The 48,689-nt window shown below is 40.0% G+C and carries 46 protein-coding genes, 8 pseudogenes and 1 other annotated feature; of the genes and pseudogenes, 27 read left to right on the forward strand and 27 right to left on the reverse strand.

The genetic code is table 11. From position 1 onward, the window contains the following. Positions 1-309 precede the first annotated feature (309 nt). Positions 310-669, reverse strand: a complete 360-nt coding sequence (locus tag FTV14_RS11280) for a surface-adhesin E family protein (RefSeq protein WP_179989163.1) — start codon at positions 667-669, stop codon at positions 310-312. 171 nt (positions 670-840) lie between these two features. Here FTV14_RS11280 and FTV14_RS11285 point away from each other — a divergent pair, with 171 nt between their 5' ends. Then, positions 841-1,035 (forward strand): type II toxin-antitoxin system RelE/ParE family toxin, encoded by a 195-nt coding sequence (locus FTV14_RS11285; protein WP_050595110.1) that lies wholly within the window; start codon positions 841-843, stop codon positions 1,033-1,035. Between the two features lie 94 nt (positions 1,036-1,129). Here FTV14_RS11285 and FTV14_RS11290 read toward each other — a convergent pair whose 3' ends face one another. After that, entirely contained in the window at positions 1,130-1,924 is a 795-nt protein-coding gene (locus tag FTV14_RS11290) for a hypothetical protein (protein ID WP_031946098.1), read from the reverse strand. A gap of 615 nt (positions 1,925-2,539) precedes the next feature. Between FTV14_RS11290 and FTV14_RS11295 the strand changes: the two are divergent. Both FTV14_RS11295 and FTV14_RS11300 read left to right on the forward strand, forming a co-directional pair. Further along, a pseudogene (locus FTV14_RS11295) lies at positions 2,540-2,897 on the forward strand (type II toxin-antitoxin system RelE/ParE family toxin). Further along, on the forward strand, positions 2,890-3,192 hold the full coding sequence (locus FTV14_RS11300) for a helix-turn-helix domain-containing protein (RefSeq protein WP_096902794.1): 303 nt from the start codon (positions 2,890-2,892) through the stop codon (positions 3,190-3,192). The pseudogene FTV14_RS11295 and the gene FTV14_RS11300 overlap by 8 nt, the downstream one beginning before the upstream one ends. A gap of 43 nt (positions 3,193-3,235) precedes the next feature. Here FTV14_RS11300 and FTV14_RS11305 read toward each other — a convergent pair. After that, positions 3,236-4,392 (reverse strand): annotated as a pseudogene (locus FTV14_RS11305) (IS4 family transposase). 207 nt (positions 4,393-4,599) lie between these two features. On the opposite strand from FTV14_RS11305, the gene FTV14_RS11310 reads away from it, so the two are divergent. Beyond that, positions 4,600-4,797, forward strand: a complete 198-nt coding sequence (locus tag FTV14_RS11310) for a hypothetical protein (RefSeq protein ID WP_096902802.1) — start codon at positions 4,600-4,602, stop codon at positions 4,795-4,797. 116 nt (positions 4,798-4,913) lie between these two features. Here FTV14_RS11310 and FTV14_RS11315 read toward each other — a convergent pair whose 3' ends face one another. After that, positions 4,914-5,192, reverse strand: coding sequence for a helix-turn-helix domain-containing protein (locus tag FTV14_RS11315; RefSeq protein WP_000361155.1), 279 nt, complete (start codon positions 5,190-5,192; stop codon positions 4,914-4,916). Further along, positions 5,185-6,489: a type II toxin-antitoxin system HipA family toxin gene (locus FTV14_RS11320; RefSeq protein ID WP_096902800.1), complete on the reverse strand. Its 1,305-nt coding sequence runs from the start codon at positions 6,487-6,489 to the stop codon at positions 5,185-5,187. Before FTV14_RS11320 ends, FTV14_RS11315 begins: the two co-directional genes overlap by 8 nt. Positions 6,490-6,705: 216 nt before the next feature. On the opposite strand from FTV14_RS11320, the gene xseA reads away from it, so the two are divergent. Both xseA and xseB read left to right on the forward strand, forming a co-directional pair. Further along, on the forward strand, positions 6,706-7,974 hold the full coding sequence (gene xseA / locus FTV14_RS11325; RefSeq protein ID WP_179994478.1) for an exodeoxyribonuclease VII large subunit: 1,269 nt from the start codon (positions 6,706-6,708) through the stop codon (positions 7,972-7,974). Beyond that, positions 7,964-8,158 carry an exodeoxyribonuclease VII small subunit gene (gene xseB, locus FTV14_RS11330; protein ID WP_001058302.1) on the forward strand — a complete coding sequence of 65 codons (195 nt, stop codon included), beginning with the start codon at positions 7,964-7,966 and terminating at the stop codon, positions 8,156-8,158. Before xseA ends, xseB begins: the two co-directional genes overlap by 11 nt. A gap of 253 nt (positions 8,159-8,411) precedes the next feature. Here xseB and FTV14_RS11335 read toward each other — a convergent pair whose 3' ends face one another. The 3 genes from FTV14_RS11335 to FTV14_RS11345 all read right to left on the reverse strand — a co-directional run bounded on the left by FTV14_RS11335 (position 8,412) and on the right by FTV14_RS11345 (position 12,033). Next, positions 8,412-9,710 (reverse strand): Y-family DNA polymerase, encoded by a 1,299-nt coding sequence (locus tag FTV14_RS11335; RefSeq protein WP_179994477.1) that lies wholly within the window; start codon positions 9,708-9,710, stop codon positions 8,412-8,414. Continuing rightward, the gene (locus FTV14_RS11340) at positions 9,707-10,279 is read right to left on the reverse strand and encodes a LexA family transcriptional regulator (protein ID WP_179994476.1); all 573 of its coding nucleotides are present in this window, start codon (positions 10,277-10,279) and stop codon (positions 9,707-9,709) included. The genes FTV14_RS11335 and FTV14_RS11340 overlap by 4 nt, the downstream gene beginning before the upstream one ends. A gap of 428 nt (positions 10,280-10,707) precedes the next feature. Beyond that, positions 10,708-12,033, reverse strand: a complete 1,326-nt coding sequence (locus FTV14_RS11345; RefSeq protein WP_096902756.1) for an ISNCY family transposase — start codon at positions 12,031-12,033, stop codon at positions 10,708-10,710. A gap of 297 nt (positions 12,034-12,330) precedes the next feature. Here FTV14_RS11345 and adeR point away from each other — a divergent pair, with 297 nt between their 5' ends. Continuing rightward, entirely contained in the window at positions 12,331-13,059 is a 729-nt protein-coding gene (gene adeR / locus FTV14_RS11350) for an efflux system response regulator transcription factor AdeR (protein WP_032073130.1), read from the forward strand. Next, entirely contained in the window at positions 13,049-14,155 is a 1,107-nt protein-coding gene (adeS, locus tag FTV14_RS11355; RefSeq protein ID WP_032073131.1) for a two-component sensor histidine kinase AdeS, read from the forward strand. Before adeR ends, adeS begins: the two co-directional genes overlap by 11 nt. Before the next feature lie 103 nt (positions 14,156-14,258). Here adeS and FTV14_RS11360 read toward each other — a convergent pair whose 3' ends face one another. The 3 genes from FTV14_RS11360 to FTV14_RS11370 all read right to left on the reverse strand — a co-directional run bounded on the left by FTV14_RS11360 (position 14,259) and on the right by FTV14_RS11370 (position 20,151). After that, complete coding sequence (locus tag FTV14_RS11360; RefSeq protein WP_032073148.1) at positions 14,259-15,773, reverse strand: MFS transporter; 1,515 nt, start codon at positions 15,771-15,773, stop codon at positions 14,259-14,261. A gap of 113 nt (positions 15,774-15,886) precedes the next feature. After that, the gene (locus FTV14_RS11365; protein WP_270915313.1) at positions 15,887-18,991 is read right to left on the reverse strand and encodes a multidrug efflux RND transporter permease subunit; all 3,105 of its coding nucleotides are present in this window, start codon (positions 18,989-18,991) and stop codon (positions 15,887-15,889) included. Next, positions 18,988-20,151 (reverse strand): efflux RND transporter periplasmic adaptor subunit, encoded by a 1,164-nt coding sequence (locus FTV14_RS11370; RefSeq protein ID WP_032073150.1) that lies wholly within the window; start codon positions 20,149-20,151, stop codon positions 18,988-18,990. Before FTV14_RS11370 ends, FTV14_RS11365 begins: the two co-directional genes overlap by 4 nt. A 426-nt stretch (positions 20,152-20,577) precedes the next feature. On the opposite strand from FTV14_RS11370, the gene FTV14_RS11375 reads away from it, so the two are divergent. Beyond that, the gene (locus FTV14_RS11375) at positions 20,578-21,174 is read left to right on the forward strand and encodes a LysE family translocator (RefSeq protein WP_074163998.1); all 597 of its coding nucleotides are present in this window, start codon (positions 20,578-20,580) and stop codon (positions 21,172-21,174) included. Positions 21,175-21,201: 27 nt separating this feature from the next. Here FTV14_RS11375 and FTV14_RS11380 read toward each other — a convergent pair whose 3' ends face one another. From FTV14_RS11380 to FTV14_RS11390, 3 genes are all read right to left on the reverse strand, one after another. Continuing rightward, a complete protein-coding gene (locus tag FTV14_RS11380) occupies positions 21,202-22,020 on the reverse strand; it encodes an AraC family transcriptional regulator (protein ID WP_032073151.1) in 819 nt (272 codons plus the stop codon). Between the two features lie 130 nt (positions 22,021-22,150). After that, entirely contained in the window at positions 22,151-22,432 is a 282-nt protein-coding gene (locus FTV14_RS11385) for an addiction module antidote protein (protein WP_000985610.1), read from the reverse strand. Then, the gene (locus tag FTV14_RS11390; RefSeq protein ID WP_154320144.1) at positions 22,433-22,735 is read right to left on the reverse strand and encodes a type II toxin-antitoxin system RelE/ParE family toxin; all 303 of its coding nucleotides are present in this window, start codon (positions 22,733-22,735) and stop codon (positions 22,433-22,435) included. A 249-nt stretch (positions 22,736-22,984) separates the two neighbouring features. Here FTV14_RS11390 and FTV14_RS11395 point away from each other — a divergent pair, with 249 nt between their 5' ends. Then, on the forward strand, positions 22,985-23,194 hold the full coding sequence (locus tag FTV14_RS11395) for a hypothetical protein (RefSeq protein WP_004976362.1): 210 nt from the start codon (positions 22,985-22,987) through the stop codon (positions 23,192-23,194). 249 nt (positions 23,195-23,443) lie between these two features. After that, positions 23,444-24,898 carry a SulP family inorganic anion transporter gene (locus FTV14_RS11400; RefSeq protein ID WP_026438532.1) on the forward strand — a complete coding sequence of 485 codons (1,455 nt, stop codon included), beginning with the start codon at positions 23,444-23,446 and terminating at the stop codon, positions 24,896-24,898. A gap of 110 nt (positions 24,899-25,008) precedes the next feature. Here FTV14_RS11400 and FTV14_RS11405 read toward each other — a convergent pair whose 3' ends face one another. Then, positions 25,009-25,299 carry an addiction module antidote protein gene (locus tag FTV14_RS11405; protein WP_004969304.1) on the reverse strand — a complete coding sequence of 97 codons (291 nt, stop codon included), beginning with the start codon at positions 25,297-25,299 and terminating at the stop codon, positions 25,009-25,011. Between the two features lies 1 nt (position 25,300). Then, positions 25,301-25,597, reverse strand: coding sequence for a type II toxin-antitoxin system RelE/ParE family toxin (locus FTV14_RS11410; protein ID WP_004647749.1), 297 nt, complete (start codon positions 25,595-25,597; stop codon positions 25,301-25,303). Between the two features lie 216 nt (positions 25,598-25,813). On the opposite strand from FTV14_RS11410, the gene FTV14_RS16070 reads away from it, so the two are divergent. After that, the gene (locus tag FTV14_RS16070; RefSeq protein WP_004969301.1) at positions 25,814-25,939 is read left to right on the forward strand and encodes a hypothetical protein; all 126 of its coding nucleotides are present in this window, start codon (positions 25,814-25,816) and stop codon (positions 25,937-25,939) included. A 93-nt stretch (positions 25,940-26,032) separates the two neighbouring features. Here the strand turns inward: FTV14_RS16070 and FTV14_RS11415 are convergent, their stop codons facing one another. Further along, positions 26,033-27,115, reverse strand: a complete 1,083-nt coding sequence (locus tag FTV14_RS11415; RefSeq protein WP_004969299.1) for a hypothetical protein — start codon at positions 27,113-27,115, stop codon at positions 26,033-26,035. A gap of 168 nt (positions 27,116-27,283) precedes the next feature. On the opposite strand from FTV14_RS11415, the gene FTV14_RS11420 reads away from it, so the two are divergent. From FTV14_RS11420 to FTV14_RS11440, 6 genes and pseudogenes are all read left to right on the forward strand, one after another. Then, on the forward strand, positions 27,284-28,609 hold the full coding sequence (locus tag FTV14_RS11420; RefSeq protein ID WP_179989167.1) for an ISNCY family transposase: 1,326 nt from the start codon (positions 27,284-27,286) through the stop codon (positions 28,607-28,609). A gap of 466 nt (positions 28,610-29,075) precedes the next feature. Next, on the forward strand, positions 29,076-29,642 hold the full coding sequence (locus tag FTV14_RS11425; protein ID WP_006581699.1) for a recombinase family protein: 567 nt from the start codon (positions 29,076-29,078) through the stop codon (positions 29,640-29,642). A gap of 182 nt (positions 29,643-29,824) precedes the next feature. Next, positions 29,825-30,797 (forward strand): annotated as a pseudogene (locus FTV14_RS11430) (IS3 family transposase). Beyond that, positions 30,114-30,230, forward strand: a sequence feature (AL1L pseudoknot). It overlaps the preceding pseudogene by 117 nt. A gap of 151 nt (positions 30,798-30,948) precedes the next feature. Continuing rightward, positions 30,949-32,163 (forward strand): chloramphenicol/florfenicol efflux MFS transporter FloR, encoded by a 1,215-nt coding sequence (gene floR / locus FTV14_RS11435; protein WP_000214122.1) that lies wholly within the window; start codon positions 30,949-30,951, stop codon positions 32,161-32,163. Positions 32,164-32,190: 27 nt separating this feature from the next. Further along, positions 32,191-32,490: pseudogene (locus tag FTV14_RS16150) on the forward strand (LysR family transcriptional regulator); the annotation flags it as partial. A gap of 3 nt (positions 32,491-32,493) precedes the next feature. Beyond that, positions 32,494-33,174 (forward strand): LysR family substrate-binding domain-containing protein, encoded by a 681-nt coding sequence (locus FTV14_RS11440; RefSeq protein WP_109354582.1) that lies wholly within the window; start codon positions 32,494-32,496, stop codon positions 33,172-33,174. Between the two features lie 197 nt (positions 33,175-33,371). Here the strand turns inward: FTV14_RS11440 and FTV14_RS11445 are convergent. Continuing rightward, positions 33,372-33,599, reverse strand: a pseudogene (locus tag FTV14_RS11445) (IS4 family transposase); the annotation flags it as partial. A gap of 89 nt (positions 33,600-33,688) precedes the next feature. On the opposite strand from FTV14_RS11445, the gene sul2 reads away from it, so the two are divergent. The 3 genes from sul2 (at position 33,689) to FTV14_RS11460 (ending at position 35,365) form a co-directional block, all read left to right on the forward strand. Beyond that, positions 33,689-34,504 carry a sulfonamide-resistant dihydropteroate synthase Sul2 gene (gene sul2, locus FTV14_RS11450; RefSeq protein WP_001043260.1) on the forward strand — a complete coding sequence of 272 codons (816 nt, stop codon included), beginning with the start codon at positions 33,689-33,691 and terminating at the stop codon, positions 34,502-34,504. An 86-nt stretch (positions 34,505-34,590) separates the two neighbouring features. After that, positions 34,591-34,839, forward strand: coding sequence for a phosphoglucosamine mutase (locus tag FTV14_RS11455; RefSeq protein ID WP_071830581.1), 249 nt, complete (start codon positions 34,591-34,593; stop codon positions 34,837-34,839). A gap of 61 nt (positions 34,840-34,900) precedes the next feature. After that, positions 34,901-35,365: an ATP-binding protein gene (locus FTV14_RS11460; protein WP_071830580.1), complete on the forward strand. Its 465-nt coding sequence runs from the start codon at positions 34,901-34,903 to the stop codon at positions 35,363-35,365. A gap of 73 nt (positions 35,366-35,438) precedes the next feature. On the opposite strand, the gene mph is transcribed toward FTV14_RS11460, so the two are convergent. Both mph and FTV14_RS11475 read right to left on the reverse strand, forming a co-directional pair. Continuing rightward, positions 35,439-36,326, reverse strand: coding sequence for an Mph(E)/Mph(G) family macrolide 2'-phosphotransferase (mph, locus tag FTV14_RS11465; RefSeq protein WP_071830579.1), 888 nt, complete (start codon positions 36,324-36,326; stop codon positions 35,439-35,441). 673 nt (positions 36,327-36,999) lie between these two features. Then, entirely contained in the window at positions 37,000-38,493 is a 1,494-nt protein-coding gene (locus tag FTV14_RS11475) for an IS91-like element ISVsa3 family transposase (protein ID WP_001120888.1), read from the reverse strand. A gap of 192 nt (positions 38,494-38,685) precedes the next feature. Between FTV14_RS11475 and FTV14_RS11480 the strand changes: the two genes are divergently transcribed. Both FTV14_RS11480 and FTV14_RS11485 read left to right on the forward strand, forming a co-directional pair. Continuing rightward, positions 38,686-39,851 (forward strand): IS3 family transposase gene (locus tag FTV14_RS11480; protein ID WP_119285041.1). Its coding sequence is split into 2 segments (ribosomal slippage): positions 38,686-38,944 and positions 38,944-39,851, totalling 1,167 coding nucleotides; the frame shifts between segments, so codons are not numbered across the junction. Positions 39,852-40,085: 234 nt separating this feature from the next. Further along, on the forward strand, positions 40,086-40,544 hold the full coding sequence (locus tag FTV14_RS11485; protein WP_077170035.1) for a DUF523 domain-containing protein: 459 nt from the start codon (positions 40,086-40,088) through the stop codon (positions 40,542-40,544). Between the two features lie 126 nt (positions 40,545-40,670). Here the strand turns inward: FTV14_RS11485 and FTV14_RS11490 are convergent, their stop codons facing one another. Then, positions 40,671-41,459 carry an aminoglycoside adenylyltransferase domain-containing protein gene (locus FTV14_RS11490; RefSeq protein ID WP_038350081.1) on the reverse strand — a complete coding sequence of 263 codons (789 nt, stop codon included), beginning with the start codon at positions 41,457-41,459 and terminating at the stop codon, positions 40,671-40,673. Positions 41,460-41,736: 277 nt separating this feature from the next. Here FTV14_RS11490 and FTV14_RS11495 point away from each other — a divergent pair. Further along, positions 41,737-42,881 (forward strand): IS3-like element ISAba14 family transposase gene (locus FTV14_RS11495; protein ID WP_099046175.1). Its coding sequence is split into 2 segments (ribosomal slippage): positions 41,737-42,001 and positions 42,001-42,881, totalling 1,146 coding nucleotides; the frame shifts between segments, so codons are not numbered across the junction. 172 nt (positions 42,882-43,053) lie between these two features. On the opposite strand, the gene FTV14_RS11500 is transcribed toward FTV14_RS11495, so the two are convergent. Beyond that, positions 43,054-43,275, reverse strand: a complete 222-nt coding sequence (locus FTV14_RS11500; protein ID WP_004658364.1) for a helix-turn-helix transcriptional regulator — start codon at positions 43,273-43,275, stop codon at positions 43,054-43,056. Between the two features lie 194 nt (positions 43,276-43,469). Here FTV14_RS11500 and FTV14_RS11505 point away from each other — a divergent pair, with 194 nt between their 5' ends. Continuing rightward, entirely contained in the window at positions 43,470-43,721 is a 252-nt protein-coding gene (locus FTV14_RS11505; protein WP_004658363.1) for a hypothetical protein, read from the forward strand. Between the two features lie 252 nt (positions 43,722-43,973). Here the strand turns inward: FTV14_RS11505 and FTV14_RS11510 are convergent. Next, positions 43,974-44,117: pseudogene (locus FTV14_RS11510) on the reverse strand (antitoxin HicB); the annotation flags it as partial. On the opposite strand from FTV14_RS11510, the pseudogene FTV14_RS11515 reads away from it, so the two are divergent. Further along, positions 44,117-44,341 (forward strand): annotated as a pseudogene (locus tag FTV14_RS11515) (efflux RND transporter permease subunit); the annotation flags it as partial. The pseudogenes FTV14_RS11510 and FTV14_RS11515 overlap by 1 nt on opposite strands. An 84-nt stretch (positions 44,342-44,425) precedes the next feature. On the opposite strand, the gene FTV14_RS11520 reads toward FTV14_RS11515, so the two are convergent. Together FTV14_RS11520 and FTV14_RS11525 are read right to left on the reverse strand one after the other, a co-directional pair. After that, positions 44,426-45,313, reverse strand: a complete 888-nt coding sequence (locus FTV14_RS11520; RefSeq protein WP_127800877.1) for a cation diffusion facilitator family transporter — start codon at positions 45,311-45,313, stop codon at positions 44,426-44,428. Then, positions 45,300-46,031, reverse strand: a complete 732-nt coding sequence (locus FTV14_RS11525; RefSeq protein WP_005245162.1) for a transglutaminase family protein — start codon at positions 46,029-46,031, stop codon at positions 45,300-45,302. The genes FTV14_RS11520 and FTV14_RS11525 overlap by 14 nt, the downstream gene beginning before the upstream one ends. A 79-nt stretch (positions 46,032-46,110) precedes the next feature. Here FTV14_RS11525 and FTV14_RS11530 point away from each other — a divergent pair, with 79 nt between their 5' ends. After that, complete coding sequence (locus tag FTV14_RS11530) at positions 46,111-46,524, forward strand: Cd(II)/Pb(II)-responsive transcriptional regulator (RefSeq protein WP_005245163.1); 414 nt, start codon at positions 46,111-46,113, stop codon at positions 46,522-46,524. A gap of 41 nt (positions 46,525-46,565) precedes the next feature. Here the strand turns inward: FTV14_RS11530 and FTV14_RS11535 are convergent, their stop codons facing one another. Continuing rightward, positions 46,566-47,765, reverse strand: a complete 1,200-nt coding sequence (locus FTV14_RS11535) for an integrase arm-type DNA-binding domain-containing protein (RefSeq protein ID WP_005245164.1) — start codon at positions 47,763-47,765, stop codon at positions 46,566-46,568. A gap of 185 nt (positions 47,766-47,950) precedes the next feature. Further along, positions 47,951-48,052 (reverse strand): annotated as a pseudogene (locus FTV14_RS16155) (recombinase); the annotation flags it as partial. Between the last annotated feature and the right edge of the window lie 637 nt (positions 48,053-48,689).

Below are 48,689 nucleotides of genomic sequence, written 5' to 3' on the forward strand. Positions count from 1 at the left end.
AATACCAACGAACAGCCCAAAGAATGATTTCACCTTGAAAGTGCCGACCGTGGAAGGGATTCATCTGCTGTATCTCGAAATAAATAAGATATTTAGCTTATCATGTCAGCCTATTTGCAACAGTGCCCTATAAAAAGGGAGCTTTAGAGACTGTAAATAAAACTGTATTTACACAGAATTATTTACACCCTCGTGTGACAGTGCCGCCCTAAATTAAATAACAAATTTTTTCTATCTTTACTCTTGAATTGTCATTTAGATCAGGATAACTACAATAATTCTCTGATCCCCCAAATCTCTCAAGTTTTTCTAATATTTTCCTGTACATACCTCCCTTTTAAGCGTATCTAGATTTGTATTTGGAATTATATATTCTTCTTTTGTAGGTTCCATAGCTATTGGATCACCTGTTACTTCTTTGTACATAACTCCTCCTAGTCTTCGGAATTTTTCTTGTTCGCAATCTATCTCATATAGAACTGTTGACCTATTCTTCTCCTCTTTAAACTCGGTTTCTACCCAAGCTCTTGTTATTTTGGGATTCTTTGTACTATTTAATTTTATAATTTTAGATTGATAATTTGCATTATCTATAATTATTTTTGCAAATATATTTTGAGCATTAAGAACCATTACGCTGATTAATGTAATTTTTAATAGTCTTTTCACCTACTTAGTCTCTTTAAAGCTAATTTCCAGAAATATACTTATATTATTTCTGTTGTTCAATTTATTTTTTAATTTAATAATTTTAAATGGGTTAAATGGGTAAGGACACACAAATGGGAAAAACTCCCTGTTGCTATACGAGATCAATTTAAGAAGTAACTAGCCAAAGTCATAGAGCAGCCACATATTCCAAAGAATATGCTGAGAGGCAATCTTGCAGGTTGCTATAAAATTAAATTATTAAAAGCTGGTGTCAGACTTGTCTATCAATTTAAAGATGATCAGGTAGTTATCTTGCTCATCACAGTCGGGAAACGAGCTGATAGCATAGTTTATGACGAAGCTAAAAAGCGTATTAAAGACTAAAAATGGGAGCTTATAGCTCCCATTTTGAATGGGTTCTAACATTTTGACTTTGCATAGCACCTATTATATTAATTTTAGGAATACTTAAGTTTAGTTAAGAACAATAGTCTTGTTTAAATCTTGAATAAGGAACATTTCTACGTTGTGTTAGATCTTTCCCTTTTAAATCATTGGCTAATTTATCTGATAATTCTTCACTAGATTTTATTTTGTTTGGAACCCATGAATAAGCATGTCTAGGTAAAATTTCAAAAAGATTAGTCATACCAGGTACATAAGAATACTTAAATTGAGTATAAACTTGATCATAGAATCCCTTACAGATTCTATCATTTTCTTTTGAAACTAAATTTCTATTCATAGATGTTGAGAAGTCATATAAGCTCCCATTTTTGTATTCATAATCATATTTTTTCCCAGTTTTAGGACTTTGGCTTGATGTTATTTTTATACCTGAATTAAGCTCTGAAATAGTAATATCTAATGACTCTTTGAATTCAATAGTTTCAGATTTAATTAATTTTGCTAGATCGTTAAACTCATATATAAAATAATGGCTTTCTGGGCTACTCATACCAAACCATGCGCCACATGTACTTGTTACAACATAAGTATTCTGCTGTTGCTTATATATCTTTTCTAAGATTTCACATTGTGGGTCGATCTCACTAATAAAACCAGCATTTCTATTATTGTTCTCAATAGAAAATGGATACTGTTTTACATATAACTCACTGTATTTATTTGTTATTTTATATAAACCAATATTTTCTGGATAACCTTCATTATTTTTTATAAATTTGAATGGCTTAACTTCAATGGCATACGCAACACTACCAGCCATTATGAGAATATTTAGTAGAAATATTTTAGAAAGAGGACTTTTCACTTTAAATACCTTATAAGTTTAAATTATAAAGTAATTTTAGCTACTAATTAAAAAAAAAGGTGAAATATTCAATTATTAATTGTCCATTTAACATAATGGTGGTTATACGCAATACACTTGTATATTAATATAAATATCAGATACTTAATAAAACCAGAAAAATCTAAAAATGCACAAAAAGCCGATTTTGAAACAAGTCGGCTTTTTTATGAGCGGTTTTGATATTTTTTGCCAACATTTTTGCTCAAAAAACACTCAAAACAGAAAATCACCTACAATCTATAAGGCTTTCAACCTGAAAAAAATCCACAATTTATGGGGATAACTCTGGGGCTATTTTTAAGCCATTTTTGTACGCTTTGACGTACAGTAATTTAAGGAATCTGCTTCTAGCTGATCAAAGCTTTATTTCTTATGATGTAGTCAAGGAAAGCAGGAAGCTCCAAACAACAAGAATAAGAAAGATCAGCACAAGGATGGTTAGGTACGACAGAAGTTATACCTTGCAACCAAACACGAAAAACCCCGACAGGATGTCGGGGTTTTTTATTACCATTTGAAAACTGACTAAGTTCACTATAAAATATAGACTATAATCTATATTTTGGTTGTGATATGTGGACAGTCATCACAACAGATCTGTTTAATGAGTGGCTTGAGCAGCAAGATGAATCAACACAAGAGAAAGTCCTCGCAGCTTTGGTCGTTCTACAGCAGCAGGGACCTAGCTTAGGTCGCCCTTTAGTGGATACCGTGTATGACTCTAAATTTACCAATATGAAAGAGCTACGCGTTCAGCATAGAGGTAAACCACTTAGAGCCTTTTTTGCATTTGATCCATTACGACAGGCCATTGTGCTTTGCATCGGTGATAAAGGCGGTAAAAAGCGTTTCTATAAAAGAGATGCTGGACATTGCAGAACAGCAATACGAACTTCATCTCTCAACCCTAGGAGAACAATCTAATGGCTAAAACCTTACAGGAATTATTGGTTAGTCGCTCTCCAGAGAGCCAAGCACGTATTAAAAAAATGGCTGATGAGCTACTGTTAGAGACTCAGCTCCATCTTATTCGAGAAGAGTTAGAGATTTCCCAAAAAGAACTTGCTGAAACTTTGGGAATAAAACAGCCATCACTTTCAGCAATTGAAAATCGTGGTAATGATTTAAAGATTTCAACCATGAAAAAGTATGTTGAGGCAATGGGTGGTAAGCTCCGTATTGATGTGGAGCTTCCAACAGGAAAACATATAGGATTTAATGTGTAACGATAAAAAAGGTAGCTATAAGCCACTGCTGTCCCACAATTTTTCACAAGAGGAAGCTTAAATAAGCTTCCTCTTGTTTAATGGGGATTTTATCGGGTGAGAATAAAGCTTTTAACGTTTTTCTTTCAAACAAATTCACTTGAATGATTCTGAGTAAGCGCTGCACTGTCCAGCCTTCTTTCCCCAGATGTTGAGCGAAACTCACCAGCAAATAGGCGATTAACGCGATCCAAATTTGAGTTTGTATGGCATTACGGCTTCGGCCTAGAAATGACTTTAATTTTAAATTCTGTTTAAGTGCTTTAAAGAACAGCTCCACTTTCCAACGGTCTTTATAAATTGCAGCAATCGTTAATGCTGCCAGATGAAAGTTATTACTCAGAAACTCAAACGTCCTGTTCTTATCGGTATCATAAAATTCTATACGTCTTAATAATTTGGGAGCACCTCTTTTCTTTGCATAAGCACTACTTAATTCAATCCATTCATCCGCAATAATACCTTTAGATGCTAATACGCTGCGGCTAGATTTCACTTGATAAACTGTCTTTGGGCGCAATCGGGTGACAAAACTGACCTTTTGATGAGTCAATTGGGCAAACCATTGATAATCAATATATCCTTTGTCAAATACGACAATACTGCCAGCAGGAAATTTGAATGCTCTGCCTTGTACCATATCATTTTCAATGCCATCCCCAAGCGCCACAAATTCAGGAATGGTATTGCTGTAATTTAAGCCAACGCTAAGTTTCATGCTGGCTTTGGATTCATGCACTTTGGCCCATTCACATAAGGAAAATGACAGATCAATATGGCTGGCATCCAGGGAATATAAGGGATTCTTAAAGCGGAATTTATGAGCTACTTTTGAGTGTTCATAAGATTTAAGCAAGGTGTAAAATAGCTGTTCATACAAGGCTGCAGGCTGTTCCTGATTGATTCGAGCCAGTGTACTGCGAGGGTGATAGACTTTGCTCCGAGAGCATTCAGCTTTTCTTGTTGACACTCTAGATTAGATTGAATATCCCGCAGACTTTGTCTGCAGGAAAGTTGAGACATCAGTATGGCAATGAACTGATCCCATCTTGAAGCGGCTCTAAATTTCTGACCGACATGATGTATTTGAACAAGACGTTCAAAATCTTGTCGGAGTATGGGTTTAATCAATTGATGAAATACGGTATTCTGATATGACAAAACCTGAGTCCTTGGTCGTTAAAGTGTTGGTTCGCACTTATATTTTAACGATTCAGACTCAGGTTTTTTTATTTAAATCAAACTATGGGACAGCAGTGAGCTATAAGCTCCCTTTTTTGTGTTAGAAACCATTTAAAGTGTCTGTATTCTCACCATTAAAAATGTCTGGTTTATGATGATCTAAATAACTTCTCAGGATATGACTCTATGAACGACACTGAAAATCAAAAAAAACTCCCATTCTCAGAGGATGAATTACTCGAAAATATAGATGAATATAAAGCACATGCAGATGAAATTACTGTGCTTACAGAAACCGAATTCGATTATTCATATTTCAAACACTCTACTCCATTTTTTCAAAAACAAATTAATTACTGTAGAGACAAAACCCTTGCTACATAAGGTTTTGGAGTCGTTTGTCTAAAAATAATCATAAAACAACCTAGAGCCTGTTTATTTCCTCTTTGTATCCTTAAACGGATAAGATTTTAGAAAAACCGATGGCTCAGAATTAAAAATCATTTAACTTTTATTTGTAATTGTAAACCGAAAGTATCGAGTAATTTCTGCATGGATTTCAAAGTAGGATTGCTCCCTGGTTGCTCCATTTTTTGCAGTGTCTGTGGCGCAATCTTAGTAATTTTAGCCATATCATTCAGTGTTAAATGTAGCTCTGTTCGAATAAATCGAGCAACTTGATAAAAAGACCAGTCTGGATGATTATTGATGGTTTCAAGCACAGATAGTCTTTTTTCCATTTGTTGAATAGGGGTCAATGGTTTAAAACGTTTATCCATGGCTGATCTCCTCCAACTGCTGGCAAATATTGATTATTCGATATTGGCTATTTTCCAGAATTTCATCCGCTACTTGAAGAGCCTGCATCTTTTCTAACAGTCCCCGATAAATTGGTAACTGTTCAATTAATAAAGTTTTAATTTCTTGTGGATCAATCGAAGTGCTTTCAGCTATCTGCTCAATCACAGAACTCAAAAGTGGCATACCACCATGATCATCTCTTTCCCAACGAGTAGTACGTGCAATACCATCAGGATGTAACCACATTGGCGCATAATCAAATAATGGTGTGAGCTGAATTTTACCATTATTGAAGCGTTGGATTGCTGTATTGCGAGTATGGTTATCTTTATTGCCTAAGGCAACATTTGCGAGATCACGCTTCAAATACTCAAATACTTCCTGCTTTGGTTCGGTACAAGCCTCCATAAGCAGGGTACATATTTGATTATGGGTCATTCTAACCCCAAAGCCCGCCTTCCCACCTAGAGATGCAAGGCTTTCCTGAGCAATTCTTTCAACTTTGCCATTAATTACTTTGCGATCAAATCTTGGAATAAACAAAGTCTTGCCATGTAGCTCAAGATCCCGGTGTACACGTAGTTGCAAGTACTGAGCGACTTTCATATACAAAGCTTCGTTCATCAGGATTTTATTCAAATTTTGATCACTGCCGCGGCTAAATTTAACCAACCAATGCTGCTTAACTTGATCATCTGGAAGAGTATGATCTAGATAGAAAAGATCATCATAACCTTGTGTTAACAACAATTTTGGCCACTCACCCTGAATACCAGATGAACCGGCAATAAAAAGTCCATAAGATGCGAGCGATTCAATAAACTTCTCTTTACGTTCAATAATTTTGCTTAGGCTAAATCCCTGATTTTGCAGCTTTGGGAAATGACTCTGTAACCACTCATGAGCCTCTTTGACTCGCAGATTCCCAATTGGATTTCCTGCGCCTGCTTTTAAAAGCGCCCAGTCCGCTTGTTCCTGAACATTCTCAGAAAAATCAAGCTGTCTTAGTAATTCTTTGCGACCGTATCCTTGAGGTAATAGATCCATAAGAAATGCTGGCCAAGTTGATTCCAATCTATTTTGGACGTTCACCGGTAAGTCATAAGCAAGCGCATGACCATCTCTTAGATCCATATATGAAATAGCATATTCGAACAAATATGATGTACGTGTAGCTGCCTGCCATCCAGCATTTTGATCATCCGTAACCTCAACCAAAGCACAGTCATGCCATTCATAGTCTTGGTAGATTTGCAGTGTACAGTATTGCTTCATAATTTTATTAAAATAGTAAAATATAATGATTTTATTGATTATATATCTATTTTAATATAAAAGTATAATTAAACTAAAAATCTCAATGATCACTCTAGGTGTCTAAGAAGAACTTATACATTTCTCAAAATTGCAATAAACTCATCTGATTTGCAGTAGAATTGATCAATATTGGGTTAAATCTTACCTCCTTATATTTTAGCTATCCTTTACATCATGTCAGAACGTCAACAACTCAGCCTTAGTGAATACCTTGCCACTGTACAGGAAGTCATCCAGCTGACTTTTGATGGGGCAGTGTGGGTCAAGGCTGAGATCCGTAATTTAAGTATTAAAGGCGGTCACTATTATCTTGAGTTGGCTGAGAAAGATGAAGAAAGCCATAAGGTGATCGCTAGTTGTAAAGGCACCATTTGGAAATTTACGGCACAAAAAATAATTCTAAAGTTTGAACGAGAAAGTGGTATTGAACTGTCGAAAGACCTGAATGTACTGATCAAGGTCAAAGCTAGATTTGATCCGCAATATGGCTTCTCGGTCAATATCGAAGATATCGACTCTAGCTTTACTCTAGGAGACATCGCCAAACGCTATCAGCAGATTCTGCTGCGACTGACTGAGGAAGGCCTGCTCAATAACAATAAACAGTTGCCGGTACCCTTTGATATTCAGAATGTCTTGGTCATTGCACCGGAAAATGCTGCAGGGTTAGGTGACTTTAAAAAAGATGCGGATGCCCTGGCTCAGGCTGGTGTCTGTCATTTCGTTTATCATTCAGCAACTTTTCAGGGTAATACGGCTTCTGCCAGCATCATTCAGGTTTTGGGTAGTGCCTTAAGACAGTGGGCTCAAGATTACTCGATAGCACCAGACCTTATTGTGATCATCCGTGGAGGCGGAGCCGTGAATGACCTAGCTTACCTGAATGATTATGATCTGGCCGCACTGCTGTGTAAAAGAACTGTGCCGATCTGGGTCGGTATTGGCCACGAGAAAGACCGCACTATTTTGGATGAAATTGCACACCGTTCCTTTGATACCCCGAGTAAAGTGATCGCAGGGATCCGTAACCTGATTGTGGAGCGAGTCAATGAAGTTAGTACTGCTTTGCAGACCATCAAGCTACTGTCACAGCACCAGTTGATCACCTACCAGAGCCAGAGTGATCAGTATCTGAAAACTATCAAAACTCTGACACAGAACCAGATCAATGAAGCCCAGCGTAGCGTTGATATGCTTAAAAGTGATACTCAGTATCTTGCTCAACAACAGATTAAACTAGCTTCACAGCAGGTGGAGTCATTGATGAGGGAAACCTTGCTACAGAATCCTCGTAATGTGATGGCCAAGGGCTATGCAATTGTCCGTAGCCAAGGCAAAGCTATCCGTTCCATCCAGCAGATTACTGACCAGGAATTACAGATTGAACTTAAGGATGGCACCATTGATGCCACCGTGACACAGGTAAACGCACATGAACAATGAAGAACTAAGTTTCAAGAAAGGTTATGAAATTCTCAAGAAAAATGCCGAATTTCTTGAATCTCAGGAAGAACCGGATATTGATAACCTGATGGCGATCGTTGAAGAGTCCATGACTGCCTATAAAGCCTGTAAGTTACGTATTGATGCTGTGCAACAGGCGTTGAATGACACCTTTAAAGAATAAAAATTCTAGGTCGAGAAAAGTCTAGAATGTTCTAGAAATAAAGGACATGAGATGGTGAAAACTGACAGTTAACCCAATAAATTTGCTTGAGCAGAGTTTTATTACTAACCACCTTTTCCTCTATAGGTGTTACATGGATCCCAAACAACATACTTACGTTGTTAAATGGTTGACTGAAGATCAAGCCTGTGTCGGCTTATGTGTCGAGTTCTTCATTAAGCTGACTTAAACCAAATAGGTGGGGCTAATGAATTTAATGGCCGATCTTTAATAATCCCTGCCAGCTAAAATAGTTCTGGGTCAAATGAGTACGGTTCATTGACCACTTTCGTTGTGGTAAGTAGCAGCTGCCAACAGCTAATTTAGTTTTCCCATATCTCGCCTTTACCGCTTCTAAAGTCTGCATGAGGCTTTCATTACTTTCACGCTGGCTGTGGTCTGTCAGCAGGTCAGGAGTAAAGCGCTGCTTAGCAATTAAATCCGTCAGAATTACACCACACTTTTTATATTTCACGTCAGATTTATAAATGTGTTCCAGCAGTTGCATGGCTGTTTTAATCAGATCCAAAACACAATCCGTCGGTTCAGGAAACTCAAAAGCCAACGATTTACTGTAATAGGGAACCTTTGAATCAAAAGGATTCGATTGCACAAAAGCAATGACACATCCACATAAGGAAGCGTCTGCTCGTAAACGTATGACTGCATCCTGTACATATTTGCCCATAGCCTCTTTGAGATCATCTAGCTCGGTAACTTTTTCACCAAATGAACGACTTGCTATGATTTGCTGTTTGGGGGGAGGGGCATCATCTAACTGCATACAAGAAACACCTTGCAGCTCCAATACTGTTCTTTGCATTACCACAGAAAAAAGGCTCGCCATGCGATGAGCATCTTGCATCACTAAATCTAGCACCGAATAGATTCCCATGGCATTTAGTTTTTTAACTAACTTACGACCAACGCCCCAAACTTCACCGACCTCAATGTCTGAATAAAGCATTTCCTGATCTAGGAAATCCATATTGAGTAAGTTACACACACCCTTGAAACCCTGTCTTTTTTTGGCAAGATGGTTGGCCATTTTGGCTTCGGTTTTACTACGACCGATACCAATCGAGACGGGTAAGCCAATCCAATCCAACAATCGTTGTTTCATGTGATGCGCATACTGAGTTAAGTCAAAATTTTGTGCATAACTGGTCAGGTCTAAAAAACACTCATCAATTGAATAGATTTCCTGTTCATGTGGCGCAACAAAACTAGCCAAAATTGAATGAAAACGCTTGGACATTTCAGCATATAAAGCATAGTTACTGGATAACACCACGACCTGATGTTGCTGAACAATATCTTGTATTTGAAAGAGAGGAACGCCCATTTTGATGCCCAGCGCTTTGGCTTCATTACTTCTTGCCACAGCACAGCCATCGTTATTGCTGAGCACAATCACAGGTTTATTGTTTAGACTGGGATTAAATACCCGCTCACAACTGACATAGCAGTTGTTAATATCAATCAGGGCATAAATCCGCTCGTAACTGCTCATCTGAACTTCTTGATCACACTGGTAACCACACCCCAAATCAGCATGGTTTGATTATCTTTCAAATGGATATCAGCAAAATCAGGATTAGCCGCCTGTAACCAGCATTGATTACCCTCAATCATCAAACGTTTAATCGTAAAATCATTGTCAATCAATGCCAGAACAATATCCCCATGCTTGGCTTCAATACTACGGTCAACGATTAGCTTGTCATTCAGATCAATCCCTGCATCACGCATGGATAAGGATTCCACTTCAACGATAAAGGTTGCCTGTTGGTTTTGAATAAGAAACTCGTTTAGATCAAGGGTCTTATCGATATAGTCCTGAGCAGGGGAAGGGAAGCCTGCAGCCACTTTTTGCAAAGCAACAGGAATCTCATAATGTGTTTTTGTCTCAAGCAATCTAATAGAGGAAATATCGTTAAACTTTGGAGTGTCATTTTTTTTCAGGTATTTCTTGATTTCCAATACACGAGACTCTGGCACCCGAATGACCTTGGTCGGTTCGTTATAGACAAAAGGACGGCCAGAACCTTTGCGTGCACCACCATGCTTATTTTGCGTCATTTTTATTATCAATCTTGATTATGTAACATAATTAAGATTATAGAAAACTCAGAATATAAAAACAAGATTGTCCGTTCTTTAATAAAGTATTATCCCAAATCTTGGGATTGCCATGATATTAGCAAAGCCACAAGATCAATCAGACGACACAATAAAGATTGTCTAATCCTTGATCGTAGAGACTTTATATTTGAAGCAACAGAAGACCTAAAGGGCTTTACTGGTATCCATTGATTGTTCAGCAACATTAAATAAAACTGTGGAACATTGTTCAGTTATTGATCGTGGAACGTGAACAATCATAAAAAAAGCCCATTCGAGGGTGAATGGGCTATAAAACTAGTATCAACACATGGAATTATAACACAATTTAAAAAGCTGTTATTCCCAAGTAGAAATGTCCTACCTAATAACCAAATAGAAATGTCCTATATGGACATTTCCAAGTCAAGCACAGGATTTAGATTTCGTTGTTCAATCGCTGTTTTCTGTGCACGTCTGCTTGGCATCTTTTGAGAACGATTACGTTTGTTTTGCTGTTCCAGTTCTTCATGCTGTTGTTGGATATGATTCAGAACAGCACTCAACCGTTTATTCTCAACAATCTCTCGCTGATTCAGCTGACTTAATTTATCGAAGAGGCTGTAATTGATCTTTCGGCCATCATGCATGAGGGCTACAGTACCATCCGGGTATTCCAGGAACTCAAGATACTTACCGATCAACCTTTGATTTTCTTCGGTGTTTTCCAGGAGATATACGCATTTATCATAAGTAATCGTCAGGCTATTGGTGACTCTGCGGGGTTCACGCCAAGTAAAAATATCATCTAATTCTTCGGCTGTTTCAGTGATAGGCCGATGTAGATTCTTAGGATTAAAAGCCATCTTGGCGAACTTCTGATTGAACTGCTCAATGAAGCAGGGTAGCCAGGCATTAGCTTGCTCAATCGAACAGATGCCTTCCAAGCGCATTTCTTTGATCAGACGGTCCTGAAGCGTTCTATTCGCCCGTTCTACACGGCCTTTGGCCTGTGGTGAATTGGCGAAGATGATATCGATATTGAGGGTGCTGAGTACACGTCCAAACTGGGTAATCTTGGTGTCTTTCTTGCTGCTTTGATTCACTCTAAAGACTGAATGTTTGTCGCTGTAAAACGCTAAAGGCTTACCGTGCTGTTCGACATATAAACGTGTTGAAATCATATAGTCAAAGGTTGATTCTGATTCACAGAAGCGTAAATGCTGCAATTTTCCTGTCGCATCATCGATAAACACCAGCAAACAGCACTTAGCAGCGCGTCCTTCAAACCAGTCATGGTGTGAGCCATCAATTTGGATCAGTTCACCAAAGCAATCCCGGTTGTAACGAGGCTGATACGGGCGTTTCAGGCGCTTGGCGCGAGGAATCCACAGATCTGCTGCAATCATCCAGGAACGCAGTGTTTCAACTGAAATATCAAAGCCATGAACGGTGGTGAGCTTTTCATGCGCTAAAGTGGGTCCGAAACCATGGAATTGTTCAGCGACCAGATTGAGGCACTTGAGTCTGAGCTCTTCAGGAAGCCTGGAATTGCTGATTTGGCCACGTGCAGCATGGGCTAATGCAGTTGGACCTTGAGTTTTGTATTTTTGCAATAAACGTCTGATCTGACGTTCTGAAATATGAAGTAGCTGAGCAGCCTGGGGCTGGGTTATGCGTTGATCACAGATTTCTTGCAAGACCGACAATCGTTTAAGTTCTTTATCCGACATAGACACCAACATATCAAACCGTCCGCTAAGAAAATTGCAACAGCGCATATTCTAAAAGCGGACATTTTTACTTTGGAGAAACCGGACATTTCTATTTTGGAGTTACAACTCTCGTTTCGTATAACAGCCATTATGTTAAATGAATGATAATTGACATTTTGTTCATTAATACTGATATGCAACGAATTTTATTATATGTCACCCCTCAATTACAAATATAAATGACTGCTCGTCTAATCATCTCCATTACACAATTAAATGTTAAAATGCATAGCTACTTCATCTAAGATAAAATATATGTATCCAAATCTACAGCACAGCTTCGAAAACAGCGTCATTCTCGTTGTAGAAGATGATTATGATATTGGTGACATTCTTGAAAAATACATAAAAAATGAAAACATGCAGGTCATCCGTGCATTGGATGGACAACAAGCTTTAGAGTGCCTAAAAGCCAACTCTATCGACCTGATTCTCCTTGATATTAAATTACCCAAACTAAATGGCTGGGAAATTCTACAAATCATCCGTCAAACAAGTCATTTACCTGTCATTATGCTGACTGCCTTAGATGATCAAGTGAATAAGATCATGGGGCTAAAAATGGGTGCTGATGACTTTATTATTAAGCCATTTAACCCAAACGAAGTGATTGCACGAATACAAGCCGTACTTAGACGAAGTACAAGCCAAAATATGGAAATAACTAATATTATTCGTTATAGAAATATTGAAATTAATCCAGATCATCATCAAGTTTACATTTCAAATGGTCAAAGAAATCAGTTGCTCAACCTTACGTTAACTGAGTATAAGATACTGTTTTTGATGGCAAAAACACCGAATAAAGTCTTTACACGTAATGAATTGATCCAAAACTGTATGCCTGAAAGTGATGCTTTAGATCGCACTGTAGATAGCCATATCAGCAAATTACGCAAAAAACTTGAAGAAAATGATGTAAATGGCTTATTAATCAATGTCCGTGGCGTGGGGTATCGCTTAGATCAAAATCATGAAATTTAACTTTTTTAAAAATTCTGTTGGAATTAACTTCCAGTTTATTATCATGATGAGCCTATTCAATTTAGGCATTACGCTGTTATCTTTCATGATTGGCTATTTTGTTTATAGCTGGGCGATAAAAATAGGTTTTCTAAATACACAAGTTATTAATTCAAATGAATTTTCAGTTACCTCCGTTGACTTTATCTGGCTGTTTTTAGTGCTATTAACAGGCTTTTTTCTTTCTACTATCCTCGCCTTTAAATATGGAAAACGCTATACACAGCCAATTAGTGATTTAGCAGATGTTATTCAACAAATTCAACAAGGCAATTTAGCACTCAGAATTAAACAGCCACATCATGATATTCCACATGAAATCAAGTCTCTTATTGAGAACTTCAATGAAATGGCAAACCAACTTGAAGTATCAGTTAAGAATTCAACTGTTTGGAATGCTGCAATTGCACATGAATTACGAACACCTGTGACAATATTACAAGGTCGCTTGCAAGGTATTGTCGATGGTATATTTATTGCCGATAAAGCTTTACACCTAAGCTTATTGAACCAAGTCGAAGGCTTATCTTACCTTGTGGAAGATTTACGGACACTGACACTTATTGAAAATAAACAATTACGATTAGAACTAGAAAAGACCAATTTAAAAAATAGTATTGAAAAATGTCTGCAGATGTTTAATGAACGGTTTCATGTTAAAGGTTTAACTATTGTTTTAAATTTGACGGATAAATTGGTTTGCGTTGATATAAGAAGGATGGAACAGGTCTTTATTGCATTGTTCTCTAACTTTCTAAGATATTCGAATGCTGGAAAAATAAATATTACATCTGTAACCACAGCAGAACATTGGGTATTGACGTTTGAAGATGAAGGTCCTGGTATTGATGAATCGCATCTTAAACACCTGTTCAAACCCTTCTATCGACTGGAAGACTCTAGATCATGTCTAGATGGCGGTACTGGATTAGGCTTGGCAGTGATTGATGCAATTATTGAAGCACACCAAGGTCATATTTATTATTCTAAATCCAAAAACTTAGGTGGCAGCTGTTTTACTATTCAACTAAATCGTAAGACATCAACTCATTTATAATGTGTTAAGTTCAGATTAATACGGCTTAATTTAAACCATAAATTTAAGATAAATTGATGTCTGAACTTAACCATTCTGTTTGATGATCCTCAAATAAATTTCATCACAATGAATTCTCATCTCGATATTTAGCTAGCATAAAAAATACCACAATGGAGAGTATCCCGATGATAATCCCTGCTGTTAATAATAAATTAACATGAGCTGAACTGAAGGCAATTTTACCTGCGTTAATCAATGCTGTACCTTGTTCAACGGGTAACTGGCTCGCCACTAAATAGGTATCACCAATCGAAAGTCTGGCTTTTTCTGCTAAAACAGCAGTTAAATCTGACGGCACTTGAAGATGACTGCCAAATATATAGGCCATGAAAACACCAAATAAAGTAATACCTAGTCCTGTACCCAGTTCATAACCTGTACTTTCAAGTGAACCTGCCGCACCGCCCTTTTCTGCAGGTACTGAGCCCATGATCGCAATGGATGAAGCTGTTAAACCAATACTCAGTGTTAATCCAATCGAAGCTAAAATAAAGGGAACGATGATTCCCGGATGATGAAAATCTGAATAACTCAAACTGACCAACGCAATTGCTGCCAATATTAATGACATGGTCGCAACCAGACGGAGTCCAAATTTATTGGATAAAAAACCAGCAATAGGCCCGCCAATAGCGGCCGCAACCATAATCGGAACCATAAAAAGACCGGCTTGCAGCGGTGTTAAACGAATGACATATTGCAGCTCCATTGCCAAAGTTAACTCAACCCCTGCCAAAGCGCCTGCAGCAACCATTGCCATAATAATGCCGGCTAAAATAGCAGGACGTGAAAATAGCGAAAGATCTAGCATCGGCTGAGGAGAATTCAGCTGTTTGCGTACAAATATGGTTAATAAGCCGATAGATAAAACGACCAAAGGCAAGACAATCAACAACGACTGTTTACCGCCTAAGCCTGCTTTTAGTGCATATACAAACGAAATCAAACCGACAATCAGCAATAGCGCTTGACCAAATGCCCAATGTCCAGGGGTTATAGCTTCTTTTCGGGACAATAAGAAATAGCACATTGGTGCGACAACCAGCATGATTGGGACGTTAATCAGGAAAACTGAACCCCACCAGAAATATTCTAACAATCCCCCACCAATGAGCGGTCCAATGGCGGCACCGGCTGATCCGATTGTGCCCCAAATACCCAGCGCAATGGCACGTTCGCGACTGTCTTCGAAGGTTCTGCGAATAATACCCAATACACAGGGCATAATCATGGCACCGCCTAATGCTAATAAAGCACGTGCGGCAATCAGCATAGAAGCCGTTTGGGAAAATGCCGCAAGGACTGAGGCAATTCCAAATATAACCAAGCCAATCAGCAGAATCTTACGATTGCCGACACGATCAGCCAAAGTTCCCATCGGAACTAAAAGTCCAGCCATAAGTAATGGATAAATATCAATAATCCATAAGACTTGGTTACTTGTGGCACTCAGCGATTGGGTTAATGAGGGAACCGCAACATGCAGTACAGTCATATCAATCACAATCGGCAGAAATGCAAGCACGACAGCGAGCAATATCCACCAGCGTTTCGGATCAAGATTGGTAGCTTTCATGATTAAACCTATATTGATGGTTTATTAAATCAATTCTGAAATAAAGATGTAAATGAAAGATTTGTTGTGGGCTAAACTCGTTAACCCACAGCTTTTATTCTCAGTTTTGATGCTTAATGTGCCGCTTTACGTTTCGAGAATTTCTCAACCATGCTCATGACGACAATAAAGAAAATCGGTACAAAAATAACAGCTAGAATTGTTGCGCTGATCATGCCGCCAAAGACGCCTGTACCAATCGCTTTTTGAGTTTCAGAACTAGCGCCACTGGCAATGACTAAAGGAATAACGCCACAGGTAAATGCCAAAGATGTCATTAGGATTGGACGTAAGCGCAATTTAGCGGCTGCAACGGTTGCCTCCACTAAACCCATTCCTTCTTCTCTTAGTGCTTTTGCAAACTCAACAATCAAAATAGCATTCTTTGCAGATAGACCAATAATCGTGATCATGCCGACCTTAAAGAAAATATCATTTGGCATACCACGTAACATTACTGCTAAAAAGGCGCCAATCAACCCTAGAGGGACAACTAGCATCACAGAGAATGGAATTGACCAGCTTTCATAAAGCGCTGCCAAGACAAGGAAAACGACTAACATCGACAACAGTAATAAAAACAAGGTTTGTGATTCCGACTGTTTTTCTTCTAGAGAAATCCCAGTCCACTCATAACCCACACCTTTCGGAAGTTGTTCAATCAAATTTTCCATCTCAGTCATGGCTTGTCCTGAAGATATACCTGCTGCTGGACTGCCAGAAATACTCAATGATGGACGACCGTTGTAACGATTGTATTGTTGTGGGGAATGTTGCCAAATTGGAGTAATTATTTCAGACATTGAAACCAATTTACCGCTTTGACTGTTCACCTTAATCTGAAGAATATCTTCAATACTCATGCGTGATTTGGCATCAAGTTGCACAATGACTTGCTGCATACGGTCATGATTTGGAAAATCATTGATATACATCGAACCCATTGAGGTTGAAATAATATCGGTCACATCACTGAAATTAACACCTAATGCCTGCAATTTATCTCTATCAATTTTAAGCTGTACAGAACTGCCATCTGGCAAACCTTCAGGATAGACCTCCGCCACGATTTTACTTTGTGCTGCTAATGCTAAAAGCTGATCTTGTGCTTCTCTTAAAGCAGGCATGCCAATATTGCCACGATCTAATAATCTCAGTGAAAAACCAGATGAGTTACCCAATTCATCAATTGCTGGTGGTAACACAGACATGGTTTGACCTTCTGAACTTTCAGCCATCGCTATATTGGCATTATTCACGACTTCTTGTGCCGTAATAGTACGCTCTTCGAATGGCAATAGATTGGTAAAATACATCGCTGTATTCTGACCAGATCCACTAAAACCAAAACCTAAGACCGCCATATTGTCTTTAATCCCCGTTTCTTGGTCTAAATAATTTTGAAACTCAGCAACGACTTTACGGGTACGTTCTTGAGTTGCATCCGCAGGAAGTTGAATCGAAGTCATAAACCACCCCTGATCTTCTTCTGGCATAAACGCAGTCGGAACGTGTTTAAAACTAAAAATCAGCACAATGACAATGCCTAAGAAACATAACATTGCGAGGGTTTTATGTTTAATTACTTTAAATAAACTGCGTTCATAGCGATTGTTCAGCTTCTCAAAACTGCGATCAAACGATGCAAAAACACCCTTTTTCTGATGGTCTTGATCAATCGGTTTTAACATCGTTGCACATAACGCAGGGGTTAATGTCAGTGCAAGGAAAGCTGAGAATAAAATTGAAACCGACATGGTAATGGTGAACTGACGATAGATAATCCCCACTGAGCCTGACGCCAATGCCATCGGCAAGAATACAGCGGCTAACACTAAGGTGATGCCAATAATCGGATTGGTAATTTCCTTCATGGCTTTAGATGTGGCTTCAACTGGAGATAAGCCTTCTGTCGCCATAATGCGTTCAACATTCTCAATGACCACAATCGCATCATCGACAATAATCCCGATCGCAAGCACCATACCGAACATGGTCAGCACATTAATCGAAAAACCAGCAAGCAGCATGACTGAGAATGTGCCAAGCAATGCAATCGGTGCAACAATCGCCGGAATTAAGGTGTATCGAACATTGTGTAAAAAGATAAACATGACAATAAAAACTAATGCCATAGCTTCAAGCAATGTCATGATTACTTTTTCAATCGAGATTTTTACAAAAGGTGCAGTGTCGTAAGGTATAGAGAATTTCATACCATCAGGCAGTGCTGAACCTAACTGTTCAATTTTCGCTTTAACACCTTCTGCAGTCTTGACAGCGTTGGCACCAGGACTCATTTGTATCGCCACAGCTGTAGAGGCTTTGCCATTTTCTAAAATCGCAAAGTTATACATCTGTGCCCCGATTTCGACACGAGCGACATCCGACAGTCGAACATTGGCGCCATTTTGTTGAGCACGTAAACTAATTTTCTTGAATTGCTCTACAGTTTCTAATTGACCTTGAGCAGTTAAAGGAATAGTAATTTGTTGCCCCGTCAAAGCAGGAACATCACCAATACGACCTGGTGATATCGGCAAGTTTTGGTTTTGGATGGCTGTATTCACATCTTGAATACTCAATCCATAAGAAACCAAACGATCTGGATCGACCCAAATCCGCATGGCTTTTTCAGCACCAAAATTTTGGACTTTACCAACACCGTCAACCCGCTTTAATTCTTCAATCACATAGCGAGTCATATAGTCACTGACATCAATTTCACTATATTTGCCATTCGGTGAACTTAAGCCCACCATCATTAAAAAACCAGACGACGCAGCATCGACCATCAGCCCTTGTTGTCGCACTGTTTGAGGTAAGCGTGACTCAATGGCTTTAATTTTGTTTTGCACATCAATTTGTGCAAGTTCTACATCTGTACCTGGTTTAAATGTTGCGGTGATTGTTGCTGTTCCAGAACTATCTGAACTTGAACTGTAATAAAGTAAGTTTTTGACACCTGACATTTCCCGCTCAATCAAGGTCACAACACTATCATTCAATGTTTTTGGCGTAGCACCTGGATAGATTGCCGTAATACTAATCTGTGGTGGCGCAACACTTGGGAATCGTGCAATAGGTAACTTGGGGATGCTTAGTACACCCAACAGAATAATAAATAAAGCAATCACCCATGCAAAAATAGGACGCCTAATGAAAAATTGGGACATTATTGCTGTCCTCCATTTTCCTTAATATTTGTAGGTTGCCACTGCTTAATTTTTAATTTTTGCTCAGGCTGTATACGATCAGCCCCTTCAACAATGACTTTCTCACCTGCTTGTAACCCTTGTTTGATCACATAGTTATTTTGATAACGTTGACCAAGCTGAACAGGCTTGCTTTGCGCTAAACCTTTTTGATTAACAATCGTAACATTGGCTTTACCACTAATATCATGTTGAATCGCTTGTTCTGGAACTAGGAGCGCATTTTCAACTTGAGCTCGGCTCATATTGACTCGAACATACATGCCTGGCAAAAGTTTTTGATTTTCATTATTGGCTAAAATACGGATTGTGACATCACCCGTATCAGGATCAACTTTAGTATCCGAAAATAGGATTTCACCTGTAACGTTATAAGGTTTACCCTGACTATTTAGGATTTCAACCGTATGTTTGGTATTTGACACGTCACCTTGCTGTAAAGCTTCCTGTAGTTTTTCATAATCACTAATTGATTGCTTTACATCAACATAGACTTTATTAATCTGTTGTATTACGGCCATTGCATTAGTATCACCTTGACCAACTAATGCACCCTCAGTCACTAAGATTTCACCAATCGTTCCCGAGATAGGGGCTGTAACAGTCGCATATTTAAGATTAAGTTGTTGTCTGCTTAACATGGCTTGCATTTGCGCCACATCGGCTTTTGCTTTTTGATAATCTGCTTCGGTATTGTTGTATTCCTGCTGACTAACCGCATTTACTTTTACTAATTCAGTGTAGCGTTTTAACAGCACCTGCAAACGTGTCACCTCAGCTTGTGCACGGTTTAAAGTGGCTTGATTGCTTTTTACATCTGCCTGAAATATTTCAGAATTCAATTTAAAAAGCGGTTGACCTGCTTGCACATAAGAGCCTTGCTTAAAAAGTACTTTATCAACAATTCCACCTACTTGCGGGCGAATTTCAGCAATACGGTAAGCGACAACACGGCCTGGAAGATTTTCAATTAAATTCATGGAATGCGGTAATACCGTGATGGTACTGACAACCGCTGGTGGCATTTCTGTTGGGGACTGTTCAGCATCTTTGGCTTGTGTACAGCCGATTAAAAGTACAGTTGTAATAAGTATTGAACCTATTAAATGATAATGTGTTGACATGCTTTTTCAGAGGGGGGGTTTTAGATACTACTATTTTGAAATAGCAGTGTTTATGAATTGCTGATGTTGTGTGGAGATTGTGTGGAGATTGTGTGGAGAGATTAAAAGATTTATTTTTTAATGACACGCTTAAACAGCGTGGCTTGTAAATTAGTATAAATAATTTTGTTGTTCTACAATTTTGATCGTATCTTAGTTTTTTCTCATAGTTCATGAACTTTAAAATTCTAAACCAAGACTAATATTTATATAAGCAATTGAAAATACAATACATAGTTTCTTTATACACTTATGAAGTGAACTTTAGGTGAACATAAGTTAAATAGAAATTTTTAATTAGTTCAGCACAAACGTACAATCTTTAAGGCCTATAACTCGATACCGTTCTCTCTTTGATGTTTATTGCTATCTAATTGAGTGAACTCTGTGGAAATATTTCTTTATACATTAAGCGTTATGTATAGCCCAGGCCCTGTAAATTTTATGGGGCTAAATTCTGGCCTTACAGGTCAATTAAAAAAGACTATAGGATTTTACCTAGGCATTGGTTTCGCCATGTTGATCTTATTCGTATTGTTTGGCTATATAGGTGAAGCTGTTATTCCACATGGATTGATTCATTATATTGCTTTAGCGGGTGCAATTTATACATTCTACTTGGCTATAAAAATGATTAGGGCGAATGTAGAAACAACTCAACAGCAAGAAAGCCATCTAACATTCTTAAATGGCTTATTTATTCAGTTATTAAATCCAAAAGCCATTCTCGTCATTCTACCTGTTACGACAATTATGTACCCTGCAGCCAAAATCACAGGAATCATGATCTTGATAGTTTCTTTACTGATTTCACTTGGTGCTGTTGGCGCACCATTCACCTATGCTCTGGTTGGAAAAGTATTAGGCAACAAAATTGCTAATCCTATCTGGTTTAATCGGCTAAATAAGCTGATGGGTATACTCTTGATTTTATCAGGGCTTTTTATGTTCAAAGATTTTCTTAATGGAATAAATCTGCTGTAGGACAAATTAGCCGTTCAAATCGAACGGCTATCTTTTAATATTTATCATTTTCCATTGAGTGGGAGTTAAACCAAATGTTTTTATAAAATGTCTGGTCATATGACTCTGATCAAAAAAGCCTGCATTTAAAGCAGCATTAACAATAGACTCCCCTTGAGCAAGGTAGAACTTAACTGTTTCTAAGCGACGCATGATCATATAACGGTGTGGGCTAGTTCCAAATAATAATCGGAAATCACGAGAAAGGCTCCAGCGGTCACGATCAGCATGTTTCTCTAAATCTGACAAACTTAAGTTTTCATGTGGATACGCCAAAATACACTCACGCGCTCTCTCTGCTGCCTTGTAGTCAAATTTTTTGTTTTGGTTAGATGAAGTATCTGAAATTTCACACAGTGTAGTTGCCAAATCAAATAGAGCATCTTCCTCTTCTAGGGTATCCATATAATTATTTATATTATTTAGAAAGCTATCCATTGCCCTAAACAGGCGAATATCATTACTTAAGCCATGTCTGATAAAAGGCAAAGGTTTACCCTTTAAAATGGTTTGGATCATCGCTGGTTCGATGTAAATCATTCTATAGCGATAGCCATCTAATGTTCCTGATTCACCATCATGCTTTTCATCCGGGTGTAGAACCATAGTCATGCCTGGCAAGCTATGTTGCAATGTACCTTTGTAATGAAAGTTTTGAACTCCGGAAAGAGTCCTGCCAATAGCATAAGTATCATGTCGGTGAGGTTTATAAGCATAATTGGAAAGAAATGCTTCAATTCTTTCTAATTTATGATTTTGAGTGGGGGATCTCACAATCCAATTATTTCCACTGGAGAAATCAGGCATAATTGATGGCCAATTTTTCGTAGATTCTATTGTAGATTATTTTTCACTTTTCCTAAAATTAACATAATACACGTTATACGAAGTTGAAATGAAAAATGGAGCTTAAAGCTCCCTTTTTTACTAGTTTTTTTTAAATTGCTAAGCGTAAATTCAGTGCTTTTACGACTTTAATAACAGTATCAAAGCTTGGATTTACATCGCCAGAAAGTGCTTTATAAAGACTTTCTCGACCTAAACCAGTGTCTCTTGATAATTGAGCCATTCCTTTAGCTTTAGCAATATTACCTAAAGCTTTTGCAATGAATGCCGCATCACCATTAGATTCATCGATACAGGCTTGTAGGTAAGCTTGCATATCTTCTTCTGTTTTAAGATGTTCAGCACTGTCCCATTTGCGAAGTTTGATAGCCATTTACAGCTCCTCCTCTAAATCTTGTGCTAATTGTAGGGCAAGTTTTATATCTTTACTTTGCGTAGACTTGTCTCCGCCTGCTAAAAGAATAACGACCCTTTGCCCTTGCTTACAGTAATAGATCCTGTAGCCAGGTCCAAAGAAGAAACGTAATTCAGAAACACCTTCACCTACTGGTTCAGTATCTCCAAAGTTTCCATCTTCAACCCGATCAATTCGGACTTGTATACGTCTTTTTGCCTGCAGGTCTTTTAACTTAGTAAACCAGTCATCAAAGACTTCAGTGGTATATATTGAGTACATAAGAGTAATGTATCCTATAGGATACATTCATGCAAGAAATAAACTTGAATGTATGGGGCTACAACAGAATTTCGTATAACCACCATTATGTTAAATAGATAGCAGTTGGGAGATTATTTATTCTTTCAATAGACAAAAACTTGCGGAATTTTTCTTAATTTGTAATCCTTGCGGCCAAGGGTGTCTAGCGTAGCTAAGACAGGTATTCGTTATAGTCGGGCCGCTATAATACGGATGACGAGTGCCTGTATGTTTAACCTAAATATCTTTAACAAGATCTCTAGCGAAGTATTGACCATCAAAAATGATCTTGAGCTGAATTCTGAAAATCAACTGATAACTAAGTATAAGACTTCTACTTCTGAAGATTATAAACAGGCTATTGTTTTGATTTTTAAAGAACGTGGCTATACACGTTTGGAAATAGGTCAATTACTTGGGGAGCCAAAAGCTTCATAAAATACCGATTAAACAAAGCTTGGATATAACATCCAGGCTTTATAAAAAAGTACCTAGCTGTTACCCTTGTCCTGATTTTTTTACTCTAAAACGTTCTTTCATCTTATGACACTTACGCCACCTTAAGTTTATTTATCGTCTTAAATCTGTAAATAACTCATCACTGTCTAGTGATGTGGTGTAGTCGTTTGTGTGTTGTATATATCACATCACTAGCCTATCTGAAAAATTAAAAAACAGGCTATGTTTATGTTATCTAATGTCCGAGAACAGTGGTTCTCTAACATCCGTGGGGATGTACTTGCCGGATTAGTCGTCGGTCTTGCACTCATCCCTGAAGCCATCGCATTTTCAATTATTGCAGGTGTAGATCCTAAAGTTGGTCTATACGCATCCTTCTGTATTGCCGTCGTGATTTCTTTCGTAGGTGGTCGTCCTGCCATGATTTCAGCAGCCACTGGTGCAATGGCGCTGCTTATGGTCACATTGGTCAAAGAGCATGGGCTTGAATATCTGCTGGCAGCAACAATTTTGACAGGCGTGATTCAAATATTGGCAGGCTATTTAAAGCTCGCCAAGTTAATGCGGTTTGTATCTAAATCTGTGGTTATTGGATTCGTAAATGCGTTAGCGATCTTAATTTTCATGGCTCAATTGCCTGAACTGATTAATGTGACCTGGCATGTATATGCTTTTGTTGCTTTAGGTTTAGCAATTATTTATCTATTCCCTCTGGTTCCCAAATTAGGAAAATTACTCCCTTCTCCACTAGTCTGCATCATTGCAATCACATTATTGGCAATCGCTTTAGGAATTGATGTACGGACCGTGGGCGATATGGGGTCTTTACCTGACACACTTCCAATGTTCTTGATTCCAGATATTCCTTTGAATATTGAAACATTGATGATTATTTTGCCTTATTCAGTCGCACTGGCGGCTGTAGGTTTACTTGAATCGATGATGACAGCAACTATCGTGGATGAAATGACTGATACGCCAAGTGATAAATATCAGGAATGTAAGGGACAAGGGATTGCGAATATTGCTTCTGGCTTTATGGGTGGCATGGCCGGTTGTGCAATGATTGGTCAATCTATGATTAACGTAAAATCAGGTGGCCTTACACGCTTATCAACATTCTCTGCGGGCATTTTTCTTCTTATTCTGGTTGTATTTATCAGCGACTGGCTCAAAGTGATTCCAATGGCTGCATTGGTAGCGGTAATGATAATGGTCTCTATCAGTACCTTTGAATGGAGTTCTGTCACTCAGTTAAAAGATAATCCTAAGAGTAGTAATATCGTCATGATTGCGACGGTGATTGTAGTTGTTGCTACGCATAACCTGGCTTTGGGTGTGTTAACAGGCGTATTACTTTCAGCCTTGTTCCTGGCGAATAAACTTGAAAATGATATCCAGGTGACAGCATCTTTTGAAGGAATGGCCCGTTTATATGAGTTGAGAGGTCAGATCTTCTTTAGTTCTTCTGAAAAATTCATGCAAGGTTTTGACTTTAAAGAGGATGTAAAGGAGGTGATTATTGATTTGACCCATTCTCACATTTGGGATGTAACATCAGTCGCCATGCTTGATTCTGTTGTAAATAAATTTCAAAAGAATGGTGCGAATGTCACAGTACGTGGTCTAAATGAAGCCAGTTCGATCATGATTGATAAGTATGGGACACATGCCAGAATTTAAGTTTTAAAAATTCTATATTTATATAGAATTTCTAAAATTAACATAATACACCTTATACGAATCTAAAAATGGGAGCCTTTAGCTCCCATTTTTACTATATTTTTAAAGTTTTAAGCGTGTTGTACTGTGAGTTTTAAGCCTAAAGCATTTACTACACGATTAATCGTATCAAAACGTGGTGCTGAATCCTGACGTAGGGCTTTGTAGAGTGCTTCACGCCCAATCCCTGCTTCTTTAGCGATTTGAGTCATGCCACGAGCTTTAGCAATAACACCAAGTGCATGGGCTAATTCAGCTGGATCATTTTCTTCAAGAACCATATTGAGATACATCACAATGTCTTCTTCAGTTTTGAGCGACTCAGCCATATCAAAACTTGGTAAATCAGCGACTTTAACCATTTTAATCCTCCAATGTTTTCGATAGTTTGACTGCCCGATCGATGTCTTGTTGTTGAGTTGATTTATCTCCACCACCAAGCATTACAATCACAACGTCACCATGTTGGATGTAATACATCCTCCATCCAGAACCGAAGAATTCTCTCATTTCCCAAACGCCATCTTGGAGAGGTTTAATGTCTCCCCAGTTTCCACGTTGAACCTTATCTAATCGACGATTCAGGCGGATACGGGTCATATTGTCTTTAATGCCATCCAACCATTCATCAAATTCTGGAAGACGTTTAATTTCAATCATGAGGATTCCTTATCTTCTCACTATATTGTATTCGATCGAATACAATATGCAAGTAATTTATACGAACATCCATTAATTTCGTATAACACCATTATGTTAAATACATAATTTTTTTGGTTAAAATTTAAACTTTTTTACTGTTTTTCAGGCAAGATGCATATTTTTTTGAAGCCATACTTTCCTTGTCAGATGTTCAAACATTTTAAGGAGAAAGCAATGACACAAACAGCGAATGATCAACGTGCTACAGTAAAAAATCCTAATAATATTCAACATGCGCAGAATCAGGACAACCGTAGCCGACAATTGAATCCTAATCATAAACCTACGAAATCTAAATAAGGATGAAAACTATGAGCACAGCAGGTTGGCCTAGTACTACTGGAAATCCATCAGGTGGTGGCCGAGACAATAATCCACCTCGTAAATAAAAATTTATTTATCTTGTAATATCAATTCAGAAGGCCAAAGATATTGGCCTTCTGAAGGATATTTCTTCAGGAAGGCTTCCCATATCACGATAAAATCTTCTGATGTAGCTAACGTAGAAACGCTGGCTGTTTTTTGAAAATGTTTATAATAAAAGTCTTGCCAAAAATATATTAACCATAGGCCAGCTATGGCATTAATACTTTCAAACCACTTATCTTCTGGAAGTTCATTTTTCAGGAATAAATAATTCTCTTCTGAGACTTGTTCATAAATTTCATCATTTTTAAACTCACCATAAGGTAGACCTAGGAACTCATAGACTTCATTCAAGTAGCATAGTCTTCTGTTTTCTCTAACTTTTTTAATTAGTTGTATAAATTCTTTAATTTGTTCATCTTCGAGAGAAGGATCTAACCATTGCTCAAAACCATTAGTTGGAGGAATAGTCTTCAGAATCTCGACTTTATGTCCTTTTGTTGCTTCAAACTTTGCATTTATCTTTAAGATAAATAAAAGAAAATCTGTAAAAGTTTTTGATGGGAAGTATGGTCGTTTATTTTTAAACTTAAACTTTAATGCTTGGTTTAGTGAGATTGATTGGAATCCCCACTTCTTAGAAATTAAATGATCTAAGTGAATTAAAATTAGCAGTATATTGACGCCAGAATTTCTAAGCATCTCATGACTAATAATATTCTTTAAATCACCGTTAAAGCTAAAGTTATTTACCAGAAAATCATGTAGTTTGCAGACATCTTCATATAAAAAATTATTTTTTTCTAATTCTGAAAATAGCTTTATATGCTCATTCCAATAAAAAAAATCGTTATTCTTAATTGGATATAGTTCTAAGATTTTTAAGCAGTATGCAAAATTATAGTTTTCTTCATCTACAGCTAAAGAAGTTGCTGAATTAAGTACGAAAAACCCCATTTCTGAAGCAAATTCGGATTTAATTTTAACTTTAGCTATTTCATCATTTTTAAATGGAACATTAGTATATTTTTTCTCAATTTTACCTAGTTTCTTAGCCAGGTTTTTATCCATATTTTTCAATATTAAACAGTAGAATTCTAAAGGATTCATGGATGCCCTAATTTTTTAAAAAATCTAAAATTAACATAATACACCTTATACGAAATGCGTTTGTAACTCCAAAATAGAAATGTCCGGTTTCTCCAAAGTAAAAATGTCCGCTTTTAGAATATGCGCTTTTGCGATTATCGAAGCGGACGGTTTGATATGTTGGTGTCTATGTCGGATAAAGAACTTAAACGATTGTCGGTCGTGCAGGAAATCTGCGATCAACGCATAACTCAATCCCAGGCTGCTCAGCTACTTCATATTTCAGAACGTCAGATCAGGCGTTTACTGCAAAAATACAAAGCTCAAGGCCCAGCTGCATTAGCCCATGCCGGTCGTGGTCAAACCAGCAATTCCAGGCTTCCTGAAGAACTCAGGCTCAAGTGCCTCAATATGGTTGCTGAGCAATTCCATGGTTTCGGACCCACTTTAGCGCATGAAAAGCTGACTACCATTCATGGATTCGATATTTCAGTGGAAACCCTGCGTTCCTGGATGATTGCAGCCGATTTATGGATTCCTCGCTCCAAACGCCTGAAACGCCCATATCAGCCTCGTTATAACCGGGACTGTTATGGTGAACTGATCCAAATTGATGGCTCACATCATGACTGGTTTGAAGGAAGAGCCCCTAAATGCTGTCTATTGGTGTTTATCGATGACGCCACAGGAAAATTGCAGCACTTACGCTTCTGTGAGTCAGAATCAGCCTTTGACTATATGATTTCAACACGTTTGTATGTTGAGCAGCATGGTAAGCCTTTAGCCTTCTACAGCGATAAACATTCAGTCTTCAGGGTGAATCAAAGCAGCAAGAAAGACACCAAGATTACGCAATTTGGGCGCGTACTCAGCACCCTGAATATCGATATTATCTTCGCTAATTCACCACAGGCCAAAGGCCGTGTAGAACGAGCCAATAGAACGCTTCAGGACCGTCTGATCAAAGAAATGCGCCTGGAAGGCATCTGTTCGATTGAACAAGCGAATGCCTGGCTACCCTGCTTCATTGAGCAATTCAATCAGAAGTTTGCCAAGATGGCCTTTAATCCCAAGGATCTACACCGGACTGTCACTGAAACAGCCGAAGAATTAGATGATATTTTTACCTGGCGTGAACCCCGCAGAGTCACGAATAGCCTGACGATTACTTATGATAAATGCGTATATCTCCTGGAAAACACGGAAGAAAACCAAAGATTGATTAGTAAGTATCTTGAGTTCCTGGAATACCCGGATGGTACAGTCGCGATTGAATATCAGGGAAGAAAAATCAATTACAGCATCTTCGATAAATTAAGTCAGCTTAACCAGCGAGAGATTGTTGAGAATAAACGTTTAGGTGCAGTTCTCAATCATATTCAACAACAGCATGAAGAATTGGAACAGCAAAACAAACGTAATCGTTCTCAATCTATGCCAAGCAGACGTGCACAGAAGACAGTAATCAAAGAACGAAATCTGAATCCTGTGCTTGACTTGGAAATGTCTGTATAGGACATTTCTATTTGGTTTTAAGGTAGGACATTACTACTTAGGAATAACAGCGTTATAATTCTCTATAGAAATCAATGCTGTAGTTTCTAGTTGATAGCCCATCTTCCCCAAGGTGGGCTTTTTTTATGATTTTTCACGTTCCACGCTTATTATTTAATCAAAAGACCTCTTGCGAAAGTATAGTTTATCTAATTTTTGAATTGGCTAAAACCTCATAAAATATAGCTTTTGGCTGCTTAAAATTTGACTAACGCAAGAATTCTAAAGTTTCTCAACTTTGATTAGCTCAAATAAATACCATTTCTCTTTTTCTAGGTCTCTTTAAATCACGAATTATGTAACTATAGAGTATAGCCTAACGGAACAAAATAAAGTCTTAAAAAGCAACTCAAAAACCGTATTTATAGACTTAATATTTAATTTCGGTACAATATGTATTTAATTATCTAAACTCTAACGGTACAGAATGCCTAATCAGGTCGGATATATTCGAGTCAGTTCAACTGAACAAAATACTGAACGTCAATTAGATGGAATCAGCCTGGATAAGACCTTTACTGAAAAGGCAAGCGGTGGTAGCCGTGAACGTCCTCAGTTAAATGCAATGCTCGACTATCTGCGTGAAGGTGATACGGTGCATGTTCATAGTATTGATCGTCTGGCACGTAATACAAATGATCTGAACGAAATTGTGAATAGTCTGAATGATCGTGGTATAACCATTATTTTTCATAAAGAGAATTTGACCTTCAGTCATGATGTAGCACAATCGGCAATAAATAAACTCATGTTTCAGATGCTTGCTGCATTTGCAGAGTTTGAACGCTCCATGATCCGTGAGCGTCAAAAGGAAGGAATTGCAAAAGCCAAAGCGAAGGGCTTATATAAGGGAAGAAAGCGGAAGGTTGACTATGTTGAAATACGAAAAGCAATGGCTGAAGAAAATTCAACATTTAGAGGTGTTGCAGAAAAGTTTAAAGTAGGGATAGCAACAGTACAAAGAGCTTTAAAAGAAGAAACTAATAATCAATAAGGTTGATTAATGAAGACGCTTAGATATTCAAATTTAGAAAAGATCATGACCATTTATACTGAAATTTCTACTTATATTACATTTCATAATGCGACTGGTTTAACAGATATAAATAAATCAATGGAAGATTTTTGAACCGTACCGGGTTTGTCGGAGACCAAGCTTTCTGAGAGAATGTCCCGATGAAAAAAGTAAAATATACCCCTGAAATCAGAGAAAGAGCGGTTCAATTATTGATTGAATCCGAGAAAGATTATCCATCGAATTGGGCTGCGATCACCGCTATTGCTCCCTGAGCAGTATACTGCGCAAGGGTTGTACTCCTGAAACACTACGTGTTTGGTATCAAAAATATTTAGATAAACAAAATCCAGTTAAAGTACAGCAGCTTTCAGACCAAGAACGTATCAAACAACTCGAACGCGAAAATAAAGAACTGCAACGCGCCAATGAAATTCTACGTAAAGCAGCCGCTTTTTTCGCCCAGGCGGAGCTCGACCGCCCACACAAATAATGGTGGATTTTATCCATAATAATAAAGAGCTGTACGGAGTCGAGGCGATTTGTAGAATTTTACCGATCGCACCTTCAACCTATTACCGGACTCTAGATCTCTGTGAAAATCCAGAACATCGAGCAAAGCGAGATTTACATGACTTGCATCATGCTGAGGAGATTAAACGAATTTGGAAGGAAAGTTCAGGTCGGTATGGTGTACGTAAAGTCTGGCAAAAACTGAAACGTGAAGGCTATATTATTGCGCGCTGTACTGTTGCTCGATTAATGCAAAAGCTAGGTATAAAAGGTGTTTGGCGTGGTAAGAACAAACAAACCACCCGTAGCCGAGATGATCAAAAACGAGCGGATGACTTGGTAAAACGTAATTTTACTGCTGATCATCCTGACCAACTGTGGGTGAGTGACTTTACGTATATTCAAACAAATTCAGGCTGGGTTTATACTGCATTTATTATTGATGTGTTCTCACGAGCAATTGTTGGATGGAAAGTATCGACACGGATGAATACAGATATGGTGCTCGATGCATTGGAGCAAGCATTTAGGGCGGCAGAGGGGGCTGGAACGCTGAGTGCGCCCATGCCGCATTGCAAAGCAAAAGATAATCGGATAAAATGTAGCAATTCATATTCGTAAGCGTGGAGTAATCAGATGGGAAATTCCAAGTCAGCAGACAAGTAAGCCGCAACAACCAGTATTGTTGTTGCGGCGCTCTGTAAGGCTAGTCTCATCTGATTGCTGACGAGCAGACGTCGCCCGGTATTCCTTAATCGAGGGTTGATTCGTCATGACCACCACACGCCCCGCGTGGGCCTATACGCTGCCGGCAGCACTGCTGCTGATGGCTCCTTTCGACATCCTCGCTTCACTGGCGATGGATATTTATCTCCCTGTCGTTCCAGCGATGCCCGGCATCCTGAACACGACGCCCGCTATGATCCAACTCACGTTGAGCCTCTATATGGTGATGCTCGGCGTGGGCCAGGTGATTTTTGGTCCGCTCTCAGACAGAATCGGGCGACGGCCAATTCTACTTGCGGGCGCAACGGCTTTCGTCATTGCGTCTCTGGGAGCAGCTTGGTCTTCAACTGCACCGGCCTTTGTCGCTTTCCGTCTACTTCAAGCAGTGGGCGCGTCGGCCATGCTGGTGGCGACGTTCGCGACGGTTCGCGACGTTTATGCCAACCGTCCTGAGGGTGTCGTCATCTACGGCCTTTTCAGTTCGATGCTGGCGTTCGTGCCTGCGCTCGGCCCTATCGCCGGAGTATTGATCGGCGAGTTCTTGGGATGGCAGGCGATATTCATTACTTTGGCTATACTGGCGATGCTCGCACTCCTAAATGCGGGTTTCAGGTGGCACGAAACCCGCCCTCTGGATCAAGTCAAGACGCGCCGATCTGTCTTGCCGATCTTCGCGAGTCCGGCTTTTTGGGTTTACACTGTCGGCTTTAGCGCCGGTATGGGCACCTACTTCGTCTTCTTCTCGACGGCTCCCCGTGTGCTCATAGGCCAAGCGGAATATTCCGAGATCGGATTCAGCTTTGCCTTCGCCACTGTCGCGCTTGTAATGATCGTGACAACCCGTTTCGCGAAGTCCTTTGTCGCCAGATGGGGCATCGCAGGATGCGTGGCGCGTGGGATGGCGTTGCTTGTTTGCGGAGCGGTCCTGTTGGGGATCGGCGAACTTTACGGCTCGCCGTCATTCCTCACCTTCATCCTACCGATGTGGGTTGTCGCGGTCGGTATTGTCTTCACGGTGTCCGTTACCGCGAACGGCGCTTTGGCAGAGTTCGACGACATCGCGGGATCAGCGGTCGCGTTCTACTTCTGCGTTCAAAGCCTGATAGTCAGCATTGTCGGGACATTGGCGGTGGCACTTTTAAACGGTGACACAGCGTGGCCCGTGATCTGTTACGCCACGGCGATGGCGGTACTGGTTTCGTTGGGGCTGGTGCTCCTTCGGCTCCGTGGGGCTGCCACCGAGAAGTCGCCAGTCGTCTAACCGACGACTGGTAGCAGGCCCGCTCCGATGCGGCGCACTAACCATCGAAACCTCGTGAATGTCGGTATCCTGTCTGGCAGGATACCGCTCATTTCCCTTGTTCAGTTCATCGCCGTCGCCGAGCATCTGAATTTTCGGCATGCGGCCAAGGCACTTGGTATCAGCCAGTCGAGCGTCAGCGCGCGTGTGAAAGCGCTGGAGGATAACCTTGGTGTCCTGCTATTTGAGCGCCATGCGCGGGGCGTTCGGCTAACAGACGCAGGCAGGCACTTCATGGAGCGTGTCACGGCGGGTGTCGATCAACTCGATCACGCAGTGAAGACCGCAGGCATGACAGCTCAAGGAGAATACGGCCGGCTTCGCATCGGCATCCATGCCTTAATCCCACGCAGCTTTCTCACGGAGCTGATCCGTCATTATCGGGAAGAACATACGGGCATTGAGGTTGAGATCACCGAAGGCACAGCCCGCGATGCGGTGATGCAGCTTCGTGCTGACCAGCTCGACGTGGTGTTCGTCGCGGGCAAGCCCGAGATGCCCGACTGCCATACCCGACCGATCTGGACCGAACCGCTGGTGGCCGTGCTATCGGATGGGCATCGCCTCGCCGGGCAGTCCGCAATCACTTGGTCCGATCTGGTCGGCGAGACTTTCATTGTTCGCTATGGTGGCACCGGCCCGCAGGTCCATGACCATATCGTGCTGCGCCTTGCCGGGCGTTGGCCCGCACCGTCGATCCGGCGCTTTGATGTGGGGCGCGACACGCTGCTATCTATGGTCGGACAAGGCTTCGGCATCACTATCGTCGGCGAGGCAACGTCATTGTTGCCGACGACCGGCATCGTCTTCCTGCCCTTCCTCGATGAACCGGAGCCGGTTGCCTTTACAGCCGTCTGGTCGCCGTTCAATCGCAACTCCGCACTGAAAAATCTACTCAACCTCGCAGGCAAAATGAAGCGTGACGGCGATTCGCCCAATCGTTTCCTGGATGGCACTCGACCGGCACGATAACGGCACAGGCGATCCATCCTATTTGCCGCCGATAGTATCCGGCAGCCCTCCGGCATCCTCTTTCCTGTTGCCCGTCCCGATTTTGCCTACTCTCTGATCGGCTCCGTCTCTTTTGCCGACTGGAGCCTGCATTGCGCGGAGGCCGAATCCTTTGGGGTCAGATCGCCGTAGTCATCACCATCGTTCTGGTGATGACACTGAGAAATTTGACGATAATCAAAATACTGACCTGCAAAGAAGCGCTGCATACGTCGATAAAATGATTGTGGTAAACACTTGATGGGCAAGGCTTTAGATGCAGAAGAAAGATTACATGTTTGCTTTAAAATAATCACAAGCATGATGAGCGCAAAGCACTTTAAATGTGACTTGTTCCATTTTAGAGATTTGTTTAAGATAAGATATAACTCATTGAGATGTGTCATAGTATTCGTCGTTAGAAAACAATTATTGTGACATTATTTCAATGAGTTATCTATTTTTGTCGTGTACAGAGATTATTATAGAAGCCCCCATGAATAAATCGCTCATCATTTTCGGCATCGTCAACATAACCTCGGACAGTTTCTCCGATGGAGGCCGGTATCTGGCGCCAGACGCAGCCATTGCGCAGGCGCGTAAGCTGATGGCCGAGGGGGCAGATGTGATCGACCTCGGTCCGGCATCCAGCAATCCCGACGCCGCGCCTGTTTCGTCCGACACAGAAATCGCGCGTATCGCGCCGGTGCTGGACGCGCTCAAGGCAGATGGCATTCCCGTCTCGCTCGACAGTTATCAACCCGCGACGCAAGCCTATGCCTTGTCGCGTGGTGTGGCCTATCTCAATGATATTCGCGGTTTTCCAGACGCTGCGTTCTATCCGCAATTGGCGAAATCATCTGCCAAACTCGTCGTTATGCATTCGGTGCAAGACGGGCAGGCAGATCGGCGCGAGGCACCCGCTGGCGACATCATGGATCACATTGCGGCGTTCTTTGACGCGCGCATCGCGGCGCTGACGGGTGCCGGTATCAAACGCAACCGCCTTGTCCTTGATCCCGGCATGGGGTTTTTTCTGGGGGCTGCTCCCGAAACCTCGCTCTCGGTGCTGGCGCGGTTCGATGAATTGCGGCTGCGCTTCGATTTGCCGGTGCTTCTGTCTGTTTCGCGCAAATCCTTTCTGCGCGCGCTCACAGGCCGTGGTCCGGGGGATGTCGGGGCCGCGACACTCGCTGCAGAGCTTGCCGCCGCCGCAGGTGGAGCTGACTTCATCCGCACACACGAGCCGCGCCCCTTGCGCGACGGGCTGGCGGTATTGGCGGCGCTGAAAGAAACCGCAAGAATTCGTTAACTGCACATTCGGGATATTTCTCTATATTCGCGGTTCAGCAGGCATGTCCCCTTTGAGGGCGACCCGACGACAGGATAATCGACCTTATGGTGCGCAAATATTTCGGCACAGACGGTATTCGTGGCAAAGCCAACGAAGGCGCGATGACGGCGGAAACCGCCTTGCGCGTCGGCATGGCGGCTGGCCGTGTCTTTCGTCGCGGTGACCACCGCCATCGTGTCGTGATCGGCAAGGATACGCGCCTGTCGGGCTATATGCTTGAACCCGCGCTCACAGCCGGTTTCACCTCGATGGGCATGGACGTATTCCTTTTTGGCCCGCTGCCGACAACGTAATAGGAAGAATAAACGCCCTTTTCACCCAAGTCCAAATTAATTTGCCGATTCCATAATCAGGGTGTATTACAATTCCATAGAGTTTTTCAATCCAGGTGGTTTAGCTGATAACTTAACGATTGATCAGCTTCTTCGTGAAGATTACTCGCCATGGGCGCGCAATAAAAGGATATCTGCCACGTTCAAAGAAGCGCATTTTATTGAAAAATATGGGTCAGGCATCAAACGAATCCAAGAAGGCTTCGCATCCTATGGTCTGCGTCCCCCTGTCTTTGAAAATTTCCAGCACGGTTTTCGAGTTATTGTCTCATCAAAGCTACTTTTCGAATCTAATGAGGGAGTAAGTGAGGGAGTAAATCTACTATTTAATCAGATAAGAACTAATCCAGGAAAGCGTGCACCATTTTTAGTAAACGAGCTATTAGTTCCTGTCAAGATAGTAGAGCGGTGGCTCAAAATCTTAAGAGATGATCATAAAATCGAGTTTCGAGGAGCTCCTAAAAGTGGAGGATACTGGCTAAAATAGAAATCAATGATACTCTTAAGTGGCACCAATCGAACTCCTATTTTAGCATTTAAAAAAGTATCCTCACATCATTTTATTGAACAATACCTAAGGCTGCTCTGGCGGCATTGATATGATTATCGTCGTTGCACTCTACCGCAAAAGCGCCATATGCTAATGGAGCTGCAGCAGCCCTCTCTATAGATTGTTCGTAGAGCCTATCCCATATCGTTCCGCCTTGTTTAGCATACTCCGTTATCAAACTCTTCAGGCTATCCTCTCCAAAAACCGATACGTGACCAGAAAAGTCCAGTGCAGGATCACCCATATGCGCAGTAGACCAATCTATGATACCAGAGGTCTTACCTTCCTTCGAGGTTAAGACATGCCCTGCATAGAGATCGCCATGGATGAAACAAGTGAATTCAGGCCACAAAGGGTCATTGTCCAACCATCTACGGTATCTGTTTTCCAACGGCTCGCTGATACCTATCTCAGATTTCACCAAGTGGATACGGTCAGCTATTTCGGTCCTCAATTCACTTGGAGTCATTATTTTCAAGTTGCTCTTTCTCACATCGTCAGCTGTAATACGATGTAATTCGGCCAATGATTTTGCCAGAGACTCCACATAAGCTATGCTATCGCGATCTATGTTCCAAGAAACCTCATGTGTTATCGCATCGAATGTCAGAGCAGGCGCATCCTCCAGTAAAGGGTAGGCTATTAGGCGCTCCGATACAATTTTCCAATCAGGGACATTGATCGACAGGTTTCTTTTGGCTAAATCCAATATTCTACTTTCATTTTCGATTTGTTCAAGCATATCGCTTCTTCGAGGTATACGGAGTACCCAGTTCTCACCGTTTACTTCCTTTACAAAGGCAACTCTAAAGTCGATGCCCATCTCATTGACGCTCATCTCTTCCGAAATTCTCAGCCCATGCTCTAGGGCTAATGTTTGCATATCTTCGATTGTCATTTCTATACTGTTTTCTTTTATTAAATTGGTACCAGTTCCCCCGACAGGACATTCTGAATGTCATATACAGGTGTAACACTTTACCCATATTCTTTTCGTATGGATAACACTTCCCATCAGGGAACAAAAATCTGATACATGAATTAATTGTGAGACAGTAGACCTACTGTCGCATTGAAGCCATCTCGGCGACTATTTGATTAGGAAAACCAAGGCTTTGCCATCATAGCCTTATCATAGAAGTATAACATAGTTGTAAAGATAGAAAATTATTTTTTATTCATCCATGATGTTATTATTTTATAATAACATCATCTAAACATGTCCTGTCGCTCTTTTGTGCTGTGATATTTCATACCTATTAACTGCTTTCGTTTGAATTATACGACGTTCTACTCACAATAGGGCAAGGGTTACTCATTCCGTAGGATGCGGTTCACGTATAGGAAGAATAAACGCCCTTTTCACCCAAGTCCAACAGCTTTGGACCGCAGTTGACTCTTTCGACACCCCTGCGATGCAACCCAATCCGGCTGACGGGGAGCCAGCAACGCTGAAAATTTACCCTCCTCTTTCCCACTAGCGGCTCCTTTTCCGACAACCAGCACGGCGGATCCCTGCCGCGGCGCTGTGAACGCAGCATTTTGATTGGTATCGTTGGCCTTCAGGCTCGTCAGTCAAACAGACCCAGGAGCAGCTCAGCCGGTGGCGCCCGGCTTTCGGGTAACGCCCTGGTCCCGCTGGTTTCGGCTTTGTGCTTCAGGTGATCAAGGATCTGCTTGATCACTATAGGGTCTTCAATGCAGGCGATGACTTTCATGGCGCCGCCGCAGCCGCTGCAGGTCTCGATGTCGATATTGAAAACACGCTTGAGCCGTTGCGCCCATGTCATCGACGCTCGCCGTTGTGCTGGTGTTGCCGGTTCATCAGCCACCCTGACCTTGTTGCCCCTGCCCCGTTTTGCCGGCGTGACCAACGCCCGGTGCCGACTGTTGGGTGCGAACACCCCGTGGAAGCGGGTTAGGTTGACTCTGGGCTTCGGTACCAGGGCGGCCAGCCTTGCAATGAAATCCAATGGTTCGAAAATGACGTGCGTGGTGCCGTCCCGGTACGGCGTCTTGAGCTGGTAGCGCACGTTGCCGCCTCGTGTTAACGACAGCCGCTTCTCGGATACCGCCGGGCGGCTGATGTACCGGCACAGCCGTTCGAGCTTCTTGCGTTCATCGGCCCTGGCCGCCACGCCGGCGTGCAGGCTGGACCCGGCTACCTTGCCAATCCCGTCACCGAACGGATCACCACTGGTCGGCAGAGTTTGCAAAGTGAACACCTTTCGCCCCGCCTGTGAACCGACAGCGATACGGTAAGTGATCGAGTGCCCCAGCAGGGGTGTCATCGGGTCGTCATCCACCGCATCCGAGGCCAGATAGCTGTTTTCGACATCCCGTTCCAGCAGGCCTTGCCGTTCCAGATAGCGACCCACCCGGTGGGCGATGGTGTGCGTCAGCTGGGTGAGCTCTGGGCTGGTCGGCGCCTTGACCCAGCGGAAACGCGCTGAGCCGTGGGATTGCTCGACATACACACCGTCGAGAAACAGCATGTGGAAGTGAACATTCAGATTGAGCGCCGATCCAAAACGCTGGATCAGGGTGACCGCGCCCGTCTTGGCCACTTGGTGGGTATGGCCCGCTTTCTTGACCAGGTGCGTGGCAATGACGCGGTAAACGATGCCCAGCACCCACCCCATGATCTCGGGCCGGCTGGCAAACAGGAAACGCAGCTGAAACGGGAAGCTCAACACCCACTGACGCATGGGTTGTTCAGGCAGTACTTCATCAACCAGCAAGGCGGCACTTTCGGCCATCCGCCGCGCCCCACAGCTCGGGCAGAAACCGCGACGCTTACAGCTGAAAGCGACCAGGTGCTCGGCGTGGCAAGACTCGCAGCGAACCCGTAGAAAGCCATGCTCCAGCCGCCCGCATTGGAGAAATTCTTCAAATTCCCGTTGCACATAGCCCGGCAATTCCTTTCCCTGCTCTGCCATAAGCGCAGCGAATGCCGGGTAATACTCGTCAACGATCTGATAGAGAAGGGTTTGCTCGGGTCGGTGGCTCTGGTAACGACCAGTATCCCGATCCCGGCTGGCCGTCCTGGCCGCCACATGAGGCATGTTCCGCGTCCTTGCAATACTGTGTTTACATACAGTCTATCGCTTAGCGGAAAGTTCTTTTACCCTCAGCCGAAATGCCTGCCGTTGCTAGACATTGCCAGCCAGTGCCCGTCACTCCCACTCTATTGATGTGTGCTTAAAAAACAGGAGGGTTTAACTTGGTAAACTATACATACTCATTAGGAGTTTACCATGAGCAAGAAACAGAAGACTTACACCGCAGAATTTAAAGCTGAAGCCATAAAAGCCATTGAAGAGAACCAAGGTAATGTATCGGAATCCGCTAGACAACTTGGCATTTCAATGCAAACCCTTTCGAACTGGAATAACAAAGCAAAGGCTGGAACTTTAGCAGGCACAAAACAGTATTCGCCCGATCTAAACGCCTTACTCGAAGAAAATAAGAAGCTTAAACAACAGCTCAAAACAGCTGAAATGGAACGTGAATTTTTAAAAAAGGCAGCAGCGTACTTTGCCAAAGAAAGTCAGTGAGGTACGCCTATATGAAATCGCAAAGCCACTTATTTCCGATTATTTTAATGGCTCGATTACTTCGTGTATCCGTTTCTCGCTTTTATGATTGGCTAAAGCGAGGCATGAGTAAAAGATCAATTCAGCGAAATCAGCAGACAATTTTGGTCAAAATAGCCCATGAAGAAACCAAACAAAGCTATGGCTATGTTCGATTAACCAAGCATTTACAAGCGCAAGGTATCAAAATAAGTACGTATGCTGTGCGCCAAATAAAAAAATCAAATCAGTTGTATTGTAAGCGCCATAAGCGTTTCAAAAGAACCACGAACAGTGATCACAACCGTTCTATTTATGACAATTTACTCAAGCAACAGTTTTCAATGACGAAGCCTAATCTTGCGTGGTCGAGTGACATTACCTACATTTGGACGGCTGAGGGCTGGTTGTACTTGGCAGCTGTCAAAGATCTTTACACGAAACAGGTTGTTGGCTATAGCTTAAATGAGCGCATGACAGCCAAGCTTGTTTGTGATGCATTGAATATGGCTATTCGCAATCAGAAACCTGCTAAAGATCTCATTGTACATTCAGATAGAGGCAGCCAATATTGCAGTAATGAATATCGAAACTTACTTGAGAAATTTGATTTTCAGGGTTCAATGAGCAAAAAAGGCGACTGCTTTGATAATGCACCGATAGAGAGTTTCTGGGGCATACTCAAAAATGAACTAGTCCATCATCGCAACTACAAAACAAGGGAAGAAGCCAAAGCGGATATTACAAAATATATAGAGTTATTTTATAATCAGCGAAGAATTCAAAAAGGCTTGGATTTTAAGACACCAAATCAAATGGCAGAAGACTTTTATCGGTTAGCTGCCTAGAATCTCCCAAGTGAAAGTCTCCTGCTAATTCAGCACACATCACTGTTGATAAATTTTCTAAACAAAAAGGATCAAACTAATCTATAAGCTTTGTGGGTTAGAAAAAAAATAACTCACTTTGCATTGATCATATTTAAATTCTTGTTTTATCCATAGCACTAACCTATTAATTTTAAAAAATAATAGGTACTGGCTAAATAGCAAATCGATACATATCTTTTTCATAGAGGAAATATGATTTTAGTAAGTTCTTGTCTGGCTGGCTTAAAGGTACGTTATAACGGGACGCATAGCTTAAACGAAAAAATCGAAAAATTAGTCAAAGATGGAAAAGCTACTATGGTATGTCCAGAGATTCTTGGCGGTTTATCAACACCACGCGAACCTGCCGAGATTTCGGGAGGTAATGGCGATGATGTCTTAGATGGAAAAGCCTGTGTAATTGAAAAATCAGGAAAGGATGTGACTTCAATCTATATTGAAGGGGCATATAGAACTTTAAAAAAAGTTCAATTATTAAAAGCTACTCTGGTAGTGCTTAAAGAAAATAGCCCTTCATGTGGTAGTTCAATGATTTACGATGGTCAATTTAATGGGAATAAGATCTATGGCAATGGAGTTACCTCCGCTTTGCTTAAACGTCATAATATAAAAGTCATTTCAGAAGAAACTTTTTGGCAACTTTTACCCTAGTTCCTCCGCTTTTATTTAAAATCTTCATGCAACTCCAACCACGCCCCCCTTTGCAATATCAAGTCTCTTCGGTATTTAGAGATATAGTGAGGTAATAATCTAAGAAGCATATCCATTACTTCCACATCAGTTAAAAAGTAGTGGTTCAATTTTATGCTGTAATTCTTTAACAATTTTAGCAAGCTGATCATGTAAAACTAACCAACATTGCTCATGACCTTGCCCAATATATTCATCTATTATGAGTTGCAAAATGTCTTGATCTATCTGACTTAAGAATTCTAAAAACCATGTCGCAGCAACATCCTTGGCAACTATTGTTTTATGATCTAATGTATAAGCTATACGGCATAGCGCTAAAATTTGATTACATTCATCCTGATCGTCTTTCCAATGAGCAATAATTTGTGGATAAGTTTTTTGCATGGCAAATATTAATTGTTCATAGCTAATTGGATTTAACCAATCGCAAATATCAGGTCCAAAGATAGTAATGTTATGTAATTGGGCAGTTTTAAGTAAAATACTAATATCTGGATCAGATTGACTATAAAGTAATTCACCTTTGAGTAATTCTTCTCTCAACCACTCGCCATATTGTAGCTGATATGTATATGGATGATTTTTATTGGTAATACTCCCTTTTTCTAATATCGTAATTTCTAAGGCACGCGCTGTAGCATGACCAATCGGAACAGATATATTTAGAAAATTCTGCGCTAATTGTTTTCTTTCCTGATCGGTAATTTCACGTTCAATAATAACTAAAATATCAAGATCACTTTTATGTTTTAAACCACCATCAACATACGAACCATATAAATAAATAGCATAAAGCTTATCTTTAAAATTTTTTTGTAAAAGCTGTTTTACACTTTCAACTTGGCGACACTCTTCATCATTTAAGCTTTGCATATGATTTTTAATTTAAAAAAATAAGTAATGAATTCATAGAGCATTATACAGAATAAGTGTAAATAATTTAATCAATTAGTAAATAACATACTATTTTTACAATATATTTACTTTCAATATAGAGTTTAATACATAAAACTCTATCAATCAAAAAAAGCTTGAAACAACATCTGAATAGTAAGAGTCATTTCCTCCTCACTTAGAGATGGATCCGGAAATTTGAACAACTCCTATAAGTGATACTCTGCTCCTCAAATGATGTTATAAACATCAATATATGGAGTATTTTATGGCACGTAGACCAAGAAGAAATCATTCAAACGACTTTAAGGCTAAGGTAGCACTTGCTGCGATCAAAGCAGAAAAAACACTTGCTGAATTGAGTTCTGAGTTTGATGTTCATCAAAACCAAATTATTGACTGGAAAAATCAATTGATCTCAGCTTCCTCACAAGCTTTCGATCAATCAAAAGCTCCATCAGAACCTCCCATTGATCTTAAAAAGTTACATGCAAAAATCGGTGAGCAGGCATTAGAAATTGATTTTTTAGAAGGTGTGTTGAAGAAACTGGGCCGCTTCAACCACAAAAGTTAATCGATCACTCACTTCAGATTTCAGTATCTAAACAAGCTAAGTTACTGAAAGTCTCTCGTGGTTGTTATTATTATCGCCCAAAACCTGTTAGCTCATCAGATCTGAAGCTGATGCGATGTATTGATGAATTACATATGCAATATCCTTTTGCAGGCAGTCGTATGATGCGTGATTTGTTGAATCGTCAAGGGCATCATATAGGACGACGTCATACACGTACTTTAATGAAGAAAATGGGTATTCAGGCGTTATATTGCAAACCAAATTTAAGCCAGGCTAATCAAGCTCACCGTAAATATCCATATCTGCTCAAAGGATTGGCTATTCAGCGCAGTAATCAAGTGTGGTCTACTGATATAACGTATATCCCTATGGCAAAAGGCTTTGTTTATTTATGTGCTGTGATTGATTGGCATAGCCGCAAGGTACTTGCGCATAGGGTATCGATTAGTATGGAGGTGGATTTTTGTATTTCGGCTTTAAATGAAGCGATTGAAAAATATGGATCACCTGAAATATTGAATACAGACCAAGGCAGTCAGTTCACCAGTGATGCATTTATTGATGTATTGAAATCAAATGGCATTCAAATCAGTATGGATGGTAAAGGTCGATGGGTAGATAATGTGATGGTTGAACGATTATGGCGGAGCGTTAAATATGAAGAGGTGTATCTCAAAGCTTATAGCAGTGTCACAGATGCGAAAAAGCAATTGAGTGCATATTTTGAGTTTTATAATCTGAAACGACCTCATTCGAGTCTAGACAAAATGACACCAAATGAGTTTTACTATGATCAGCTACCCCAACAAAACAAGGTGGCTTAACTAGAGCGGAATATCACTTATAAATACGCTTTTAGTTGTTCAAACAAGTGGAACCACCTCTGTTTGTAATGATATTTTATAAAATTCAATATTAGATCTGCAGAGAAAAACTTATCAAACTAAGTATTGGCTAGTCTTTTTCTTCGAAAAACTTATCAAACGAAGTATTAAGTTAATCTTTTTCTTCAACTTCTTCCTTAAACTCAAACAAATCATTCATCGTACAGTTAAAGTACTTACACAACTTATCGGCGACTGGTAATTCAATACGTACAGCACGGTCATAATACATACTTGTGAGCGTGTTGCGATTGATACCTGTTGCATGCACCACTTCACTTAATTTTAAAATTTTTCTATCGCCCATGAGGCTAGATAACTTACAAGTAATCATATTTAAATTAATTTACAAAAAATAACTTGCTGTGGGTTATTTGAAGTTGTTGACTGAGTAATACTTTGCTAAAATTAACCTACAGCAGGTTATTACAACTTATAGAAAGTATATTTTATCCATTTCAACTAAATTATAACTTTTTAAATATAAGGATTGAACCTGCATTAGATTATTTTGTGGAGATGACCGCCGTGTTACCAAATGAGTTATTGATCAGCCAGCAAGCTCGTGACTTAGGAAATCAATTAATTAAAGAAATGAACATCAATAGAAGTTATGGAATGGCTAATTTTCTTGGAGTAAATACTTGCTATGATAATCATCAGGCTGTACTTATTTGGACATTTCAACTGCTTGAAAGGGAACCTGCCTTAAATGAATTAGCAGAAATTAAAAAATATTTTCTTTTAATCTTTCCAGATAGTGTTTATCAATTAGCCTAAGTTGTTTTTAAAATTAATTTATTAAATAAAAAGCACTAAATCAAAGAAAGCTTTATTTAAAAATACCTATTAATTCAAAAACATACCATTTACTGAATATATGAAGCATAGGTTCCTGCTCTATCACTCACTCGTACTAAAATTACATCGCTCTTTTTACTGATACTAAACAATTTATGTCCACGCCACGTTCTGCGGCTTCGAGGGCTAGTTTTTGTTGAACCACTGAGAACAAGGACAACAAACTGCCTACTATATTTTCCCGGAGAGTGGTGTAGGAACTTTTTCATTATTGCTAATCATATCAGCGACAACATCAGCAACGAGCTCCTCTATTCCTGAGAATGCTTTAGACTGATCCGCATCAAGCCAAGACAATGATGGAAACTCAGCACATCATTCGTTTAAGACCTATTTTAATGACGGCACTGGTCGCAAGTTTAGGTTTTATTCCAATGGCGTTAAACACTGGAATTGGTGCAGAAGTACAACGACCACTAGCAACAGTTGTTATCGGCGGTATTGTATCTTCTACAATTTTAACTTTGTTTGTATTGCCTATTTTATATCAATGGGCGCATGGCTCTGAGAGTAGCAAACAGCAATCCGACGAAATTTAAAATCAAAAAAAGCAGCTTAATTACTAGGTTATGCCTAATTAAGCTGCTTTTAATATTGTATGCCCAACATTTTATTGATAAAGCTTACTGCGCTTCATCCCGACAATTTTCATTTAAAAACTCAAACTCTATCGTTGTATGCGATAAATGATAGGAAGATAATTTAGCTGCAACTTCTTGTTTAAGCCTAATTAATTCTTTAACGTCAAAGTTGTCACTCAGCTCAAGGTGCGCTGTTAAAACGTGACTTTCACCATCTAGTGACCAAAAGTGCATGTGGTGGATACCATTAACTTCAGGAAATTCCATTAGTGATAGTTTAATACGCTTTTGAGTCTCTTTATCGGGTGCAGCTTGAAGAAATAAAACGAGTGTTGATTTCAGGTTTTTGAAAACATTAAACAAGATGAACAGCGTGAACCCTATTGATAAAAGGGGATCTAATATCGGCAGTTCAGCGAACAACAGTACGATAGAGACTATAAGAACGGCAACCCATCCAAGTACATCTTCAAGAAGGTGCCATGTCAGCACTTTCTCATTTAATGTTTCACCCGCTTTTAATTTTAATACAGCATATCCGTTAACGGCAACGCCGAGTATCGCTAGCCCTAACATCCCCTCGACTACAGGCATTTCAGGATTGGACAGCTTTGGAATTGCTTCAAATAAAATCCAAATTGAGCCAATGATTAAAACAATACTGTTTATCAATGCGCCAAAGAGAGTAAGTCTACGATAACCATAACTAAACTTATCTGATGCTTCTTTATCTGAAAAACGACTTAAAATCCACGCAAAACCTATTGAAAGACTATCACCAAGATCGTGAACTGCATCTGCCATTATCGCCGTACTGTTAGTGAGCCAACCACCTATAAATTCGATAATAGTGAATGTCACATTAAGGAAAAATGCCCAACCAATACGGTCATCTTTACCATGTTGATGACTATGATTATGGTTGTGCATTTTGTACCTCTAGTACTTTTCTATTTCTTAGTTTTGATACATTCATATTAATCAAGTGACGTATCAAGCGTTGATATATCCAGCGTTTGAACCCCGACAAGTTAGTCCCTTTTTCGAGATAGAACTCATCAGGGGAATCATAAAGCCCAAAGTCATCATGAATACCTTCTTTTTGAATATAGGTATTTTCTCCACGCCAATCTGTATCTGGTGATGAAAAGCACTTTGTTGCAACACCATAACCACAAAAATCATCTTTTACTTGGTCAAATTTCTCCTGTAGAGAGCTTAAGTATTGCTCATCCAATATAAAGCCCTCTAAGTTTATCCAACGCCCTTCAAAGTAAACTTCTACCCAACTATGAATGATGTATTTAGGTGCTAACCAAAATACATAGCTTGGGATAGCACCTTTTTGTAGTTGCTGGTCTATGGTAAACCCATGAAATCGGCATTGAATGCCTAGTCCACGCAATAGTGCCATTAACAGATTACCCTTAGTATTACATTGTCCATAACCATCTGCTAGCACATCGCTTGCTGCAATATCATCGCTTTCATTATAACCAAAGAAAATCTCATCTTTTACAAACTGATAAGCGGCACCAATTTTGTTGAAGTTATCCAAGTTTTTCCACCTACGTTGATCGATCAAGGATTGGATATCTTTGTGTTCAAAATTAACGATATTCGTATTGTTTAAATATTTCTCAGTCATTTTTTATATATCCTTTTCGTTGCATACTTATACTATAGACTCTATAGTAACTATAGAGTCAAATGTCTGGGGGAAATTGATGAAAATAGGCGAATTGTCAAAAAAATCGGGCTGTTCAATACAAACGATTAGATATTATGAAAGAGAAGGATTACTGTTAAATCCAAATCGTTCAGAAGGTAATTTCAGGCTGTATGATAGCAAAGCACTTAAACAATTGGAATTCGTAAAGCATTGTCGCAGCCTAGATATATCACTCAATGATATTAAACGTCTTATCGAATTAAAAAATAAGCCAGAAGAAAGCTGCTCTAGCGTTAATGCATTAATTGATCAGCAACTTGCACTAGTGAATAAACGCATGAAAGAATTAAGGGCGCTTAAAGCTGAATTACAACAAATGGCTAGTGCTTGTGGTTCGAACAACCCAACATACTCATTATATTCTGCTGACCATGTAACACGGCAAGTATATTGTTTACTATCCATTTGAAACCCCATAATGTTTTAAGTCTATGTATAAAAGTACGATTTTCACTTAGCAGTACTTAAATAATCACCCCACCACTGCATCATTTCAGTCCGCTGGGCTAAATAGTCAGCGTGATTATAGCTGGCACGGGTACGGTTCTTATCAATATGTGAAAGTTGTGCCTCAATCCAGTTATCCTGGAACAAACCTGAGTCATTCAAAATGGTACTAAAAGTGGAACGTAGTCCATGAGAGGATAATTGATGTTTTCCATAGCCCATCTTACGTATAGCCATATTTAATGTATTAAAATGAATCGGTTGATTATGTTTCCGTGGGCTAGCAAAAATGTACTTTTCACCGTATGACCATTGCATGACGTCTTTTAAAATATCTAAAGCCTGATCTGAAAGTGGAACTAAGAAGTCGGGAATCTCATGGCCTAATATGACTTTTCGTCGAAACTGTTTAATATGCAAGGCAGGTATTTTCCAGACTTTTTCATTTAAATCAAAATGATGAGGCTCAGCCAATAACAATTCAGCCCCTCGCACGCCAGTATGTAATTTGAACAGCAGTGCTTTTTTAATAATCGGATGGGCATCCAATTTTTGTAATTTATACTTAAAATCAGATATATCCTCCGCTTTCAAATACGGATAATTTTTCTTGATTTTACTGTTAATGGCGATTTTATTTAAACCATGCGCGATGTTGAATTCACAATAACCCATCGCTACAGCGTAGTCATAAATTTGGTTCAAATAACTACAAGCTTTCTTGACAGGTTCTTTTACTTGGCGTCCCTCTATTTTTTTGATTACTGAAACCAGGTCATAACGCTTGATGTTTTGAAAAGGTAGATCCTGAAGGTCTGGATAAATATCTTGCTGTAAGCATCTTTCTGCTAACTGTAGTACACCACAGCGGGGTAGATCGTTGAAGGCATTTTTCAGTTTGAACTGTAACCACTCCTCCCCGACCTTACCAAAGGTGATGACATTAGAGGCAGTATCTTGTTCAAAACAGAAATCATTGTCTTTAAAGTCATCTCTGACTTGTCGTGCCTTTTTCAGCGATAAATCAGGATAACGACCTAACTGAATGCGTCGACGTTTTTTAGTTTGTGGATCTGTATAGCGATAGCACCAAGATTTTCTTCCACTCGGCTCAATCTTCAGGCTAAGCCCATCTTCATCGGATAAAAAACTGGTTTTTTCCTTACAATGAGCTTGGCGAACTTTAATTTCAGTAAGACTCATGGAATTTAAATGAAACCTAACAATGGGTTGATTGGATCAATTATATCAAAATAGAACGCTTTATGTATGATGCGTACACTACGCATCATATAGATTTGTAAAGTATTGTTTTATAAATTTATTATTCAATATACTTTAATTTTAGTAACCAGTAGGAGTACCACTTCTTTTTTAGTTCTCAAATATCACGTTTTTTTTGACGCAATGATTCTATCTCGGACTTCGTCAGCTGTTTTACGAGAGATGAGGATATACTTTACCTCCCACTCTGTGAGCCTTTCAACGTCTCACGGCTCTATTTAATGTTATTGAATAATCAATGGATACCAGTAAAGCCTTTTAGGTCTGCTATTGTTTCTAATACAATAGTCTCCACGATCAAGGATTGGACTCAATGCATATTCCAGCATAAACCTACCACCTATTCCTATTCGCACCCTACCACTCATTCCTATTCCAAATCGGCCACTTAGGGTTTATTCAGTAATAGAATTTAAAGGCTTTATTGCCCAAACCTATATTCTTAAAAGCTTATTCAGCAATATAATTCTTAGATAAATTGCATATTCTTATCGTAAAGGACACTGATTCTTCTTTCATTTGGACAGTTACTATGAATTCACTTCCGTCCTAATAATCTGCCCCAAAAGCTTTTTGGCTTCCGATTCGGATCGGCTTTGTTGCACAAATACCTAAGAATATGATTTTATTAAATTTATTCTTAGGTTGAAATTTTCACAAACCTTTAAAAATCAGTGCCTTGCAAAATGTTTATGCAACAAAGCCTATTTAAATCGGCAACTTGAACATATTGATAAGTTAATAAATAATCACATAGATCAAGATCCAACATTGAAACAGGATTTGAAATTACTGCAAACTATTCCTTCAATCGGTGAACGATCAGGCTTATTACTGTTGGGG

This window comes from Acinetobacter sp. YH12236 (genome assembly GCF_013417645.1).
GTDB lineage: Bacteria > Pseudomonadota > Gammaproteobacteria > Pseudomonadales > Moraxellaceae > Acinetobacter.

Excerpts from the sequence above, each read along its gene's own strand:
- FTV14_RS11300 (WP_096902794.1), top strand. The coding sequence starts at position 2,890 with ATGGCTAAAACCTTACAGGAATTATTGGTTAGTCGCTCTCCAGAGAGC.
- FTV14_RS11310 (WP_096902802.1), top strand. The coding sequence starts at position 4,600 with ATGAACGACACTGAAAATCAAAAAAAACTCCCATTCTCAGAGGATGAA.
- FTV14_RS11315 (WP_000361155.1), bottom strand. The coding sequence starts at position 5,192 with ATGGATAAACGTTTTAAACCATTGACCCCTATTCAACAAATGGAAAAA.
- FTV14_RS11320 (WP_096902800.1), bottom strand. The coding sequence starts at position 6,489 with ATGAAGCAATACTGTACACTGCAAATCTACCAAGACTATGAATGGCAT.
- xseA (WP_179994478.1), top strand. The coding sequence starts at position 6,706 with ATGTCAGAACGTCAACAACTCAGCCTTAGTGAATACCTTGCCACTGTA.
- xseB (WP_001058302.1), top strand. The coding sequence starts at position 7,964 with ATGAACAATGAAGAACTAAGTTTCAAGAAAGGTTATGAAATTCTCAAG.
- FTV14_RS11335 (WP_179994477.1), bottom strand. The coding sequence starts at position 9,710 with ATGAGCAGTTACGAGCGGATTTATGCCCTGATTGATATTAACAACTGC.
- FTV14_RS11340 (WP_179994476.1), bottom strand. The coding sequence starts at position 10,279 with ATGACGCAAAATAAGCATGGTGGTGCACGCAAAGGTTCTGGCCGTCCT.
- FTV14_RS11345 (WP_096902756.1), bottom strand. The coding sequence starts at position 12,033 with ATGTCGGATAAAGAACTTAAACGATTGTCGGTCTTGCAAGAAATCTGT.
- adeR (WP_032073130.1), top strand. The coding sequence starts at position 12,331 with ATGTATCCAAATCTACAGCACAGCTTCGAAAACAGCGTCATTCTCGTT.
- adeS (WP_032073131.1), top strand. The coding sequence starts at position 13,049 with ATGAAATTTAACTTTTTTAAAAATTCTGTTGGAATTAACTTCCAGTTT.
- FTV14_RS11360 (WP_032073148.1), bottom strand. The coding sequence starts at position 15,773 with ATGAAAGCTACCAATCTTGATCCGAAACGCTGGTGGATATTGCTCGCT.
- FTV14_RS11370 (WP_032073150.1), bottom strand. The coding sequence starts at position 20,151 with ATGTCAACACATTATCATTTAATAGGTTCAATACTTATTACAACTGTA.
- FTV14_RS11380 (WP_032073151.1), bottom strand. The coding sequence starts at position 22,020 with ATGCCTGATTTCTCCAGTGGAAATAATTGGATTGTGAGATCCCCCACT.
- FTV14_RS11385 (WP_000985610.1), bottom strand. The coding sequence starts at position 22,432 with ATGGCTATCAAACTTCGCAAATGGGACAGTGCTGAACATCTTAAAACA.
- FTV14_RS11390 (WP_154320144.1), bottom strand. The coding sequence starts at position 22,735 with ATGTACTCAATATATACCACTGAAGTCTTTGATGACTGGTTTACTAAG.
- FTV14_RS11395 (WP_004976362.1), top strand. The coding sequence starts at position 22,985 with ATGTTTAACCTAAATATCTTTAACAAGATCTCTAGCGAAGTATTGACC.
- FTV14_RS11400 (WP_026438532.1), top strand. The coding sequence starts at position 23,444 with ATGTTATCTAATGTCCGAGAACAGTGGTTCTCTAACATCCGTGGGGAT.
- FTV14_RS11405 (WP_004969304.1), bottom strand. The coding sequence starts at position 25,299 with ATGGTTAAAGTCGCTGATTTACCAAGTTTTGATATGGCTGAGTCGCTC.
- FTV14_RS11410 (WP_004647749.1), bottom strand. The coding sequence starts at position 25,597 with ATGATTGAAATTAAACGTCTTCCAGAATTTGATGAATGGTTGGATGGC.
- FTV14_RS16070 (WP_004969301.1), top strand. The coding sequence starts at position 25,814 with ATGACACAAACAGCGAATGATCAACGTGCTACAGTAAAAAATCCTAAT.
- FTV14_RS11415 (WP_004969299.1), bottom strand. The coding sequence starts at position 27,115 with ATGAATCCTTTAGAATTCTACTGTTTAATATTGAAAAATATGGATAAA.
- FTV14_RS11420 (WP_179989167.1), top strand. The coding sequence starts at position 27,284 with ATGTCGGATAAAGAACTTAAACGATTGTCGGTCGTGCAGGAAATCTGC.
- FTV14_RS11425 (WP_006581699.1), top strand. The coding sequence starts at position 29,076 with ATGCCTAATCAGGTCGGATATATTCGAGTCAGTTCAACTGAACAAAAT.
- floR (WP_000214122.1), top strand. The coding sequence starts at position 30,949 with ATGACCACCACACGCCCCGCGTGGGCCTATACGCTGCCGGCAGCACTG.
- FTV14_RS11440 (WP_109354582.1), top strand. The coding sequence starts at position 32,494 with ATGACAGCTCAAGGAGAATACGGCCGGCTTCGCATCGGCATCCATGCC.
- sul2 (WP_001043260.1), top strand. The coding sequence starts at position 33,689 with ATGAATAAATCGCTCATCATTTTCGGCATCGTCAACATAACCTCGGAC.
- FTV14_RS11455 (WP_071830581.1), top strand. The coding sequence starts at position 34,591 with ATGGTGCGCAAATATTTCGGCACAGACGGTATTCGTGGCAAAGCCAAC.
- mph (WP_071830579.1), bottom strand. The coding sequence starts at position 36,326 with ATGACAATCGAAGATATGCAAACATTAGCCCTAGAGCATGGGCTGAGA.
- FTV14_RS11475 (WP_001120888.1), bottom strand. The coding sequence starts at position 38,493 with ATGCCTCATGTGGCGGCCAGGACGGCCAGCCGGGATCGGGATACTGGT.
- FTV14_RS11485 (WP_077170035.1), top strand. The coding sequence starts at position 40,086 with ATGATTTTAGTAAGTTCTTGTCTGGCTGGCTTAAAGGTACGTTATAAC.
- FTV14_RS11490 (WP_038350081.1), bottom strand. The coding sequence starts at position 41,459 with ATGCAAAGCTTAAATGATGAAGAGTGTCGCCAAGTTGAAAGTGTAAAA.
- FTV14_RS11500 (WP_004658364.1), bottom strand. The coding sequence starts at position 43,275 with ATGATTACTTGTAAGTTATCTAGCCTCATGGGCGATAGAAAAATTTTA.
- FTV14_RS11520 (WP_127800877.1), bottom strand. The coding sequence starts at position 45,313 with ATGCACAACCATAATCATAGTCATCAACATGGTAAAGATGACCGTATT.
- FTV14_RS11525 (WP_005245162.1), bottom strand. The coding sequence starts at position 46,031 with ATGACTGAGAAATATTTAAACAATACGAATATCGTTAATTTTGAACAC.
- FTV14_RS11530 (WP_005245163.1), top strand. The coding sequence starts at position 46,111 with ATGAAAATAGGCGAATTGTCAAAAAAATCGGGCTGTTCAATACAAACG.
- FTV14_RS11535 (WP_005245164.1), bottom strand. The coding sequence starts at position 47,765 with ATGAGTCTTACTGAAATTAAAGTTCGCCAAGCTCATTGTAAGGAAAAA.